The organism is Petrotoga sp. 9PWA.NaAc.5.4, from assembly GCF_002895485.1.
In the GTDB taxonomy this organism is placed as follows: domain Bacteria; phylum Thermotogota; class Thermotogae; order Petrotogales; family Petrotogaceae; genus AZRK01.
Genome location: NZ_AZRK01000013.1, coordinates 1 through 57,671, shown reverse-complemented (window position 1 = coordinate 57,671; position 57,671 = coordinate 1). Strand labels below are relative to the sequence as shown.

Annotated in this window: 59 protein-coding genes and 3 tRNA genes (1 of these 62 running past the window's edge); 20 read left to right on the top strand and 42 right to left on the bottom strand. The window is 31.5% G+C overall.

Annotation, left to right across the window (positions count from 1 at the left end; all coding sequences use genetic code 11):
• The 5 genes from X924_RS05355 to X924_RS05335 all read left to right on the top strand — a co-directional run.
• Nucleotides 1-1,070 carry the 3' portion of an ABC transporter permease gene (locus X924_RS05355; protein ID WP_121957910.1) on the top strand. Its footprint begins 73 nt before the window's first position, so the window shows 1,070 of its 1,143 coding nt (coding positions 74-1,143); the start codon falls outside the window, past its left edge; the stop codon is at nt 1,068-1,070.
• Nucleotides 1,057-2,121, top strand: coding sequence for an ABC transporter permease (locus X924_RS05350; RefSeq protein WP_121957909.1), 1,065 nt, complete (start codon nt 1,057-1,059; stop codon nt 2,119-2,121). Before X924_RS05355 ends, X924_RS05350 begins: the two co-directional genes overlap by 14 nt.
• A 112-nt stretch (nt 2,122-2,233) precedes the next feature.
• Nucleotides 2,234-2,309, top strand: a tRNA-Lys gene (locus tag X924_RS05345).
• 25 nt (nt 2,310-2,334) lie between these two features.
• A tRNA-Leu gene (locus tag X924_RS05340) sits at nt 2,335-2,422 on the top strand.
• A gap of 9 nt (nt 2,423-2,431) precedes the next feature.
• Nucleotides 2,432-2,506 (top strand) — tRNA-Gly (locus X924_RS05335).
• A gap of 26 nt (nt 2,507-2,532) precedes the next feature.
• Here the strand turns inward: X924_RS05335 and pruA are convergent.
• The 17 genes from pruA to X924_RS05250 form a co-directional block, all read right to left on the bottom strand.
• Nucleotides 2,533-4,137, bottom strand: a complete 1,605-nt coding sequence (pruA, locus tag X924_RS05330) for an L-glutamate gamma-semialdehyde dehydrogenase (RefSeq protein ID WP_121957929.1) — start codon at nt 4,135-4,137, stop codon at nt 2,533-2,535.
• Between the two features lie 372 nt (nt 4,138-4,509).
• A complete protein-coding gene (locus X924_RS05325; protein ID WP_121957928.1) occupies nt 4,510-5,655 on the bottom strand; it encodes an FAD-binding oxidoreductase in 1,146 nt (381 codons plus the stop codon).
• The gene (locus tag X924_RS05320; protein ID WP_121957908.1) at nt 5,645-5,932 is read right to left on the bottom strand and encodes a (2Fe-2S)-binding protein; all 288 of its coding nucleotides are present in this window, start codon (nt 5,930-5,932) and stop codon (nt 5,645-5,647) included. Before X924_RS05320 ends, X924_RS05325 begins: the two co-directional genes overlap by 11 nt.
• Complete coding sequence (locus tag X924_RS05315; protein ID WP_121957907.1) at nt 5,925-7,568, bottom strand: FAD-dependent oxidoreductase; 1,644 nt, start codon at nt 7,566-7,568, stop codon at nt 5,925-5,927. The genes X924_RS05320 and X924_RS05315 overlap by 8 nt, the downstream gene beginning before the upstream one ends.
• Nucleotides 7,555-7,869 (bottom strand): (2Fe-2S)-binding protein, encoded by a 315-nt coding sequence (locus tag X924_RS05310; protein ID WP_121957906.1) that lies wholly within the window; start codon nt 7,867-7,869, stop codon nt 7,555-7,557. The genes X924_RS05315 and X924_RS05310 overlap by 14 nt, the downstream gene beginning before the upstream one ends.
• A gap of 247 nt (nt 7,870-8,116) precedes the next feature.
• Nucleotides 8,117-8,779, bottom strand: a complete 663-nt coding sequence (locus tag X924_RS05305; RefSeq protein ID WP_121957905.1) for a hypothetical protein — start codon at nt 8,777-8,779, stop codon at nt 8,117-8,119.
• A 103-nt stretch (nt 8,780-8,882) separates the two neighbouring features.
• Nucleotides 8,883-9,614 carry an ABC transporter ATP-binding protein gene (locus X924_RS05300; RefSeq protein WP_121957904.1) on the bottom strand — a complete coding sequence of 244 codons (732 nt, stop codon included), beginning with the start codon at nt 9,612-9,614 and terminating at the stop codon, nt 8,883-8,885.
• Nucleotide 9,615: 1 nt separating this feature from the next.
• Nucleotides 9,616-10,413 carry an ABC transporter ATP-binding protein gene (locus tag X924_RS05295; protein ID WP_121957903.1) on the bottom strand — a complete coding sequence of 266 codons (798 nt, stop codon included), beginning with the start codon at nt 10,411-10,413 and terminating at the stop codon, nt 9,616-9,618.
• A gap of 49 nt (nt 10,414-10,462) precedes the next feature.
• Nucleotides 10,463-11,530 (bottom strand): branched-chain amino acid ABC transporter permease, encoded by a 1,068-nt coding sequence (locus X924_RS05290; RefSeq protein WP_121957902.1) that lies wholly within the window; start codon nt 11,528-11,530, stop codon nt 10,463-10,465.
• Between the two features lie 2 nt (nt 11,531-11,532).
• Nucleotides 11,533-12,447, bottom strand: a complete 915-nt coding sequence (locus tag X924_RS05285; RefSeq protein ID WP_199172639.1) for a branched-chain amino acid ABC transporter permease — start codon at nt 12,445-12,447, stop codon at nt 11,533-11,535.
• Between the two features lie 74 nt (nt 12,448-12,521).
• On the bottom strand, nt 12,522-13,652 hold the full coding sequence (locus tag X924_RS05280) for an ABC transporter substrate-binding protein (protein WP_121957900.1): 1,131 nt from the start codon (nt 13,650-13,652) through the stop codon (nt 12,522-12,524).
• A gap of 319 nt (nt 13,653-13,971) precedes the next feature.
• A complete protein-coding gene (locus X924_RS05275; protein ID WP_121957899.1) occupies nt 13,972-14,370 on the bottom strand; it encodes a secondary thiamine-phosphate synthase enzyme YjbQ in 399 nt (132 codons plus the stop codon).
• A 17-nt stretch (nt 14,371-14,387) separates the two neighbouring features.
• Nucleotides 14,388-14,654 carry a hypothetical protein gene (locus X924_RS05270; protein WP_121957898.1) on the bottom strand — a complete coding sequence of 89 codons (267 nt, stop codon included), beginning with the start codon at nt 14,652-14,654 and terminating at the stop codon, nt 14,388-14,390.
• A 7-nt stretch (nt 14,655-14,661) separates the two neighbouring features.
• Nucleotides 14,662-15,486 (bottom strand): septum site-determining protein MinD, encoded by an 825-nt coding sequence (gene minD, locus X924_RS05265; protein WP_121957897.1) that lies wholly within the window; start codon nt 15,484-15,486, stop codon nt 14,662-14,664.
• 290 nt (nt 15,487-15,776) lie between these two features.
• Complete coding sequence (locus tag X924_RS05260; protein ID WP_121957896.1) at nt 15,777-15,959, bottom strand: ferredoxin; 183 nt, start codon at nt 15,957-15,959, stop codon at nt 15,777-15,779.
• Nucleotides 15,960-16,154: 195 nt separating this feature from the next.
• Nucleotides 16,155-17,087, bottom strand: coding sequence for a D-2-hydroxyacid dehydrogenase (locus X924_RS05255; RefSeq protein WP_121957895.1), 933 nt, complete (start codon nt 17,085-17,087; stop codon nt 16,155-16,157).
• 4 nt (nt 17,088-17,091) lie between these two features.
• Nucleotides 17,092-18,240 carry an alanine--glyoxylate aminotransferase family protein gene (locus tag X924_RS05250; RefSeq protein ID WP_121957894.1) on the bottom strand — a complete coding sequence of 383 codons (1,149 nt, stop codon included), beginning with the start codon at nt 18,238-18,240 and terminating at the stop codon, nt 17,092-17,094.
• A gap of 206 nt (nt 18,241-18,446) precedes the next feature.
• Between X924_RS05250 and X924_RS05245 the strand changes: the two genes are divergently transcribed.
• The 4 genes from X924_RS05245 (at nt 18,447) to X924_RS05230 (ending at nt 22,056) form a co-directional block, all read left to right on the top strand.
• On the top strand, nt 18,447-18,782 hold the full coding sequence (locus X924_RS05245; RefSeq protein ID WP_121957893.1) for a 50S ribosomal protein L7ae family protein: 336 nt from the start codon (nt 18,447-18,449) through the stop codon (nt 18,780-18,782).
• Nucleotides 18,783-20,852: a translation initiation factor IF-2 gene (gene infB, locus X924_RS05240; protein ID WP_121957892.1), complete on the top strand. Its 2,070-nt coding sequence runs from the start codon at nt 18,783-18,785 to the stop codon at nt 20,850-20,852.
• A gap of 117 nt (nt 20,853-20,969) precedes the next feature.
• Nucleotides 20,970-21,323, top strand: a complete 354-nt coding sequence (locus tag X924_RS05235) for a chorismate mutase (RefSeq protein ID WP_199172638.1) — start codon at nt 20,970-20,972, stop codon at nt 21,321-21,323.
• A gap of 22 nt (nt 21,324-21,345) precedes the next feature.
• On the top strand, nt 21,346-22,056 hold the full coding sequence (locus X924_RS05230) for a YjjG family noncanonical pyrimidine nucleotidase (RefSeq protein WP_121957891.1): 711 nt from the start codon (nt 21,346-21,348) through the stop codon (nt 22,054-22,056).
• On the opposite strand, the gene X924_RS05225 is transcribed toward X924_RS05230, so the two are convergent.
• Entirely contained in the window at nt 22,053-23,372 is a 1,320-nt protein-coding gene (locus tag X924_RS05225; protein ID WP_121957890.1) for an alpha-amylase family glycosyl hydrolase, read from the bottom strand. The two genes, X924_RS05230 and X924_RS05225, sit on opposite strands and share 4 nt — an antisense overlap.
• Before the next feature lie 148 nt (nt 23,373-23,520).
• On the opposite strand from X924_RS05225, the gene X924_RS05220 reads away from it, so the two are divergent.
• The 4 genes from X924_RS05220 (at nt 23,521) to X924_RS05205 (ending at nt 27,160) form a co-directional block, all read left to right on the top strand.
• Nucleotides 23,521-24,720 carry a hypothetical protein gene (locus X924_RS05220; RefSeq protein ID WP_121957889.1) on the top strand — a complete coding sequence of 400 codons (1,200 nt, stop codon included), beginning with the start codon at nt 23,521-23,523 and terminating at the stop codon, nt 24,718-24,720.
• 72 nt (nt 24,721-24,792) lie between these two features.
• Nucleotides 24,793-24,942 carry a hypothetical protein gene (locus X924_RS10145; protein WP_158245324.1) on the top strand — a complete coding sequence of 50 codons (150 nt, stop codon included), beginning with the start codon at nt 24,793-24,795 and terminating at the stop codon, nt 24,940-24,942.
• A gap of 426 nt (nt 24,943-25,368) precedes the next feature.
• Nucleotides 25,369-26,142: an alpha/beta hydrolase gene (locus X924_RS05210; RefSeq protein ID WP_121957887.1), complete on the top strand. Its 774-nt coding sequence runs from the start codon at nt 25,369-25,371 to the stop codon at nt 26,140-26,142.
• A gap of 19 nt (nt 26,143-26,161) precedes the next feature.
• Nucleotides 26,162-27,160 (top strand): dienelactone hydrolase family protein, encoded by a 999-nt coding sequence (locus X924_RS05205; protein ID WP_121957886.1) that lies wholly within the window; start codon nt 26,162-26,164, stop codon nt 27,158-27,160.
• A gap of 103 nt (nt 27,161-27,263) precedes the next feature.
• On the opposite strand, the gene X924_RS05200 is transcribed toward X924_RS05205, so the two are convergent.
• The 15 genes from X924_RS05200 to X924_RS05130 all read right to left on the bottom strand — a co-directional run bounded on the left by X924_RS05200 (nt 27,264) and on the right by X924_RS05130 (nt 40,718).
• Nucleotides 27,264-28,361 carry a BMP family protein gene (locus X924_RS05200; protein ID WP_121957885.1) on the bottom strand — a complete coding sequence of 366 codons (1,098 nt, stop codon included), beginning with the start codon at nt 28,359-28,361 and terminating at the stop codon, nt 27,264-27,266.
• A gap of 262 nt (nt 28,362-28,623) precedes the next feature.
• On the bottom strand, nt 28,624-29,805 hold the full coding sequence (locus X924_RS05195) for a sugar MFS transporter (protein WP_121957884.1): 1,182 nt from the start codon (nt 29,803-29,805) through the stop codon (nt 28,624-28,626).
• A gap of 315 nt (nt 29,806-30,120) precedes the next feature.
• On the bottom strand, nt 30,121-31,959 hold the full coding sequence (locus X924_RS05190; protein ID WP_121957926.1) for an FAD-dependent oxidoreductase: 1,839 nt from the start codon (nt 31,957-31,959) through the stop codon (nt 30,121-30,123).
• A 34-nt stretch (nt 31,960-31,993) separates the two neighbouring features.
• Complete coding sequence (locus X924_RS05185) at nt 31,994-33,103, bottom strand: NADH-quinone oxidoreductase subunit D (RefSeq protein ID WP_121957883.1); 1,110 nt, start codon at nt 33,101-33,103, stop codon at nt 31,994-31,996.
• Nucleotides 33,090-33,632: an NADH-quinone oxidoreductase subunit C gene (locus X924_RS05180; RefSeq protein ID WP_121957882.1), complete on the bottom strand. Its 543-nt coding sequence runs from the start codon at nt 33,630-33,632 to the stop codon at nt 33,090-33,092. The genes X924_RS05185 and X924_RS05180 overlap by 14 nt, the downstream gene beginning before the upstream one ends.
• Nucleotides 33,616-34,203, bottom strand: a complete 588-nt coding sequence (locus X924_RS05175; protein ID WP_199172637.1) for an NADH-quinone oxidoreductase subunit B family protein — start codon at nt 34,201-34,203, stop codon at nt 33,616-33,618. The genes X924_RS05180 and X924_RS05175 overlap by 17 nt, the downstream gene beginning before the upstream one ends.
• A complete protein-coding gene (locus X924_RS05170) occupies nt 34,200-35,102 on the bottom strand; it encodes a respiratory chain complex I subunit 1 family protein (RefSeq protein WP_121957881.1) in 903 nt (300 codons plus the stop codon). Before X924_RS05170 ends, X924_RS05175 begins: the two co-directional genes overlap by 4 nt.
• Nucleotides 35,099-36,940, bottom strand: coding sequence for a proton-conducting transporter membrane subunit (locus X924_RS05165; protein ID WP_121957880.1), 1,842 nt, complete (start codon nt 36,938-36,940; stop codon nt 35,099-35,101). Before X924_RS05165 ends, X924_RS05170 begins: the two co-directional genes overlap by 4 nt.
• Nucleotides 36,941-38,362 carry a complex I subunit 5 family protein gene (locus X924_RS05160; protein WP_121957879.1) on the bottom strand — a complete coding sequence of 474 codons (1,422 nt, stop codon included), beginning with the start codon at nt 38,360-38,362 and terminating at the stop codon, nt 36,941-36,943.
• On the bottom strand, nt 38,355-38,690 hold the full coding sequence (locus X924_RS05155) for a sodium:proton antiporter (protein ID WP_121957878.1): 336 nt from the start codon (nt 38,688-38,690) through the stop codon (nt 38,355-38,357). The genes X924_RS05160 and X924_RS05155 overlap by 8 nt, the downstream gene beginning before the upstream one ends.
• Nucleotides 38,687-39,412 carry a Na(+)/H(+) antiporter subunit B gene (locus X924_RS05150; RefSeq protein ID WP_121957877.1) on the bottom strand — a complete coding sequence of 242 codons (726 nt, stop codon included), beginning with the start codon at nt 39,410-39,412 and terminating at the stop codon, nt 38,687-38,689. Before X924_RS05150 ends, X924_RS05155 begins: the two co-directional genes overlap by 4 nt.
• On the bottom strand, nt 39,412-39,657 hold the full coding sequence (locus X924_RS05145) for a hydrogenase subunit MbhD domain-containing protein (RefSeq protein WP_199172636.1): 246 nt from the start codon (nt 39,655-39,657) through the stop codon (nt 39,412-39,414). Before X924_RS05145 ends, X924_RS05150 begins: the two co-directional genes overlap by 1 nt.
• The gene (mnhG, locus tag X924_RS05140) at nt 39,650-39,988 is read right to left on the bottom strand and encodes a monovalent cation/H(+) antiporter subunit G (RefSeq protein WP_121957876.1); all 339 of its coding nucleotides are present in this window, start codon (nt 39,986-39,988) and stop codon (nt 39,650-39,652) included. Before mnhG ends, X924_RS05145 begins: the two co-directional genes overlap by 8 nt.
• A complete protein-coding gene (locus tag X924_RS05135) occupies nt 39,985-40,236 on the bottom strand; it encodes a monovalent cation/H+ antiporter complex subunit F (protein WP_121957875.1) in 252 nt (83 codons plus the stop codon). Before X924_RS05135 ends, mnhG begins: the two co-directional genes overlap by 4 nt.
• On the bottom strand, nt 40,233-40,718 hold the full coding sequence (locus X924_RS05130) for a Na+/H+ antiporter subunit E (protein ID WP_121957874.1): 486 nt from the start codon (nt 40,716-40,718) through the stop codon (nt 40,233-40,235). The genes X924_RS05135 and X924_RS05130 overlap by 4 nt, the downstream gene beginning before the upstream one ends.
• 775 nt (nt 40,719-41,493) lie before the next feature.
• Here X924_RS05130 and X924_RS05125 point away from each other — a divergent pair.
• Nucleotides 41,494-42,180 (top strand): cytochrome c biogenesis CcdA family protein, encoded by a 687-nt coding sequence (locus X924_RS05125; RefSeq protein ID WP_121957873.1) that lies wholly within the window; start codon nt 41,494-41,496, stop codon nt 42,178-42,180.
• A 1-nt stretch (nt 42,181) separates the two neighbouring features.
• Nucleotides 42,182-42,859, top strand: coding sequence for a thioredoxin fold domain-containing protein (locus tag X924_RS05120; RefSeq protein ID WP_121957872.1), 678 nt, complete (start codon nt 42,182-42,184; stop codon nt 42,857-42,859).
• Nucleotides 42,860-42,875: 16 nt separating this feature from the next.
• Here X924_RS05120 and X924_RS05115 read toward each other — a convergent pair whose 3' ends face one another.
• From X924_RS05115 to yajC, 4 genes are all read right to left on the bottom strand, one after another.
• Nucleotides 42,876-43,985, bottom strand: coding sequence for an alanyl-tRNA editing protein (locus tag X924_RS05115; protein ID WP_233186588.1), 1,110 nt, complete (start codon nt 43,983-43,985; stop codon nt 42,876-42,878).
• Nucleotides 43,986-44,075: 90 nt separating this feature from the next.
• Nucleotides 44,076-45,002 carry a protein translocase subunit SecF gene (secF, locus tag X924_RS05110; protein WP_121957870.1) on the bottom strand — a complete coding sequence of 309 codons (927 nt, stop codon included), beginning with the start codon at nt 45,000-45,002 and terminating at the stop codon, nt 44,076-44,078.
• Nucleotides 45,002-46,420 (bottom strand): protein translocase subunit SecD, encoded by a 1,419-nt coding sequence (gene secD / locus X924_RS05105; RefSeq protein ID WP_121957869.1) that lies wholly within the window; start codon nt 46,418-46,420, stop codon nt 45,002-45,004. Before secD ends, secF begins: the two co-directional genes overlap by 1 nt.
• Before the next feature lie 46 nt (nt 46,421-46,466).
• On the bottom strand, nt 46,467-46,883 hold the full coding sequence (gene yajC / locus X924_RS05100) for a preprotein translocase subunit YajC (RefSeq protein WP_121957868.1): 417 nt from the start codon (nt 46,881-46,883) through the stop codon (nt 46,467-46,469).
• A 287-nt stretch (nt 46,884-47,170) separates the two neighbouring features.
• Between yajC and X924_RS05095 the strand changes: the two genes are divergently transcribed.
• The 5 genes from X924_RS05095 to X924_RS05075 all read left to right on the top strand — a co-directional run bounded on the left by X924_RS05095 (nt 47,171) and on the right by X924_RS05075 (nt 51,478).
• Nucleotides 47,171-47,773 (top strand): septum site-determining protein MinC, encoded by a 603-nt coding sequence (locus X924_RS05095; protein WP_121957867.1) that lies wholly within the window; start codon nt 47,171-47,173, stop codon nt 47,771-47,773.
• A gap of 153 nt (nt 47,774-47,926) precedes the next feature.
• Nucleotides 47,927-48,961, top strand: coding sequence for a M20/M25/M40 family metallo-hydrolase (locus X924_RS05090; RefSeq protein WP_121957866.1), 1,035 nt, complete (start codon nt 47,927-47,929; stop codon nt 48,959-48,961).
• Nucleotides 48,961-49,998 (top strand): M42 family metallopeptidase, encoded by a 1,038-nt coding sequence (locus X924_RS05085; RefSeq protein WP_121957865.1) that lies wholly within the window; start codon nt 48,961-48,963, stop codon nt 49,996-49,998. The genes X924_RS05090 and X924_RS05085 overlap by 1 nt, the downstream gene beginning before the upstream one ends.
• Before the next feature lie 31 nt (nt 49,999-50,029).
• Nucleotides 50,030-51,031, top strand: a complete 1,002-nt coding sequence (locus X924_RS05080; protein ID WP_121957864.1) for a M42 family metallopeptidase — start codon at nt 50,030-50,032, stop codon at nt 51,029-51,031.
• A 63-nt stretch (nt 51,032-51,094) separates the two neighbouring features.
• On the top strand, nt 51,095-51,478 hold the full coding sequence (locus tag X924_RS05075) for a methylglyoxal synthase (RefSeq protein ID WP_121957863.1): 384 nt from the start codon (nt 51,095-51,097) through the stop codon (nt 51,476-51,478).
• A gap of 458 nt (nt 51,479-51,936) precedes the next feature.
• On the opposite strand, the gene X924_RS05070 is transcribed toward X924_RS05075, so the two are convergent.
• The 5 genes from X924_RS05070 to X924_RS05050 form a co-directional block, all read right to left on the bottom strand.
• On the bottom strand, nt 51,937-53,394 hold the full coding sequence (locus X924_RS05070; protein ID WP_158245323.1) for an FGGY family carbohydrate kinase: 1,458 nt from the start codon (nt 53,392-53,394) through the stop codon (nt 51,937-51,939).
• A gap of 81 nt (nt 53,395-53,475) precedes the next feature.
• A complete protein-coding gene (locus tag X924_RS05065; RefSeq protein ID WP_121957861.1) occupies nt 53,476-54,396 on the bottom strand; it encodes a sugar ABC transporter substrate-binding protein in 921 nt (306 codons plus the stop codon).
• A gap of 20 nt (nt 54,397-54,416) precedes the next feature.
• Entirely contained in the window at nt 54,417-55,373 is a 957-nt protein-coding gene (locus X924_RS05060) for an ABC transporter permease (protein WP_121957860.1), read from the bottom strand.
• Nucleotides 55,366-56,853 (bottom strand): sugar ABC transporter ATP-binding protein, encoded by a 1,488-nt coding sequence (locus X924_RS05055; protein WP_121957859.1) that lies wholly within the window; start codon nt 56,851-56,853, stop codon nt 55,366-55,368. Before X924_RS05055 ends, X924_RS05060 begins: the two co-directional genes overlap by 8 nt.
• 4 nt (nt 56,854-56,857) lie before the next feature.
• Nucleotides 56,858-57,671 (bottom strand): BtpA/SgcQ family protein (locus X924_RS05050; RefSeq protein ID WP_121957858.1); only part of this gene is annotated, 814 nt, incomplete at its 5' end.

Below are 57,671 nucleotides of genomic sequence, written 5' to 3'. Positions count from 1 at the left end.
CCATAATATTTCCAACATTGTTTTTCATCTTATTTGTCAGTATATTTGAAAATATTGGAAATCCTAACAATATGGACTTCACAATAGGAGTATACTACGAACAACCTTTAGAAGGTATTGTAAAAACTACTTTTGAAGACATTTTTTCTTTAGAAACATCCAACAATATTCCATTTAAAATCAGAGAATACTCAAATTATAATGAAGGGTTAGAACATCTAAAAAGATCTAATATAAACACATTCGTTGTATTCCCCGAAAATTTCAACCTTCTTAATCTCAAATTTTTTTTAAGTGACTTGACTGTTCCAAACTTACAAGTTTACTACACTAATGATAGTGCTTCTTTGTACGCAAAAGATATTTTTAAAGTATTTATAGACGAAGTGAATATAATAATGCATACAAGAGGAACAGAAGTGAATTTAATTATAAAAGAAGAAATATTGGGTATTGAAGAAAAGCAACCCTTTAGATATAGAGATTTTTTATTTCCTGCAATTATCCTCATGTCTGTTTTAACAGTTGCAGTTTTTAATATCCCTTTCGAATTTTCATACAACGTTGAAAAAGGTATTTTTAAAAGACTGGGAACTTCTCCTATAAAGGGAAATGAATACTTTTTAAGTTTCTTACTTTCTCACATTATTCTTTTACTAATTTCTTTAGTTATACTGTATTTTGAAGGGTATCTATTTGATGTCAGTTCTTATATATATAAGCCTGCTTTTATTTTTTACACTTTTTTCTCTATCTTAGTGATCTTAAGTGTTGGGCTTTTTCTTTCTACTTTGTATAAAGATATGTCTTCAGCAGGAGCTATATCTCAAATTATCTATCAAGCAACTATATTTTTAAGTGGTTTCTATTTTGAGGTAACTAACACACCTTGGATTATAAGATGGTACGTATATTTTAATCCAGTAACTTATCTGGTTGATGGAATGAGAAAGATAATGACTAATACTGCTCTTCTTCCTGCTAATATTCTTGTTCCAGTTGTTTGGATGATAGCTTCAGTTCTTATTTTCTCTTTAAGTTATAAGGGGATGATTTATGGTGAAAAATAAAAGAATGTATTCTTTATTTACTATATTTTATAAAGAAACTTTTAGAAATTGGATGGAGTTGTTTTTTACCCTTCTTTTACCAATTCTTTTATTGTTGTTATTTGGAACGATTTTTGGCACTGAATCTTCTCAAAATTATAAGTATACTGTTGGAATATCTGGAAATATAGATAATAGGCTTATAGAATTAATTCCCTATAATGTGCACATCTTTGAAGAAAAATTACTCGTTTCAAAAGCTTTAGAAGAAGGAAAAATCGATATAGGGCTGTTTTTAGCAGAAAATAATGAAATAACCTTTATCCAAAAAGAATCTGAAATAACTAATCAATCTCTTATATTTTTGAAATTAGAATTGCAAAATATTATAAAGAAATATCTTTCAGGTGTGAATGAAGATTATATAAAAATAGATTTCATAAGAACCTCGACTGGGCAGTACGAAGAAAATCCTTTAGATTATATTTTAACTGGTGTAATAGCCTTATCTCTATTATCCGGTGGCATGTTTTCTATGATAATAGTCTTCGGAAGATACAAAAAACTAGGATTGATAAAAAAATTAAAAACTTCTCCCATGAAACCTTTAGAATTTACTTTGTCAGCATCATCTACAAAATTGATTTTGAATTTTATTTCTTTAATTATTATAATTATCTTAGCTAGGTTTGCGTTTAATTTACGCTTCGATTTTAATTGGGTTTATCTTATATTAGTTTTTGTAAGTTCTTCTATAGGCATGATGGGTTTTGGTGTATTACTCTTACTTTTATTTAAAGAACCATCAGTAACAAGTGAAGTGGCATCATTGCTTTATGTTGCTATGACTTTCTTCGCTGGAGTTTATTTCCCAATAGAATTTTTACCTATTTCAGTCAGGTGGATAAGTAATTTTTTGCCAGTTAAATATGTCGTTGATTCTGTTAGATTTTCTGCAGGAATTGAACAAATAACTTTTAATAATTTTCTAACAATAAATATTATTTTATTTACAAGTGGAATTTTACTTTTGTTTTTTTCTTCTAAATTCTTTTTACAAGGAGAAAGATAATTAATATTAAAAACAATTTTACTTTTTGTTTTTAATTTAAGCTTGACAAAATATTGATTAATGTATATAATAATATCTGTTAGTTTAATATAATATAAATACTAACAATAGTGACCCGCTAGCTCAGTCGGTAGAGCATTTGACTTTTAATCAAAGGGTCCTGGGTTCGAATCCCAGGCGGGTCACCATTTTTTATATGTTATTTATTAAAAAGCGCGAGTGGCGGAACTGGCAGACGCGCAGGACTTAGAATCCTGTGGATTAATAATCCGTGTGGGTTCAAGTCCCACCTCGCGCACCAAAATAATATGCGGATATAGCTCAGCGGTAGAGCACTTGCTTGCCAAGCAAGGGGTCGCGGGTTCGAATCCCGTTATCCGCTCCAATAAAAAAACCCGAAAATCGGGTTTTTTATTTTTCTTCCATAAAAGGATATTTAAAATTTTCCGCAGGAACAAAGTTTTCTTTTATAGTTCTAACAGAAGTCCATCTTAATAAGTTTATGATTGTACCTGCTTTATCGTTTGTTCCTGATGCTCTTGCTCCACCAAAAGGTTGTTGCCCTACAACCGCACCCGTTGGTTTATCGTTAATATAAAAGTTTCCCGCTGCATTCACTAAAATTTTTTCTGCTTGAATGATAGCTTTTCTATCCTGTGCAAATATAGCTCCAGTTAATCCATAAGGAGAAGTTTCATCGCATAATTTAAGAGTTTCCACAAAATTTTGGGGATCATATATATATACTGTTAAGATAGGCCCAAAAATTTCTTCTTTCATAGTTTTAAATTTTGGATTTTTCGTTAAAATCACTGTAGGTTCTATAAAATAACCAACCGAATCATCACAATTTCCTCCATAAATAATCTCTGCTTCTTCACTATTTTTGGCAAATTCAATATAAGCTTTAATTTTATCAAAAGAACTTTTGTCTATAACTGCATTCATAAAATTTGTAAAATCTTCAGGTGAGCCTATCTTTATATCTTTCAAATCTTGCATCATCTTTTCTTTTACGTCTTTCCAGATGTTATTTGGTATATAAGCTCTTGAGACTGCCGAGCATTTTTGCCCTTGATATTCAAAGGCACCTCTTATTAAAGCTGTTACAAGAGCTTCTACATTCGCTGATTCATGAGCTACTATAAAATCTTTTCCGCCAGTTTCCCCGACAATTCGTGGATAAGTTTTATAGTTTCTAATGTTTTGCCCTACCGTTTCCCACATGTTTTGAAAAGTTGAAGTGGACCCTGTGAAATGTATACCCGCAAGATTTGGATCTTTTAAAACCAAATTGCCTATTTCTGAACCTGGTCCTGGAATAAAATTAATTACACCATCAGGTAATCCAGCTTCTTTTAACAATTTCATTATGAAATACGCTGAATAAACAGCAGAAGACGCAGGCTTCCATAAAACTGTATTTCCCATTATTGCAGGGGCTGTAGGTAAGTTTCCTGCAATAGAAGAAAAATTAAAAGGGGTTACAGCAAAAACGAATCCTTCTAACGGCCTGTATTCTGATCTATTCCACGTTCCTTTAGATGATTGAGGTTGATCTAAATAAATTTTCATCGCATAGTAAGCATTAAATCTAAAAAAATCCGATAACTCGCAAGCTGAATCTATTTCAGCTTGATATGCATTTTTGCTCTGCCCTAACATCGTTGCAGCATTTAAAGTACTCCTCCATGTCGTTGATAAGAGATCGCCTGCTTTTTTAAATATTGATATTCTATCGACCCATGAGAATTCATCCCAAATTTTTTTTGCCTCCAGAGCTGCGTCTATAGCCATTTTTACTTCTTTTTCTCCTGCTTTATGGTATTCTGCAAGTACATGTTTATAATCGTGAGGCATTACACATTTTCCAAGATTACCTGTTTTTATTTCTTTTCCAGCTATTATTAGCGGTATTTCGATTTTTTGATTTTTAAATTCGTTAATCTTCCTTTTTAGTTCTTCCTTTTCTTTACTTCCAGGTTCATAGTTTAAAACAGGTTCATTTTCTGGCATTTCAAATATTGGTATTGAGTTATTCAAAGTTAATTCCTCCTTTAAATTTTTTGATTACTCTCTTTAGAGATTATAAAAACCCCATTTTATATATGTTTTAGCATTAAATTTTTTATAAAATACTTTCACAATTCTAATTTTGACCAATTCTCTATTTCTTTAACTTCTTCGATATTTGTAGCCAGAGAAGGAGAGGGCTCCGCCCTGGACCCGCTATAACTTCAAACACTTATTTTCTGAAAATTTTCATTTCTAAAGTACCTATCTAATTCTACAAAATATAAATTTCTTTAACTTCTTCGGTACTTGTAGCCAGAGAGGGAGAGGGCTCCGTCCTGGACCCGCTATAACTTCAAACACTTATTTAATGTGTTAGACTACTGAAGGTTCTGCAATTACTTCCCCTCTTTTAAACCTTTCAATATCCAACACAACATCATAAGTTAATTGACTTTCAGTTATTATATCCGCCATTAATATTCCTATCGCTGGTGCAAGCATAAAACCATGGCCACTAAAACCACATGCAACGTAAAAACCTTCAACTTCATTTAACTTAGAGACTATAGGTTGTTTGTCTGGAGACATATTGTATAAACCTGCCCACTGCCTTATTATTCGTATATCTTTAAGCGAAGGCAATAGAAACGTTGCTTTTTGGGCCATTGTTTCTAAAAATCTCCAAGAACTATTCATGTTATAACTTGGAGGTTCATTTTCTGGACCATAACCCATAATAAAACTTCCTTCTGGAGTCTGTTGGCAATAAATATTGAAAGAAAAAGACATAAGCATTGGATCAAGCATAGGTTTTACAGGTTCGGTAACTAAAATTTCGTGTCTTTCCGAGTAAATAGGTAACTCAACCCCAACCCATTTTGCTATTTGTTGAGACCAACCCCCTGCTGCATCAACTACTTTTGAAGTTTCTATAAATCCCTTGTTAGTTTCAACTCCTATTATTGAATTGTTTTTAACCCTTATACCTTTAACTTCAGTGAATTTATTTATTTCAACTCCTAATCTTTCAGCAGCTTCGGCATAACCTATATTCACTTGAAAGGGATTTGCATGCCCATCGGTAGAGCAAAAAGCCCCTCCTACTAACTTATCTATATTTAATCCAGGAACAATTTCTTTTGCTTCTTGAGGAGTGACTAACCTTGAAGGTATACTAAGACTGTGCTGAATTTCTATATTTTTTTTAAATTGTTTCAGCTCATTTTCTGAATATGCGAGTAATAAGTATCCTTTTTGTTTTAATTCTATGTCTCTATTTATTTCGAGAATATCTTTAAAATTTTCAAAAATTCTGATGCTTTCTCTTGCCAAAAGACAATTTTGTTTTGTGCCCCACTGCTGTCTAACACCCGCTCCACATCTTCCAGTGGCTCCGCTTGAAAGAAAAGATTTTTCAATTAATACCACATCAGTTATTCCCTTTTTAGCAAGATTATAAGCTATTGAACAACCTACTACCCCTCCTCCAATTACAACTACACTGGCCTTATTTTTCAATTTTATCACCTACGTTATTTAAGATTTCTTTAAATAAAATCCCTCCGTATGGTGGCCTAATATTTTGTAACTCTATTTCTTCGATAGGGGTACCTGTAATTTGCGAAATTTCACGTGCAATCAATAAACCACAACTTTTCCCTTGACAAGGACCCATTCCCGTTCTTAATATTCTTTTTATTTCCTCAATGGTAGTAAAGCCGTTCTTTATTGCTTCTCTAACTTCTTCTAAAGTTATATCTTCACATCTGCAAATTATTATTTTTTCTTCACTCATGTTTTAAATACCTCACTTTGAAATTTCGCGCTTCTAAGAAATGTTCTTTTGGAACTTCTACACTAACTGCAGCTGTTTTGTCTTGAAAACTGCTGTCTAATATTTTTATAACCTTTCCCTCACAGATTATTTTCCCATCTCTATCATAAACATTAACTAACTCTCCTTTTTTAGGTCTTGGAAGAAACTCATAGGGCATTGTAATCAATGAAGAGGTTTCTGTATAATTTTTATGCACCACAAACATAGCTAAACCGGGACATTTACTAACGCATATTCTACAACCAGTACATTTTTCAAAGTCAACATAAGGGATATTGTTAATATTCCCATTTTCGGATATTGCATTAAAAGGACAACTTTTAACGCAAGGATCACAAGGAAACTTTTGGAAACATTCAGATATTGCAATTGGTCCTTTATCAAATATTTTTTTATCTTTTGGAAATTTACTTTCTAAGTTTTCCTTTGAAGGGACTCCTGTCTTCATCAAGTAAGAAATGTCAAATTCCTCTTTTAAAATAGATTCATCATAATTTTCTCCGTGATTTAAACCTATTTTCGAAAGGCCTTTCCTTATTTTTTCCCCAACAGGCCCTGATCTTAGCAATACTAATTCTTTTTTTGCTTCTTCAATTTTTCTTTGTATTTCCTCTTTTTGGTTTTTATTTATTCTTTTCGCCACCGTTAATCCAGATATTTGTCCTTCAATCATCGCTGCCGTTGCTTCTTCTATACCAGAAACATCCCCCGCTACAAATAAATTCATAATTGAAGTTTCCATATTTTCGTCCCTTAAGGGAATATATCCACCCAATTCACTAACGTAAACTGTTTTCACTTTCCTTTGTTTTAAAAGATCTATTAAAGGGGTTAAACCTACCGATAAACAAATTGCATCACATTCTATAAACTCTTCGGTATCTTTTATTTCTTGCCAATTATTATCGAGTTCACATATTATTGCACCTTCAACTTTTTTGTTTCCTACTGCTTTTTTTATTGTGTGAGAAGTAAGAATTGGAATACCTAATCTTTTTAATTTCGAAGCATGAACAGAATATCCCCCAATTTTTGGAGCAGCTTCAATAACAGCCGCTACACTTACTCCTGCCTGCAACAATTGATAAGAAACTATAAGACCTATATTGCCTGAACCAACCATTAATATTTTCTTTGCAGGTAATACCCCATATACATTCATAAGCGTTTGTACTGCGCCAGCTCCAAAAACGCCAGGAAGATCATTATTTTCAAAAGCTAAAAACTTTTCAGAAGCACCTGTTGCTAAGATAATGGCTTGCGGAATATACTTTTTCATTTTGTTATTATTTAAAATAGTTACAACATTATCTTCATAAATGCCCAATACTCTGGATGATGCTAATATTTTTATATCTTCTCTATTTTTCACATCTTCTATTAATCTCTTCAAAATATCTATGCCTCTTGTGCCAGCATACTCTTTTTCTGAACCAAAAAATCTGTGTGTTTGTTTAATCAATTGTCCGCCTAAAAATTCTCTTTCTTCAGCTAAAACAACTTTAATCCCATAATCAGAAGCCGCTAAGGCAGCGGAAAGACCGGCTGGACCTCCTCCTACAACTATCAATTCTACATTTTCAATATTGTCCATGTTTAGTCACATCCATATTTTGCGATTTTACCTTCATCCCTTCTTTTACAAGTGTAACACACGTTCTTACATTTGCTACACCATCTACTTCCATTAAGCAAGAAGAACAATGCCCTATCGCACAAAAGATACCTCGTGGTCTGTTTAATTTTTTACTGTAACTAAATGTATAAATCCCTGAAGCGTATAAAGCAGCAGCAATAGTTTCTCCTTCGTAAGCAGTTATTTCTTTCCCATTGTAAAAAAAAGTTACTACCTTTCCTCTTTTAAATTCAAGGATTGGATGTTGCTCTATCCTCATATCTTTCCTCCTTGTCTCACTTTCATTTTTAAAGAGTGTTGTTTAGTTCTTATATTTAAATTGAATCATAAATTTCTTTTTTTTAAAAAGTTAGTTATTGACATTTATGAAAAAAATTTCATGATTATAGCCGATTACATGAAAAAAACTTAATTTTTTTAAATTTTAAAAATTACTATTTATATAAATATCTAAATAGAAAATAAAAAAAGGGGAAACAACCCCTTTTTTTATTCTTTCGATGTGATTAATAGTTATAATACAGAAATTCAGGATATCTTTGTCGATTATATTGTTGGTAATTTCTAAAATTTTGATAATCTCGGTAGTCTTCATAATTTCTGTACCTTTTGTAATTTTGGTAATCTTGATAGTCTTTGAACTTTTGATAGTTTTGATAATCTCTATACTTTTTATAGTTTTCATTTAATTGTGTTCTGAAATTTTTTCTAAATGCTTGCATATTTACAGTTTCATTTTGGTACGTAATTTCATTCGCTAAAAAGTACTTGATGTCATTTACTGAAATTTTATACCCTGTTAATTCAATGTTTTCTTCTGGTTTAATATCCGACAAAAGTGTTTTTAATACTATAACTTTGTAGATTTCAGAGTCAATTTGTACGTTTAATTCTATTACCGCTTCTTTTTCAATAATACTTTTCACAACACCTGTGACTGTTACTGGCTGAATATCTTGATTGAAAATCCTTTGTACCATCATGTCTCGTTCTCTTAATTGTTGCATGTATATATCTTGTGTGTGTAACCGATCACGTGATTGAACCCGCTGTTCTTGAATGCCTAAAGAATTTTGTTGCATCAAAGTGTTCGAATTCGGTCGTGCTTGAGCAAAAATTCCTATTCCTATTAAAATTAGCATAAAAAGCGAACCTAAAACTTTTTTCATACTTAACACCTCCATTAAGTAAGATTATATTTATATTACGGTCATATTTTAAAGTAAATAACTTAAAAATCGCTTAATGGAGAATAAAAGTAACTTTAAAACATCAAGTAGTAACACCTAAATATGTTTTTCTTACATCATCATTTACTAATAATTCATTCGCATATCCTTTCAAAACAATTTTTCCTGTTTCCAAAACATACCCATAATCAGCAATTTTCAATGCTCCAAAAGCGTTTTGTTCAATGAGAAGTATGGTTACCCCTTCTTGACGTATTTTCATTATTGTCTCCAGTACTTCTTTCACAAGAAGTGGAGCAAGTCCTAAAGATGGCTCATCAAGCATCAATAGCTTCGGCCTGCACATGAGACCTCTTGCGACAGCTAACATTTGTTGTTCTCCACCTGAAAGAGTGCCTCCCAATTGTTTTAACCTTTCTCCTAATCTCGGAAATAACTTGAGCACCCAATCCAAATCTTCTTTTATCTTTTCTTTATCTTTTCTCGAATATGAGCCTAACTTTAAATTTTCTAAAACGGTTAAGTTTGGAAATACGTGTCTTCCTTCAGGTACAAGTGCTACACCAAGTTTTACAATTTCATGCGTTTCTATATTTGTAATATCAATATTATTGAAAAAAACTTTGCCACCACTTTTTTTAATAACATTCATAATTCCATTCAAAGAAGTAGTTTTACCTGCACCATTAGCTCCTATTAATGTAACTATTTCCCCACTCTTTATTTCGAAACTAATTCCTTTTAAAGCATGAATAGCTCCATAATGAATGCTCAAATTTTCTACTTTAAGAATAACTGCTTCTTTTTCACTCATATTATATAGCTACCTCCTCGCCGAGGTATGCTTTAATTACCAACGGGTTATTTTGTATTTCTTCAGGTGTTCCTTCCGCAATTTTTTTACCATAATCAATAACATAAATTCTTTCACAAATTCCCATAATTACTTTCATGTCATGTTCGATAATTATTATAGATAGATTAAATTTATCTTTTATATGTTTTATAAATTCCATAAGCTCATTTGTTTCATGGGGATTCATTCCTGCCGCAGGCTCATCCAGCAACAATATTTTAGCATCTGTTGCAAGCGCACGAGCTATTTCTAATTTCCTTTGAAGACCATAAGGTAGCGAACTTGCCTTATCGTTTGCGTATAGTGATAGCCCAGTTTCTTCTAAAAGTTCCCATGCTTTTTCTTGCATATTTCTTTCCATCCTTAAATAACTGCGAGTTTTTAAGATGCTTTTGAAAAGCCACAACCAACTTTTTAATTTTAAATGCTGAGATACAAGTACATTTTCTAAAACGCTCATATCTTGAAACAGTCTTATATTTTGGAAAGTCCTTGCTATTCCAAGTTGTGTTATTTGGTGAGGCTTTTTGGAAGATATATCTTGATTTTCAAATAAAATTTTCCCAATATCAGGTTTATATATCGCTGTTATTAAATTAAAAAGAGTAGTTTTTCCAGCGCCGTTAGGACCAATTAGACCCAAAAGTTCACTTTTTCTAAGAAAACCATTAAAATTATCTATAGCTACCAAACCACCAAACTTTTTAGTAATATCTATAAATTCTAAAATCTTTTCGTTATTATAAGACTCGTTCATAAGGAGCACTCCTTTTAAATTTTTACTTAGTTTTTTTAATCCCAATTATCTAAGTAATCGAATCTTCTTTTTTCCTTATTTTCAAAAAAATTTTATATATATTATCCCAAGTTATTTCGTTTCTTCCCATAATTCCTCTTCTCCAAAACAACATGATTATTATGAGAGCAAGCGAAAGAACAACCATCCTCATTCCAGGAATACCTGGTATATATATTGGACCTATGGAAATCGGTTCTTCTAATATACGCAAAAATTCTAATGCCACTGTGTACAAGGAAGCTCCTATAACAGCACCACTTATACTTCCTAAACCTCCTATGACAACCATAATGAGTATCTCAAAAGTTCTAGAAAACATGAATGATTTAGGATCTATCGTAGTAATTAAATGTGCCCATAGAGCTCCTCCTACACCAGCAAAAAATGAACCTATTACAAAAGTTACTACTTGATGGGAGAATACGTTTATTCCCATGACTTTAGCCGCTATAGGATCCTCTCTTACCGCTTTTAAAGCTCTTCCATAACTACTATTTATTAAACTCGCTATAAAAACGATTGTTATCAATGCAACCCCCCACGTCCACCACAAATTTGTGTATTGAGGAATATCTTTCAAACCAAGGGCTCCATTAGTTATAGACCATGTATTGTTTGCTATTATTCTAACGACTTCGCCAAGTCCTAATGTTGCTATAGCTAAATAATCTCCTATTAACCTAAGAGAAGGAGCAGATACTAAATATCCGAACGCAGCTGCTATAACCCCTGCAATAATGATTGCAGGAAGAAACGGCATTTGAATCGAATTTAAAGGATAAATTAAAGGTTTTATTAAAAAACTCATTTCTTTTTGGGCGGGCGAAAGGGTAAGAAGGGAAGAAACATAAGCACCTATTGCAATAAACCCAACATGTCCAAGCGAGAAAATTCCTGTTATTCCGTTTATAAACGTTAAACTTACAGCGAATATAATATTAATAGCCATAAGATTTAATATTAAAATTACATAATCACTGGCAAAATTATTTGCAATTAAAAGTAAAAAATATATTATAAAAATAAAACTTACAGTTAGAATAAATTTTATTCTAAAACTCAAATTTTTTTTCACAGTTACACCTTCTCTCCAATTTCAACTCCAAGTATGCCATTTGGCTTGACCAAAAGAATAATGATCAATATAATGTATGCAAAAGCATCTCTATATCCAGCCAATCCGGGAAGAAAAGCTACAATCATTATTTCAGACAATCCCAATATAAATCCTCCAAGCATTGCTCCGGGGATACTTCCTATTCCACCAACAACAGCGGCTATGAAAGCTTTTAATCCGGGTATCATTCCTGTGTATGGGTAAATTTGAGGATATTTCATTGCCCACAAAATCCCCCCTACAGCCGCTAAAGCAGAACCCAACATAAAAGTTTGAGAAATTGTTCTATCAGTGTTAATACCCATCAATTTAGCAGCCATAATATCTTTAGATACTGCTCTCATTGCCATACCTGATTTTGTTCTGTAAACTATCCAAACTAATAAAAGAAGTGAGACAATGGAAGCTCCTATTATAATAAAAGTCAATAAAGGTATTCTTATGTTTCTTATAGTTATCACTTGTGCAAATTGTTTAGGATAAACCCCTATTTGAGGATTGAAAGATTTTGCTCGTCCTCCAAAAACAACTATTGCAAAGTTTTGTAGAAAAAAAGAAATACCGATAGCTGTAATTAAACCAGAAATTTTAGGAGCGTTGGCTTTCCTTAAGGGTCTATATGCTACTCTCTCAATAAGGGCTCCTAACATAGCTGTAGCAAACAAAGAAAAAATAAAAGCAGCCCACCATGGAAACAAAAAAAGAGTCACCGCATAGAAAGCAAAATACATACTGTAAGTAAAAATGTCACCGTGCGCAAAATTTATTAAATTAAGAATTCCATAAACCATAGTATACCCAATAGCTATGAGAGAATATATTCCACCTAAGGAGATTGCATTCATTAAATGTTGAAAAAATATTTGGATAGACAAATAAATCACCCTTTCTTAAAAATAAAAAACAAATTTTGCCACCTCTATTAAATAAGAGATGGCAAAAATTAATTTTAGAAAATAGCAGGTTCAACAACGGTTCTGAATACAAATTCCCCATTTTGCACAGTATTAATTACAGCAGGTTTTATAGGATTTCCTGAACCGTCTGGATAGGTTATAGTTCCAGCTACTCCCGGAAAATCTTTAGTTTTTGCTATTTCGTCTCTGATTTTTACAGGATCTGTAGACTGAGCTCTTTCTATGGCATCTACAATTACCATATATGCATCATAAGCTAAAGCCCCAAAAGCATCTGCTCTTCTTCCGTATTCTTTTTGATAAGCTTCGACGAAAGGTTTGGTCGCCGGCGATAATTCAGCATCTTCATGGAAATAAGTTGTGTAAGACAAGCCTTCAACGTATTCTCCCCCTATTTGTATTAATTCTGGGGCATCTGCACCGTCACCAGCAAAAAATGGCCCTGTGAAACCTAATTCCCTTGCTTGTTTACAAATAAGGGCGATTTCTGCGTAATAACCAGGCATAAATATAGCATCCGGATTTTTTGAAAGCGCATCGGTTAATTGTGCTGTAAAATCTTGATCCCCTGTTGTATAGTATTCTTCAAAAAAAGTTCCGCCATACATAGCAAAGCTTCTTTTAAAATAGTTAGAAAGTCCCACCACGTAATCTTGTGCCACATCAACCATTATAGCTACATTTTTGACACCAAGATCTTCCCAGGCAAACGTTGCAAGCAAAGCACCCTGTAAAGTATCTTCAAAACATGTCCTGAACACATAAGTCCTATTTTGAGCCACTAATGGGTTTGTAGCAGTGTTTACAACCATAGGAATTTTTCTTTCTTCGGCAATGGGCGCTGCTGATAATGCAGCTGAACTCGTTGCAGGACCTATAACTGCAACTACTTTTTCACGATCTATCAATCTTCTTATTGCATTAGCAGCTTCAGATTTATCAGACTTATTATCAACCGCAACAACTTCTACTTTGATTTCTTTACCCCCAATATTAACTGTTGGTTTTAACTTATTAGCCAATAATACTCCATCTCTTGACATTTGTCCATAACCAGAAACAGCGCCTGTTAACTCAAAATTCATCCCTATTTTAATAACTTCTTGACCAAATATGCTCACAACTAAGCCCAACAACAAAAGAATTAAATAAAGTCTTTTCATACTTTTCCCTCCTGTTAAATTCTTTGTGAACCAAAATTGACTATAAATTCAAAGTTCTCTTCCTCAAAAATTTCCCATTTCTAACGTCCTAAGATATTTTGTCCTTAAAATCAAAGAAAAAAATTTCTTTTAGAAACATTATGTGAAGAAAATTTCATAAAATTGTTTATATTATAACTTAATAGAAACTTTAAATTAATCATAATTATTATACATCTAAAATAGTTACTTACATATTTCTAAAATATTACTAAAAAATAAAAAACCGGCCAAATATTGACCGGTTAATTAGTTAGTTATTAGTTAGAAGAATATATTTTTATGAGCTTATAATTTTTACAAAAAAAGTTCTATTTCTTGGACCATCGAATTCGTAGAAATAAACAGTTTGCCAAGTTCCTAATATTAACTTGCCATTTTCTAAGATTAAACTTAAAGAAGGCGATATTAAGGATGATTTTATATGTGAATCTGCGTTCCCTTCAAGATGTGAATAATTTCTACTTCTTGGAATTTTTTCCGATAAAAACTGGATTATATCTTCTCTAACAGAAGGGTCAGCATTCTCATTTATTGTAACTGCTGCTGTAGTATGTGGTACAAATAATACAACTATACCATCATCAATATTCGATTTTTGAATGCTTTCTTCAACATAACTCAATATATCTATTAGTTCTTCTCTTTTATGTGTCATTAAAGAATACCTAAAAGTCATTAATAATGGGCTCCTTTTCATTGATATATAATATTAGCTACAATGGTTATAGAATTTCCATCTTTAGAAACATGAACCTTCACATCTTCTTTTTTTACTGAAAGATGTTTAACCGCATAATCTTTTATATAATTTATAACGTAATCTAATTCTTTCTCGTCTACATTTTCAAACTTTAACTGTGTAACTTTACTGTTTTTTCTTTCTGAAGAATTCAAAAAAGAATTCATTCTCTTTACAGCGGTTTCTCGAGTTTTCTTTGATTTTTTAGTAAAGGGCCACATTTTTTCTTCACCCTCTCCTGTGAAAAAGTCTTTTTATAAATTCAACGAAACCTTCAGGCGCATGATCAAGTTCACTTAAATCTTTTTCTAAAGGAATTTCCTTGCCTAAAATCCTATCGCTTATGTTGTTAAAAACATTATTTAATCTGTTCCCTTGAGTGACAGAGAGAGGATTACCTTCATTGGTAGATATTAAAATCTCTTCACTATCAGGAATTATTCCCAATAAATTCAAAGCCAAAGCATCTTTTATGTCCTCTGCCGAAAGCATTTCATTTCTTTTAACAAGTTTTGGCTTTATTCTATTCACAATAAGAGAGATGTTTTTCTCCGTGTATCCTTGATTTTCAAGCAAACCAACCACTCTATCAGCATCGCTTATAGCTGTTAAATCTGGGGTTGTAACAATAATAGCATGTTGAGCAGCTACCACAGCATTTTTAAAACCTCGCTCTATACCCGCAGGAGAGTCTATTATTATATAGTGAAAATGTTTAGAAAGCTGAGAAACAATTTCAACCATATCTTCAGGAGAAATCATGTCTTTATTTGCCACTTGAGATGAAGCTAAAAGAGAGAGATTCTTTAACTGTTTATGCTTAACCAAGGCATCCATAACAGGTTTATTGCCATTTACAACATCTATTATTGTATAAACAACCCTATTTTCTAATCCTAAAACTATATCTAAATTTTTTAATCCTATATCTCCATCTATAAGGCAAATATTATATCCCTTTTTAGCTAAAGTCGCTCCTAAATTTGCAACAATAGTTGTTTTCCCAACTCCGCCCTTTCCCGAAGTTACAACAAATACTTTAGTATTTTCCATTTCAACCCCTCCACTTTGAAAACTTTGCCCACCATCTAACATTTAAACAAATATAATTTTGAAAAACAAACTAAAAATAATAATTTCACTAAATTGATTATACTACAAAATAACTTAAAACAAAAAAACATTTATAAAGGAAATAACTCCGTCTAGAAATCATATAAATTAAAATACTATTTATTAAAAAATTTCCATTTATAAAGTATCTAAATTAAATATAATGTAAATAATAAATCGGGGATAATTCCCCGATTTATTATAAACCAAAATATATTATACTTGTTTAATTATTCTTCAATGCTTATAGCTTGAGTTGGACATGCGTCAATAGAATCTTGTACGCAAGGAGCGTCGCTTTGTTCGTCTATAACTTCTGCTTTACCATCGTCGCTCATTTGGAAAACATCTGGACATAAACTTTCACAAATCCCATCCCCTATACAAGCTTCCTTATCTATAATTATTTTCACCTACCACACCTCCTACGTTGTTGTGTAATAACTATCTTTAGAAATGCCAAAACCCAAAAATCGTTTTTCACAGCCTTTATTTCTAAGGCCATTACAATTAATAAATAATCTAAAATTCAAAACAAAAATATTATACCATAAAAAAATAATTTTAATTTTAAAAATAATTTTAAGAAATGATGAAAAACATTTTCTTTACTTTAGATTTCTTACTTCTTCAACAATTCTATCTATTATATTAATCCCAACTCTTGCTTGTGCTTCTTTTGTAGAAGCACCTATATGAGGAGTAGTAATTACATTTGGTAATGACAGCAATTCTTTATAAAAATCACTGGCTGGAGGTTCTTCTTCAAAGACATCTAATCCTACTCCTAATATTTTACCGTTTTTTAAATACTTTAGAAGAGCTTTTTCATCAACAATACCGCCTCTTGCTGCGTTTATAATGACAACATTATCTTTCATTATATCTATTTGTGGATCACTTATTAAATGAAAAGTTTTTTCATTTTTCGGCACGTGTAAAGAAATAATATCTGAATTTTTTAATACTTCTTCAAATGGAAGTTGTACAGCATTGTATTTTTTTAATTCTTCATCAGATACTTTTATTACATCATAGATTAAATTTTTTGTTCCAAAACCCCTTAAAAGATTTGCTAAATGTTTACCTACATATCCAAACCCTATTATACCAACTGTTTTGCCAGATAGCTCAAATCCTTCGAGCTCCTTCTTCTCCCATTTACCTTCCCTAAGTCCGACTGTACCTCTTGTTATAAACCTATAAATATCTAAAATCATTCCCACAACTAATTCTGCTACTGATAAAGCGTTTTGACCAGGTGTGTTTACCACTTTTATCCCTTTTGTTTTGGCAGCTTCCACATCGATGTTATCTAAACCCATGCCAGCTCTTCCAATAATTTTGAGTTTATCTGCATGCTCTAAAATTTCTTTTGTAACTTTTGTAGCACTTCTAACTATTAAAACATCATAATCTTTTATTTTTTGTTTTAGAATATCTTTTTCAAAGTGTTCTGATGTAACTTCCGCTTGTGGAAGTTCTCTTTTTAACTTTTCTAACGCCTCTTTATCTAAAGGATCATTTATGTGTATTTTCAATTTCCTACACCCCCTCTTTTACGAAAACTTCTTCTGCTGCTTTTACTCCTTTACCAAGCTCAACTTTGAAACCAAACTTCTCTAACGACATTTCCAATGCACTTATTGCTGTGATTATATCAAATTTTGACATATATCCTAAATGTGCAATTCGGATTATTTTACCTTTGAGTTGAGATTGTCCGCCTGTGAAAACAACTCCCCAATCATCTCTCAAAAACTTTATTAATTTACCACCATCTACTCCTTGTGGTATTTTTATTGCGGTTAAAACATTACCAGGATTTTCAGCGAAGAGTTCTAATCCAAGCGCTTGTACTCCTGCTCTAGTAGCTTCTGCCATTATTCTATGTCTATCCCAGACATTTTCTATTCCTTCTTCTTTTAACATGTCTGTAGATTTTAGCAATTGATACATTAGGTTAACAGCTGGAGTATAAGGTGAATCTGGATAATTCTTTTTATATGCTCTTAAATCGAAGTAATAACGTGGATTATTACTTTTCTCTACAAGTTTCATAGCTTTTTCGCTTAAAGATATCATAGCTAAACCCGGAGGCATCATAAAGCCTTTTTGAACACCACATACTACAACATCGACATTCCATTCATCCATTTTTAAAGGTTCTGCTAACAAACCAGAAATAGCATCAACTACTAATACAGCTTGTGTATTTTTAACAATTTGTGCTATTTCCTTTATCGGGTTGACAACACCAGTAGAAGTTTCACTTAAAGTAGTGAAAACAACTTTTGTGTCAGGATTTTTTTCCAAAGCGTCTTTTATCTGCTCTGCTCTTACATATTTTCCCCATTCTATATCAATTTCTACCAAATTTGCATCATAGGCTTCGCAAAGTTCACACCATCTTTCACCAAATTTTCCCCCATTAACCGCTATAACTTTATCACCTTTAGAAACTAAATTTGCAACAGCCGCTTCCATTGCTCCCGTACCCGAAGATACCAACGTATAGACAAGATTTTTAGTTTGAAAAAGGTACTTAAGGTTCTCTAAAGCTTTATTTTGTATATCTAAATACTGTGGCGTTCTGTGATGGATTGTATCTTTTGCTCCTTCTAATAAGATATCAACAGGTACCGGCGTTGGTCCAGGTGTCATCAAATAATTCTTTTTAAGCATCTTTGCCATTAAATATCCCTCCTCTTTATGAACTTAATGTGAAAAAATTCTTATTTTATTAAAAATTTTACCACATATTTCTTAAAATTATACAGATAATTTTTATCTGATTAATCGGTACTTTAAAAACTTAAAAAAGTTATACTTTGAAAGAAATTAATTTAATGTTATAATTAAAGGTGTAAGAAAATTCTAACAAGGAGCATTCTTAAGAAATGACTGTACCAAAAGAAGAAAAAATTATAGGGTTTCTTAAGATAGCTGCTAAATCTAACGGTATTGTATATGGCAAAATTGGAATAAGAAATTATTTAAAATCAAATAAAAAGAAAAAATTAATTTTATTACCTATAGATGTTGGTGAAAGAGTTAAAAAAGATGTTTTAAAAAGATGCGAAATTTTTAAAGTTTCATATATAGAAATTAAGAAAACAAAATATGAAATTTCTAAAATTATTGGTAAAGAAAACATAAGTGTAATTGGAATTACCAACGAGAGTCTCGCCGAGGCTATATTGGGTGAAATAAGTGATGATGGAGGTGGTTCATAGGTGTCGAAGACTCGAGTATACGAATTAGCAAAAGATTTAGGAATGAACTCAAAGGAACTCATGGAGTTTTTAGAAGAGCAATTGGATATAAAAGTTCGAAGTCATATGAGTACTTTGGAAGAAGAAACAGTGGAAACTATTAGAGAACTAATTGAGGAAGAAAGACAATTAAAAAAAGGTGAAAATAAAGAAAAATCAACTGTTGAAATCGAATCTAAATCAGAGGAATCAATTAAGGAACAAGAAATAAAGGAAGCATCAATTTCAGAAGCAGATTTAACTCTTGATAGGTTGGCAGAGGTTTTAAACTTAGAACAAAATCAAATAATCGCAGATATGTTTATGAAAGGAATAGCCTTAAGGCCCGGTCAAAAGTTAGAAAAGCCAATGGCTGAAAAGATAGCTTCTAATTATAATGTTATTTTAAATTTTGAAAAGGCTCAAAAATTATCTGAAAAAGAAGGAGAAGAAGATATCGAAGAAATTTTAGCAAAAAGGTGGAATGAGATTTACGAAAAAGAAAAAGATAGATTAGTTAATAGGCCTCCTGTTGTTACAATAATGGGACACGTTGATCATGGTAAAACAACTCTTTTAGATAAAATACGACATACACATGTAGCGGAAAAAGAAGAAGGGGGAATAACTCAATCTATAGGAGCTTATCAAATAGAATACAAAAATCAAAAAATAACTTTTATAGATACTCCGGGTCACGAAGCTTTTACTGAAATGAGAGCAAGAGGGGCACAAGTAACTGATATTGTGATTTTAGTGATTGCTGCAGACGATGGAGTAATGCCTCAAACAATCGAAGCATATAATCATGCAAAAAGCGCGAATGTCCCTGTAATAGTAGCAATAAATAAAATTGATAAACCAAATGCAAATGTAGACCTAACTAAACAACAAATGATCTCTAAATTGAATCTCGTTCCCGAAGATTGGGGAGGAGATACTATAACTGTTCCTATTTCTGCAAAGACATCTCAAGGAATAGATGATCTTTTGGAAATGATACTCTTAGTTGCTGAAATGCAAGATATAAAATGCATACCTGATGGAACCGCAAGGGCTGTAATAATTGAAAGTCGCATAGACAAAGCTATGGGGCCCTTAGGAACAGTTATAGTAAAAGATGGAATATTGAAAATCGGAGATGATTTTGTTGCTGGTGCAACATATGGAAGAGTAAGAAGAATGATAAACGATAAAGGACAGTCAATAAAAGAAGCTTCTCCTTCAACTCCTGTTCAAGTAGTAGGTTTTAACGGTGTTCCAAGTATGCACTCGATTTTATACGTTTTAGATTCAAAAGAGGAAGTTAGAGAAATTGCTGAGAAGGTTGCTGAAAGAGAAACGCAAAAAACTCAAAATGTATCTAAAAGGCATGTTAGACTCGAAGATATTATGCAAATGATGGAAAAAGAAGAGAAAAAAACATTAAATATTTTATTGAAAGCAAGTACTTACGGTGAAATAGAAGCTTTGAGAAACGCAATTCAAAAATTTGAAAATCCTGATATAGAGGTTAATATAATTCACGCAGGAATCGGAACAATTAGTACAAGTGATATTATGCTTGCATCTGCTTCAGATGCTATTATATTAGGATTTAGAGTTAAAATAGACTCTAAAGCTCTTAAAATGGCTGAAGCTGAAGGAATTCAAATTAGACGATACAGTATAATATTTGATTTAATTGACGATCTGAAGAAAGCTTTAGAAGGTATGCTTGAACCGGAAGAAAAAGAAGAAATAACAGGTTCTGGAGTTATAAAAGAAGAATTCAAAATAAAAGGTGTAGGAAAAATAGCTGGAGTTCAGTTAAACGAAGGTCAAGTTATGAAAAATGGTGGGGTAAGAATATATAGAAATGGAAGTTTGATTGCCGATGTAAAAATAACAAGCTTGAAACATTACAAAGATGAAGTCAATTCGGTAGACGCCCCTAAAGAATGTGGAATACAGTTTGAAAATTTTGAAGACTTTTCAAAGGGAGACGAATTAGAGTTCTATAAGATAGTAAAAGTAAAACGTCAATTAAATTTAGAAAATAGTACCAAGTGAATGGGTTAATAGCATACATTAAAGTTATATCTTCTAAAATTTTGAAATGTTTATATTTAATTTATTTATAAAATATAATCAAATCTGTTATTAAATTATTTCAGAGAAGTGAGGAAGATGGAAGAAGACTATAAAATAGTGGGCATAAGAGGAGCAACTTCTTTAAAAGAAGATCATCCATTAGAATTAACAGAAAAAGTTATTGAACTGTGGAATGAAATAATATCGAAAAATAAAATAAACAGGATTATATCGGTGATTTTCTCATTAACACCAGATATTAGGAGTTTAAATCCTGCTACTATTTTAAGAGAAAAGTTAGATCTCAACAATGTTCCATTCATGTGTTTGGAAGAAGCTTCTTTTAAAGATTCCCCAAAAAAAATTATACGGGTGCTGGTTATTTGTGAAAGCAGCACCCAATATTTTGTTTATTTACATGACGCAAAAAATTTAAGAACAAAAAAATAACAAAAGGAAAGAGGTGAAATGGTTGAAAGAAAATATAACTATGATTTACTTTGATTTAGATCACACATTATGGGACTTTGAAAGTAATTCAGAGGAAGCTTTAAAACTAGTTTATAAACACTATAATGATATATTAAAAAATATACCTTTAGAAGATTTTATCTATTCATATCATAAGATTAACAAACAGTTATGGGATATTTATAGAAAAAAAATGATAACTCAAGAAGAATTAAAGGTTTTGAGATTTGAAATAACTCTGAATTCTTTGAATGTAAAACATAGAGAAAATTTGGTGGAAGAAATGAATGATTTTTATTTAAACAGTTTATCAAATCAAAGTAAATTAATAGATGGAGCAAAGGAAATTTTAGATTATTTAAAAAGTGACTACGAACTCGGAATAATAACAAACGGATTTAAAGATACTCAAATCGCTAAGATGAGAAACTCTGGAATAGATTTTTATTTTAACATTTTAGTTACATCTGATGAAACAGGTTTCCCAAAGCCTGATGAAAAAATATTTAATTATGCCGTTTACAAAGCGGCAAGACCCAAAGAAGAAATAGTATACGTGGGTGATGATTTAGAGAACGATATTCTTCCAGCTCTAAAATTTGGTATTAACGCCATATGGTTTAAAAATCATGATGTAATTAATTCAAATTTAATTGACGAAAAAGATATTGTGAAAATAAATCATCTCTTTGAACTTAAAGAAATTTTTTAGATTTCTCTCAAATAATAAATTCCCTTTTTTATTGCCATTAATTCTTGACCACTTATTATATCTTTGAATTTTTTTTCTAATTTATACGATTCTTTTCCTAAATAAATTGCTATAGTTAATTCATTTGTATTATCTTGATTTTTATTGAACATGAGCAAATCTTCTTCACATCTTATAAGTTTGTATGTCCCTTCTGAAAGACAACTATAGTTTTTTCGTAAATTTATTAATTTTTTTGTGTAAATAAAGATCTCTTTTTCTAAATCGGTCCAACTATCTTTAAACTTCATAGCAACTCTTCCACTTTCGAAAAAATGTTCTATACTCGGATCTCCACTTAAAGCTATTTCCGTTCCATATTCTAAAATAACATTCCCTGTTAAAGCCATTAATAATCCCAAAGCGATCTTAAAAGTTTCTGTATCTTTACATATATCTATAAATCTTGGTAAATCATGATTTTCAATAAAGTATGTTAATTGAAAATCATTTTCATTCAATTTATTTGACATTATAATTTGATTATATAAATCACCTAAATTCCCTTTTTTATTACCTAAAATTTCTTTAATACTATCATAAGTAGCAAAATCAAATAAACTGGTAAAACGTTGGGCATCTCTACCTTTAAATGTTTTCAATAAATTAAAATTTTCCTGCTTATTTCCTTCATCCTCCCATACTTCTCCAATTATTATTACATCATCTCTTATCTGCCTCATTCTATTATTGAATTTCTCTAAAAAATTTAGTGGTAACCCTAAAGCATGGTCTAATCTAAATCCACCTAAATCAAAATTTGTAAGCCAGTATTCGCCTACTCTAATCAAAAACTCCTGCGTATCTTCATCACTTAAATTCCAGAATAAAAAAGATTTTTGCCATCTTTCTTCTTGAACAGATTGAGGCGGCTCTGTTTTTACCTTTAATTCCTTTGGAATAGAATTAAAATCATAGTTTTTAGAAGCATGGTTTAAAACTAAATCTATAATAACTTTTATTTTCCTCTTATGTGATTCAGAGATTAGTTTTTGTAGAACAGCTTTACTTTCTTGAGGAGCTAAACATGCAATATTTTCAGAGATTGAAAAATAATTTGTTACATCGTAACCATGTGTTGTTTCTGATTTAAAAATTGGTCCCAGATACAGTAAATCTATTCCTAAATCTTTTAAATAATCTAATTCTTCAATTATTCCTTGTAAATCACCATTTATTGCATTTTTTTCATAATACTTGTAAGTTTCCTTAGGAAGGTCGTTACTTATATCTCCATTTTTAAAGAATTTTATTAATATATGATATCCAATAAACATAAGTTATACCACCTCGTGTAATTTTGAAATATTCTATCATTTAAATTTTAAAGTTATGAAAACGTTTCCTTAAATTAATGCTTTTCTGAATAAACCGAAACTATGATATAATTTTAAAAAATTAAATAACTTAAGGTGAAAAATTCTTATGAGAAAAAAAACATTTTGCATGTTACTATTTTTTATAATAAGTTTCATGGGACTATCTGCTAATCTATCTAAAGATAGGATGGTTATAAATTTAAATGATAATACATGGATTAGCAAACAAATAGCAGAAAAAATCAAGAATGTTGGAAGTTACATGTACAATACAGAAATTAAAGATATTAATTCGCATTCTAATTTATCTGAAGGTTATGATGTTGTCTTAAATATTTATACAAATTCCAAAGAAAATGTAACTACAGCCTTTGGATATTTCCATGGAGGAACTTTTTCTTATTCTGACAAAAATTTAGAAACAGCTGATTGGGTAGAAAAATTTTCTGTAAAGGCTTTGGAAATAGTTTCTATGCAAAGATTCTTGTATAGTGATAACTGGGATTTTTTACAGCTAACCTTTTGGAAAGGAGTAGATGAATACCCAGTATTTCAAAACAATAAACTATATTTCATAAGTGATAGATATATAGGTAATAGAGAAGTTTATATATTTAACTTTGAAACAGGAACAGAAGAAAAAATTTCTTTAGAATATTCAGCTGAATACTTTCCTGACATCTCACCTAATGAGAATTTTTTAGTTTTTCAAACAAGTATGTTTGGAAAATGGGATATTGTTTTGTACAATCTTAAAACCAAAGAAATTTCAAGAGTGAACCCTCCAGGCAAAAATGCTTACTCGCCTTATTTTTATGACAATACCTTGATTTTATTTACAATGGAAGAAGATACTAATCAACACACGGAGATCTGGATTTATGATCTATTTTATAATAAACTCGAAAAATTGAGTGATTCTAAAGATATTTTAAAATTTAGACCTGTAAAGTGGGATAGTAACAAAATCAGTTTTTATGGGGTCGATTTAAATAATGCTGATATGAATTTGTATTATTTAGATGATAATAATGAAATATTTCCTTTAATAAAAACTTCTAAAAATCAAACAGATAATTGGTCTAATGGTTCCAATTTATTGGTTTTTTCTGAATTTGATGGGAGATACTTCAATATTTACGAATATAATAATGAAGAAAAAAGAAATTTGACTAAATCAATGACCAATGATTGTTTTTATCCATCTTACTCCCCTGATAAAAAATATATTTTTTTCACAAATTATTATTTAGAATCAGATATTTTTGTTGCTAATAGGCGAGTTGTTTTTGGAGAAAATGAATAATTGTATGTTTTAGACTTTAAAATTTTTTTGAAAATCAATTGCTTTGAATCCCATTGTATGATATAATAATTAATGAAAAGATTAAAAAATATGGTGTTACCATTTTTTCCATTATTAGGGCTAAATGCCAAGGGAGGCGGGACTGTGGACAAAAAACCTGAAAAAGATAAGAAAGATAAAAAAGGTAAGCCACAGGACAATCAAAAGAAAGATAAAAAGTAGTAAAACTAAGGATTAAAAAGTAATAAAAAAGGCGGCGGAATGCCGTCTTTCATTTTTTTGCTTTTATTTAATAAAATATGCTATAATTTCATTAATAAAAATTCATTTTTATTAAATTTTAAAGTTTTTCCTTAAGAAATATAAATATGGAGTGGTTAAAATCTCGAAAAATTTGGAAGGACAAGTTGAAGACAAAGATTTAAAAACAAAATCTAACGTCAAATTTTTAAAAAAATTTTTTAAGTTGATAGGAACTATTTTTGTATTTCTTTTGTTTTTTTGGAATTTTCTTTTAGCTTTTTTTATTGTTTTGTTGTTAAATTTGAAAACAATAAGAAAATCAATACTTGGACGTCTTCCATTAGAAGTGAAAAAAATTCTTATAATGGTCCTCATACATTTGTATATAAGGAAGAAACAGTTCCGTTGAAATTTGACATATATTTTCCTTCAAAAAAGAAAAATGCCTTTCCCGTTGTTTTCTTTGCACATGGGGGAGGCTGGATAACTGGAAGTAGAAAGTTGGCAAGTGCTACTGCCTGGGCAAAATTTTTAGCCAGTAGGGGATTTGCGGTAGTTTCCATTGATTATAGGTATGCTTATTTTCACAAATATGAAGCATTAATAGAAGATTATTCTAACGCTTTGCAATATATAAAAACTCATGCTAAGGATTTAAATATTGATAAAAACAAAATTATCTTAATGGGAACATCTGCAGGCGGTACATTATCTCTTTATTATGCTGCTTATCATACCTTTAATCATAATTGGGAGGAAATGCAAGGTATAACAGGAGTAGTTTCATGGTATGCGCCAGCAGATCTATTAGACTTATGGAATCAACAAGTTGAATCACTCTTTGCAAAGTTTGCAATTACTACTACTATGAAAGGATCTCCGAAAAGAAAAATAGAAGATTATAAATTGTATTCTCCCATAAATTATGTCTCTAAATATATGATCCCAACACTTTTGGTTCATGGTAAAAAAGACACTACTGTTCCTGTAGATTCTTCTATAAAACTTTATAAAAAATTAAAAGAATTTGGAGTCGATGTTTCTTTACTTATTCATCCTAAAGGAGATCATTCTTTTGAATTAGAGTTAAAAGATTTTTTGACGATAAAATTTGTTGAAAAAACAGTGAATTTTATGAAGGAAGTTTGTGAGAAAGAAAAATCTGTTGTTTTAAACTAATTTTTAGGGAGTGTATAAAATGTCTGTAAATTTTAATTATGTTAAGAAAGAGATAGATTTTTCAAAAGCATATTTAAATAAAGGAAAAATGTTTAAAGAATCTCTAATAAAATTTGATTCTTTATATAGTTTTCCTAAAAAAGGTACTAAAACGATAGAACTTTATCTTTTTGAACCTAAACAAAAAGCTGTTGGGTCTGTTTTAATTCTTCATGGATTGGGAACTAAAAATATAACCTATATTCTAAGAATAGGTCGTTATTTTTCTCATTTAGGCGTTAGAGCAATTGTTCCTATTCTTCCTGATAATTATACAAGAACATCAGATGGTTCTACAAGTGGGAAAAATTACTTTTCTGATAGCATGGAAAAGATTTCAAACACCTGGGAACATGCTGTGGTAGATATATTAACTATATTGGATTTTCTTAAAGCACATGAATTATGGCATGAAAAAAATTGTTTAATCGGATATTGTTTAGGAGGTATGATTTCAGTTATAGTCAATGCTTTAAGCTCAAGTATTAATCATAATTTTATAATTGCCAGTGGTGGAAACATGGCTGAACTTATTTGGCATTCTCCCACTCTCGAATATGCAAGAAGGGAGCTATTAAATAATAAAGACGAATCAACTTTTTTGGATAATAAAGACCTTTTGATAAAAACTTTTAATGATGCTTTTAAAGAATTAGAAAGGTTTAGATCTGTTGATGAAATTTTAAATAGTAATATTCATCCTTTATTAAAGGTTGATCCGGCAATATACGCTAAATTTGTTCCACGAGAAAAAGTTACTTTTTTGGAAGCTGCCTTTGATATGACTTTACCAAAAAGCACAAGAAAAATACTTTGGCTCAATTTAGGAAAACCAAACAAAATAGTGTTGCCTATAGACCATATAAGTTGGTTACCTTTTCAAAGATTGATTTCTAATATCATTGTGAATCAAATGAAATTTGAAGGAATAGCTTACCAGTTTATTAATCTTAAATATATCGCTAAGTTTGAAAAATAAAAAGGGCGATTGCCCTTTTCCTGAAGCTAACACCTGAAGTAACCTAAAAAATACTATAGACAATGTAGACGTCTATAGTATTTTAATTTTTTAATGTAGGAATTTAAAATGGAAAAGTTATATGAGATAAGTTAAATATATTTAGCGAAGATTCATTATTAGGGATAGAAATTTCTTTATCTTTAACAAGTTTTTCTAAATAAGCTAATTCAGCTATCGCCTCATTAGGTACCATCCCTTTTGTATATTTCATTTGCGAAAGACCTACTGCATCATCAGCTATTCCTAACACGTGATGTCCTGATTGAAAAACTCTGTCAAAGATTGCGGATGAAATTCCTTCAAAAGTTGCAACATCTACCTTTTTTCTCGAACTCGTTAAAACATAGCCAGGAGCCATAAAATCTTGATCCATATCATACCCTATTACAAAATATCCCATTCCTTTTTCATAGTATTTATCTATTATTTGATGTAATGGAGCATTCATTGGTAGTTCATAAAAAGAAGAACCTTTTTCTTTTGCAGCATCTATAACTGCTCCCGTTGTTACTCCTGTAAATACTATGTCAGCTCCCAGATTATATTGAGAAAGGGCTATTTGCTTTGTTTTTCCAGCATCTGTAAAACTGCCTACATAACCCGTTATAACTTCAACTTTTTTACCTTTAATGTCATTGTAGGCTTTTACTCCTGATTTATAACCTATTTCATATCTTTTTACTGGAGGAATTTCCAATCCTCCAATAAAGCCTACTTTGTTAGTTTTTGACATAGAAGCCGCAATATATCCTAATAAAAAGCCGGCTTCTTCTTCTTTAAAAGTATAAAGAGCAAGATTTCCGGGAATAATTTGACCTGGGGAAGGTTCGATATCAATTCCGATGAAATATGTATCTGGATATTGAGCTGCAACACTAAAAAGTACGTCAGACATTAAAAAACCTACTCCCACAACTAAATCAGCATTTTGAGCCGCTCTACTCAAATTCGATAAATAATCAGTCTGTTCTTTAGAAATAATAACGTCACCTTCAACACCTTTAAACTCTCTTACTGCCATTTGAATGCCTTCCCAAGTTCCGTCATTAAATGATTTGTCTCCTAATCCACCTGCATCAGTAACCATAACGACCTTAAACGAAAAACTGCTTGTTAGAATAAGAACCATAAATAAAAGTATCGATGTAAACTTTTTCATGCTTTATCTCCTCCCTAAATATAAAATTACTGCCTTTAAAAATTATGAAATTCATATTTTATAAGTATCTTAGTGTTTAACTTTTTAGAAAATACCTCCCCGCTTCTAATCCTTACTAATTCCCAATTTCTTTAATCTTTTCAGTACTTGTAGCCAGGAAAGAGCGAAAGGACTACGCCCTAAACTCTTTATAAATTCAAAAGCTTATTATTAAAAAATTTTCATTTCTAAAGTCTTTAAAATATAAAACTCAAAAATAATTTTATTCATCAAAAATAATTTTACCATTTACAATTTCAGTTGTAAATAATAAAATAAAAGCCAATATCAAAAGAAAAGCAGGAAATAATGAAATATTAATATACTCGGCAATTAAACCAAATAAGAGGGGTGTAAAAGTAGAACCACTATAAGCAAACGCCATCTGAACACCCATCATTGACTGAGAAAGTTCTTTACCAAATATCCTGGGAGTCTGATGAAGCATGCTAGGATAAATAGGTGCACAGCCTAACCCTATAAAGGATAATCCAATAGGAATTTTCCAAACGGGCAAAGGCAGTATAATCAGTGTAATTCCAACAAAAATAATACTTAAACCAATTTTGATTAATTGTTTGTTTGAAAATCTAATGGACATAAAACCAGAAAAAAAACGACCTATAGTGATTCCTAAATAATAAACAGATGTCCAAAAAGCGGCAATCTCTGATAACACTCCATAATTATTTACCGCATAACTGCTTGCCCAAAGTCCGGTTGTTAATTCTAAAGAACAGTAAGAAAAAAAAGCAAGTAATGCCATCTTAGATTTTGGAATTTTTAAAATTTGAGATAAAGAAAGTGCTTTAATATCTTCTCCTTTATTACCATGGTTTTGTGTTCTCTTTTTTTCTATTGGTGAGTTATTCCAAAGTGGGAGAGATATTATTAAAACAACAACTAAAACACTTTGAATGATGCCTATTGTTATATAACCCATATTCCAGTTATTATTCTTTGCAAGCCAAAAAGACATAATTACAGGTCCTGTTGTTACTCCGACTCCCCAAAAGCTATGCAACCAATTCATGTGTTTTGCTTCATAATGCAAGGCAACAAAGTTATTCAAAGCAGCATCAACTGAGCCTGCACCTAATCCAAGAGGAATTGCAAGAAACAACAAAAGAAAAAAAGAATGAGATAAGCCAAAACCAATTAACGCGATAGCTGTCATTGATACACTCACTAAGGTAACTCTTCCCGTTCCGAATCTTTTTATAAATCTCGCGCTCAAAAAACTTGAAACTACAGTTCCTAATGAGACTATCATTGAAAGGATTCCTGCATATGAAACAGAAACAGATAAATCTTTATACATGACTGGCCAAGCAGATCCCAAAAGGGAGTCAGGTAAGCCGAGACTGATGAAAGATATGTAAATGATTACGAGTAAAGCTAACATGCAAACCTCCAGAATATTAGTAGGTTTAATTTTTTTATTATATTTTAATAATTGGCTAATTACATTGTAGCTTTTATTATTATATCATCTTGAATCAAGTTATAAAAAAATTTATCTCTTTATTTAAAATTAACAAACTAACTACATAAAGTATTAAAACCTATGATAAGTGAAAGTCTAATTTGTTCTACTTTCTCTTTTATTAACTGTCTTCTATATTTTCCATTGAAATAAATTACAATAAATTATGTAGAAAATAAATAAAAGAGAGAATAAAATCAATTTAAAAATAAAAGAGGCATCGCTGCCCCCTTTTTATTTAACTATCTTTTCTTCCATTATATACTTATCTATTCCTTGTGCTGCTCGATGCCCGTCAGCAATTCCATGTATGATGTCTGGCCCATTTACTATATCTCCACCTGCAAACAGCCAAGGTACTCCTTTAACTTGACCGTATTCGTTTGTTTTGATTTTTCCTCTTTCTATCGTTATTTTATTTTGTATATCTTCTGGTAAATAAGAATAATCTGGAGCTTGTCCTACGGTCATAACAACCATGTCTGCTTCAACCATCATTGTTTTTGATTCATCATATTTTGGATTAAATCTTCCATTTTCATCAAATACTTCTACACATTTTTTAAATAGTACCCCTTTCAATTTGCCGTCTTCAACTACTACTTTTACTGGTCCCCAGCCAAGATGAAAGTTTACTCCCTCTTCTTTACCCTCTACAATTTCATCTTCGTCTGCGGGCATTTCATCGAAAGTTCTTTCTAAACTTAATACATGAACTTCCGATTCACCATTTTCTAAGTTTTGAAGTCTAAGCATAGATCTTGCAACATCCATTGCTACATTTCCTCCACCAATAACCACTAATGATTTAGGAATGTATGGCTTTGATCCTTCTCCTCTTACGTAGTTTTTCATTTCTTCTAAAATAGTCAAGGAATCATAGACTTTTTCGTGGTCTGCTCCCTCAATTGGCAGTTTCCTCCCTTTGTTAAATCCTGTAGATGCGAATATTACATCGCATTTTTCCCTTAATTCTTCTAAGGTGATATCTTTCCCAACTTTTGTGTTTGTTATTATTTTTACTCCCAAAGATTTTATATAATTGACATCTTGCTCAAAGGCATAATCCGGTAATCTATAAGAAGGGCCACCGTAGTTAAGTACTCCTCCAGGCCTGTTTTTTTCTTCGTATATGGTTATTTCATATCCCATCAGAGATAGAAAGTATGCAGCAGAAAGCCCGGCAGGTCCTGCTCCTATTATAGCAACTTTGGCGTTTGCCCTTTTTATAACTTCTTGATTCAAAATTTCTCTATATTTTTCTTGGGGAACATTGTCTACTATATATCTTTTCAACCATCTAATAGCAACGGGTTCTCCTCTATGACCTATGGAACATACAGTTTCACATTTGTGTGTGCACATTCTTCCACAAACTGCTGGCAATGGATTGGTCTTGTAAAGATCTTTTAACCCTGTTTCAAGGTCGTCTATATAGATATCTCTTATATAATCTGCTATATTCATATGTGCAGGACAAGTTTTTTCACATATACTACAATCTACACAACGAGAAGCCTCTTTTATCGCCTGCTCTTTTGAAAATCCCTTAACCATTTCAATAAAGGATGTTTTTCTGACTTCTGGTGGATCGATTTCCATTTCTTCTCTTTCTAAACCAAGTAGATCTGAATTTTCATCTCTAACGTAACCAAGTGATTTTTTCATTCTATGAATCCCATCTTCTGTAGGTATAAAAAAGAAGGTGCTTGGATCTTTTGATATATGTAAATATTCTTTTGTCATTTGCAATGAACCCGTCGTACATATATCCACACACAATCCACAAAAACTACATCTTCCATAATCTATTGAAGGTCTTTCTGCTTTGGACCCTTCGACGTCTGGAAGTTCTTTAAATTCTATCATTGTTATGGCATCAGTAGGACATATTTTTGAGCAAGTTCCACAACCTATGCATTTTTCCCAATCATTTACATGAAATCCTCTATACCTATCAGATGCTTCTCGAGGAGTAGTTAATATGTCATCCATGGGAATAGTTACAGGCTTTCTTGTTAGATACTTCCACGCTTTTGCAGGAGCAAAAAAACTTTTTTCAGGTGTTTTCATTTTCATTGTTCACCTCTTTTATTAATTTTATCTATTATCGATCAATTTCAGGAGGACATACTCCCATTGTTTCCATCCAAAGAGCTGCATCTTCAATTCTAATTCCAGGCATATATTTTTCCACTCCCAATAATCCTTGGGGATACGAAGCCCCTTTAACAGCTACCCTATAAGGTTTATCTTCTCCTTCAGAAACCAAGTAATACCCGTATTCTCCTCTGGTACATTCAATATGTGTATAAACTTGTCCTTTTGGCACTCTCCATCGTAAAGCATTTCCAACAGAAATTTTGTTCCATACTTTTCCTTCTTTTGGCATCTTTTCTATTGTTTGCCTTATTATTTTTATACTCTGATATATTTCTATATATTTAAAATAGAGTCTTGTGTACCCATCAGAGTAATTTGCAGTTGGAACGTAGAAATCAACTTGATCATACCTTGCGTAAGGATCAACTTTTCTTATATCATAGGCTTCTCCTACAGCTGATCTCATTCCAATACCAGTAACGCCTAATTCCCAAACAACCTCTGCAGGTAATAATATTTTATCTTTTGTTCTTCTAATGACTAATGGATTTTTAAGTATTAAATCTTCATACTCTGGAAGTCTGCTCTCCAAGTAATCAAGAAAACTTTTGATCTTCTCTAACGTTTCTTTGTTTATATCTTTTCTAACACCACCTGGTACTATGTACATATGGTATATTCTTGCGCCTGTTATTTCTTCAAATATATCTAAAATTAAATCCCTATCAGCAAGACCCCAATTTGGTCCCGTATATAAACCTACTGGTCCACCTATACCTCCCAAAGACATCAAATGATTCGCTATTCTTGCCAATTCTAAGATAATCATTCGAATCCAATGAGCTCTTTCAGGTACTTCCACTCCGGTTAATTCTTCTATCGCCATAGCATACACCATTTCATTTATATCTGGTTCTGGAACACATATCCTCGGAATTAATGCAAGATTATTCATCCAATATCTTCTTTCCATAAGTTTTTCAAACCCTCTATGTAACATACCTGGCATAGGCCTTGCTCTAACTATGGTATCTCCATCTACATACATGTGAACACTGTAATTACCATGCATACCAGGATGATTAGGCCCTAAGTATAATTTAAGTTCTTTCACTTTTTTCACCTTCTATTGCCACTTTCTTCGCAACTTCAACATCGTACTGTCTATCAGGAAATTTTCTTTTTGAATATTCCAAAGGATCAAAGTCTTTTCTTAAAGGCGGTTTATCATCCCACAACTCTAAAAACAGCGGCTTTTCAGAATCCTCATTACCTTCGAATTTTACACCAAAGAATTCATGTACATCTCTTTCGTAGTACTTGGCACCTGGGAAAATATTAACTATACTAATATATTGAGGATTTTCTCTTTCTATTTTGGTTCTTACTATGAATGTTTTAGCGTTTGTCCAATTGAATAATATATAAACTAATTCAAACTTGTTTTCCTTTATCCAATCTACACAAGTCAATAAGCTTAACTGTTTCCAACCTAAACTCTTTAAGTAAGTCAATACAGCGGGTAGATCGTTTTGATCAACGGTAATACTTATTTCATTATTTTTCGGCGTAGAATACTCTTTTATATCGTAGCTTTTTTCTAAGATACTTATAATACTTTTAGAATCATTCGTGAAATTCATCTTTTACGTACACCTCCCCTAAGGAACGGATCTGGTTTTTTCTGTACCATTCGTAGTTTTCTACATATTTTTTCCATCCATTAGCTTCACCCTTTGTTATCATGTTTTCTAAGGTCTTAAAAGTATTCATTATTGCTTCAGGTCGTGGCATACACCCTGCAACGTATAAATCTACAGGAAGATAGTAATCGAGTCTATTTATCACAGCATAAGAATCATAATATATTCCTCCATTTATAGTACAAGAACCGAATCCAACAAGATATTTTGGAAACATCATTTGTTCGTAAGTGTATATTACTCTTCTTAATGTTTTAACGCTTAGATAACCAGTTATCAATAAAACGTCTGCTTGACGAGGAGTTGCCATAGGTCCCATTCCTAATCTTTCCATGTCAAATCTTGCTGTCATAGTAGGAGGTAACTCAACTGCTCCGCAACCTGTACAATAGTGAAGCATCCAAAGGGATTTTCCTCTAAATATATTCCTTATCTTTTCCCAAAACGTCGTAGTATCGTTTAAATCTTCTTCGAAAATATTTACTTCTGTTATTTGGTCTTTGTTACTCATACGTTCACCCCCAGTCCTGTAAAAATCACTATAGCTGTTTGAATAAGAGAAAGAATGATTGGCACTCTGTAGAAATATGTAACCACGTTTTCTATTCTAAAACGAGCCGATACACTGTATATTAAAGTTACTAATGTATAGACCAAAAAGTATTTTATTAGATATTCCAATAAGTTCCCTCCACCTAAAAATAGGTTCACAAATAATCCTACTTCTACTAAAGTAGCAAATTCATGTTGTAACATCAACATACCGAAATGTTTACCTCCGTATTCAACCATAGGTCCCGAAGCTATTTCTGTTGGGGCTATGGGGGTATCAAAAGGCACTTTAGTTAACATACCCAAAAGAGAGATAAAAGCTACTATTGCACCAAGAGGCATGGTAAAGATATGCCATCCTAAAATCCCATTTATTTGTTGTATATGGGCTAATTCACTTAAAGAAGAAGTGCCGTATGCATGTATCATTGCAAATACTACAATCATAAAAGGAACTTCATAGGCAAGCATTTGAGTTAATGCCCTCATTATACCTATACCCGCCCAAGCATTTCCTGATCCAGAAGCACTCATTGCCATACCTAATGATCCTACTGCTAAAAGATAAACAACCACAAAGAAATTATCTAAACCTTCAAAAGCCACTATATTTCCAAAAGGCAAAAACATAAAAGTAGCTATTGTTCCACCTAAAGCCATCATAACTCCAAAATCATATATAAAACCATGGGATATGGATGATTTTGATAACGCTTTAAATATATCCATAAATGTTTGGTACCATGGAGGTCCCACTCTTCTATGAACCTTAGCTGTAACTTTTCTTTGAATCCCATCTAAGCTTAATTGCCATAAAAAACCAACGATAATTACCAATAATGCTATCAAGTAACTCATAATTTATCACCCCAGAAAAAGGCTATTGTTATTATTACTGAGATCCAAAATACTCCTGTAGAAACATTTGAAGAGAAAAACCAACTTTTCACAAGTTGCCCAAACTCACTTACCCTAAGAGCTATGGCTTCATAAAATTTTTCTATAGACGGATGATTTTTGTATAGCCTTTCAAAAGGCGCGTAATAGCTTTTAGCGTAATGGTAAGATTCGGGATCGTATATAAATTCACCTGCTGTGTAGGTATTCATCTGATCTACAGGTTCTGCTTTTTTATGTGTGTAAAAAATCACGGCTGCTATAATGAAACCTATTACAAAAACTAATGTTATAACGATAGAATCCCACATACCGCTGAAAGAATAAATTTTTGAACCTTCTATAGTTATTGGTGTTATATTTAAAGAACCTTGAATTTTTGATATAAATGCCAGCATATGAGAAGGCATTACACCAAAATAAATTGTAAGCAATGACATTACAAACATTGGAATTTGCATTAAAAATGGAACTTCTTTCACATCATTATACTTTGGAGACAATTGGCCCAAAAATACGGTAGCCAATGGCCTGAAAACATACATGAAAGAACCTATGCTTCCAAAAAAGGCAGCAAATGCCATAAACATAAGACCCTTATTTGCTAATCCTTGGAATATTAACCATTTTGAAGCAAATCCACTCATAGGCGGAATCCCTGCCATTGAAATTATGGCTATTAAATAAGCAGCAAAGGTTACCGGCATCTTTTTTATCAAACCACCTAATTCATTCATATTGGTCGTTCCCGTTCTATAAGCCACTGCTCCAATCGTTAAAAACATGGCAGCTGACGCCATTGCATGATTGAAAATATGCATCATTCCACCAGCAAATCCCACCTGATCTAAAAGAGATATACCAATCAATATGTATCCCCCATTTGCTACTGTTGAATAAGCAATAAGCCTTTTAGCATCTTCTTGCTTTATTGCCATAAGGGTTCCAACTATTATACTTATTGCTCCTAACACCATCACTATGTAATTTTCATAAGGAACTCCAATTATTTTAATATGTTTTGAAAATATCTGCGAAGTGGGAATAACCGCACTAATCAGTAAAGCAATAAACCCTCCCATTTTAACCAATCCACCTGATAGAACAGGGGAGAAGGTGTTAGGTGCATTCCCGTGAGCTATTGGGAGCCAAGTGTGAAATGGGAAAATACCAAGTTTTGTTAGACCGGCTATTATGATTAAAAAATAAGCTATAATTGCTGTGTTAGGACTATCGATTAAATTCTGCGAAATGGTATTAATATCAAAAGTCTGATAAAGTGAGTATAAATACATTATCGCAAAAAACATCGAAAAGGAACCGATTGTACTGATAGTGTAGTAAACTACCGATGCCTTTCTTGATTTACCAAGAGGGATTATAAACAAAGATGACCAAACTACCATTTCCCAAAATATAAAGAGAGTCAAAAAATCTTTGGCATAAAAAACACCTAAAGTAGACACTACAGAAAACACATAGAGCATATTGTACGAAGCGGGATTGATTAACTTTTCTACCCAATAAGGATTGAAAAAAGAAACAAGAAAATAAGTTAAAACCATTATTATGGAAAAATACCATCCATAGTTTGAAGTAACTAATTGCAAAGAAAAATCACCAAAATTAATTAAATTGAAAATGCTTCCGGCATCGTTCATATACCCAAATAAGAATATCAAAATAAACAACGTTGAAAAGATTGTACAGTAACTACCCAATTTTTTATTAACTTTGGTTAAAACAAAAGTTAAAAGCGAAGCAAGTAGACCAATTAATAAAAGAGAGTTCAAAGCCATCTATATCACTCCCTGTGGAATATAGGATATTAAACTACTTAAAGTCTCAGAAGCATTATTTACAAAGCTACTAAAAAGTTCTGGATAAATTCCTCCCACTATCAATAAAAAACCAATAACTACAGCTAAAACATTTATAACAAATATTTTGCTCATTGAAAATTTTGTAGTTAGTTTTTCAGTTGCTTCTTCATGTTCTTCTCCAGGCACCCACAGTTTAACTAACATCCTAATGTAATAAACACCTTCAATCAAACTACCAAAAAGTATTAAGACAGGAAAATACCAATTGGAAGAAAAAGCGATATTTACTATATTAAATTTTGCGTAAAATCCAAAAAATAGAGGTAATCCGATCAAAGATAAAGCTGAGACAGTAAAACCAAATCCTACCAGTGGGTATTTCCTAAAAATACCCGCAGAGGCATCTATTGCATCGCTTGAATTATTATCATATATATTAGCAGCGGTAGAGAACATTATTGTTTTAGCAAAAGCTTTATTAATCAGTTGAAGAATTGCAGCATATCCTCCCCCCATTAGAAACAAGCCCGTTATTAAACCCGCTTGTCCAATACTGGAAAAGGTAAGAATCTCTCTCATATTTCTTGAAGATGATGCCGATACCTCTGCAAAGATAAAAGTTATGAACGAGATCGTAATAATTATGTTGAATAAAGTTCCTGAAATTTGAAGTATATTAGAAAAAAATCTTCCAAAAATTAACAAAGTAGTTGATGCATAAACGGCAGAAAAAAGAGGCGCCGTTAAAGAATTTGTATTTGAATAAATTCCTCTTACCCATCCATTAAAAGGTAATAACTTTGCCTCAACTGCAAGACCCGCGAAGATAAGAATAGTAACTAAGAGTTGGATATTTAAGGACAGATTTATAAAATTATTGGCTAAATCTACCATATTTAAACTACCTATAACGTTATATACCACTATTATTCCCAATAGATATAAACTTGAACCTATAGAACTTAGTATTAAATAATTAAAAGTATGAAGAAATTTTTTATGCAACGTCGAGAGTATGTAAGCAGAGATGGTTGTTATTTCTAAAAAAACATAAAAATTAAATAAGTCGTTAGTAAGAATCATACCGTTCAACCCTGCTAAAGCTATTAATAAAACTATAGAATAACTCTTTATATTTTTAAAACCAACTAAGATAGAAACCAAAAATAATACATTTACCAAGATTATCCCAAAAAATGAATAATTATCTACAAGTAAATTGATACCAAAAGGTGGTTGCCACCCTCCAATTTCATAACTTCCATTTTGAACGAAAAGAAGAAATATAATATTTAAAAAAGAAGCCATTAACAACAAAAATTTAGAAGACTTCTTGAAAATCGTTGCTAAAAATGCAAAAAGCAAAGGTATAACTATTAAAAGAATTGGATTAATCATCTTTACCACCTCTAATTTCATCTATCTCTAAAGAACCTTTTTCTTCGTATATTTTTCTTATAAAAGTAAGACCTAAAGCAGTGATACCAAACCCTATAACTATGGCTGTTAAGACCAAAGCTTGAGGCAAAGGATCAACGTAATTAGTTGTAGATTCAAATGTAATTATAGGTGCCGTACCATCTTTTATATATCCAATAGAGATGATGAAAAGGTTTAAACCTAATTCAAGAATATTCAAAGAAATAAGCATTTTTATAAGATTTTTTGATGATAGTAACCCATATATTCCTATAAAAAATAATCCCAAAAATAAGTACTGAATCATGCTTTTTCCCCCTCTGAAAGAAAGTCACCTATAATATTCGATAACTCCGACCCAACTTTTAAACCTATAAGTACATATAAAATAGGGGTTAAACCTGCACTGAAAAGTTCTCCTATTTTCCCTGAAGGTAAAAAGTTGTATAAAAATGAATTAAACACAAACAACCCAATTAATCCTAAAACAATTATTAAAATTCCGGAAGTTCCTTCAAGAATATTAAAAGTATTCATTTTTTCTTTAAAATTATCATCACTTAGATACATCAATAAAATCGAAGAAGCTATCATAGCTCCTCCTGGGAAGCCTCCACCTGGTGTTAAATGGCCGTGTATGAATATATATATACCAACAATTAATATTATTCCCGTTATGATTCTTACGCCTGCTCTCAAAATAAAATTAGGTTTTATTCTGAACTTTAACCTTTCACCACCTATATTTAAAAGTAAAGAAACCCCTAAGGCAGAAACAAATAAAACAGTTATCTCTCCCAAAGTATCAAATGATCTATAATTAACCACTATAGAAGTAACTATGTTCGCTGAGCCTGTTTCAGGATAGGGTCTATTCTCATCTACGCTTTTGTCTACATATCTTCGAGATACTGTACTATTTAAATCTTTCTCCCCATATTTTGGAAACAAATTCTGTGATTCAAAAAGTAAAGAAAATACAAAGAAAGCTATTGCAAATGTCAACAATGCAGAAATAAACTTCTTCATTAATTCTCACCACTCTTTTTCATAAACATTAGAGTAAAAACGAATAAAGATGTCATCAAACCCGAACCTATAACAGCCTGAGTTATTGCAACATCAGGGGCTTTCATTATTACAAATTCAACTACTGAAAGAAGAGAGGTTATAGAAAGAAAAATAATAGAGTTTAGCATTTTTTTTGATTCAATGGCCATTAAAGCAAACAAGATCATCAGAAAACCTATTATTACACTGATGATTTCAATCATCTTTTCTCATCTCCTGCTCTTGATATAATAACTTTAAATCATCTCTTTGTAATTTCGTTGTTTTTGCCTTGTGTAAGTAAGAAGCTCTCGCTAATGTTGAACTACCAACAGGATTTGTTATGGTCATAAAAACAACTAATATAATTATTTTCATAAACCATGTTGGATTTAAAAACCCGATTCCTAAAATTAAAGAAAAAGCACCTAAAGTCGTTGCTTTAGAACCAGCCTGTATTCTATTGAAAACATCAGGCATCCTAAATATCCCAAGTCCTCCTAAAAAATAAAATACCCCTCCAATAATTAACAAAATATACCCAATTATATTCATTTTTTCGCCTCCAAATATCTTGCGATTACTACAGTTTCTAAAAAAGAAAGAACTCCATAAACAATGGCTATATCAAGGTATAAATCGCTCTTAAAAATATGTGATAAAAGCACCAATATCCCTGTAATCATAACATTCATGGTATCTAACGATACTACCCTATCTGTGGCTGCAGGGCCTATAATCATTCGCAAAATAGAGAACAAAATCCCTACACCTATTAAAATAAATACAATGATTTCAATCATTTAAATATCCTCCCCAAAATTTTTTCAAAAGATTTTGTGACATTTTTTTTATACTCTTCCTCATTTTTACCTTTTACATCAATCCAATGTATATATAGATTATTTTCATCTACATCGATAGATAAAGTTCCGGGAGTTAAAGTAACAGAATTTGCAAGGGTAAACTTGCCTACTTCACTCTCTAAATCAATAGGAATTTTCACAAAGCCTGGATTTAAAGGAATCTCTGGGGATAACACTCTCCTTGCTACATCGATGTTTGATAAAAACATCCTATAAATAAAAACAGGAATATAAACAAATATGAAAATTACTGCTTTATATAACACAGAAATTCCAAATTCATAATTCACAAACTTAGAAATTACTGAAGCTAATACGAGAGAAACTAACAAGCCAACGATTAGATCAGATACGTTAAAAGATGTTAAAAATAGCCAAATTAACCAAAGAACAATACTCGTAGAAATAAATTTTTTCACTATTACCCCTCCTTTAAATGATTTTTTACTCACTTTAGAAATTCTAAACTTCACATTTTATAAATATTTCAGCGTTTAACTTTTTACAAAATACCTCCCCGCTTCTAATCCTTACTAATTCCTAATTTCTTTAACTTTTTCGGTACTTGTATCGAAGGTGGGGGAGAGGCTCCGCCCTGGACCCGCTATAAATTCAAAAACTCCGTTTTTATAAAATTCTCGTTTTTAAAGTCTCTAATGATTTTTATTATCCACTTTAGAAATTTCAAAACCTAAGTTTTGCCAATCTTTTAACTTTAAAGTTATTCAAAAATGCCTCCATAACTCTAATACTTACTAACTATGAATTTTTTTAACTCCTTCGGTACTTGTATCGAAGGTGGGGGAGAGGACTCCGCCCTGGACCCATTTTAAATTCAAAAACTCCGTTTTTATAAAATTCTCGTTTTTAAAATATTTATTAAATTTATTTGTGAAAAAAATCTCTTATATTTTAAAATAAAACATTATATTAAATACATTATACCCGTATATAGTATAAATTCAAAATTGATAAAAACTTATCTATTTACTGTTAATCACTTCTAATTTTTTATAATCATCCATAATCAAAGATAAAGAAGAAAAACAAAATTTTTGCAAAAAGAAAAACTCATTTAATAAAAAGATAATTTTTGTCATATTTATTTTGTTGATTATAAGGCAAAAATTATGATATAATTCTTATACCCAGTGAGGGTAGCTTTTTATTATACAACTTTGGGGGAGTATTTTTATGGAATCTTTATCATTTTCTACATCTGTGAGTTTTATAACAGCGCTCTTTGGAGGTATAATTTCCTTTTTTAGCCCTTGTGTGTTACCTTTAATACCGGTATTTTTTGGAATCGTTATACCTGATATATCAAATACTCGACTTGTTATAAAAAGAGGAGTAGGATTTTTTATAGGACTTTCTTTGTTTTTTTCATTTTTAGGAAGTCTTTCAGGAGCTTTAGGAATGATATTGGCAAGGTATCAAATACTAATAAACATCATTGCAGGTATCCTCATCATATTTTTTGGGTTACTCTATATTTTTAACATACGCTTATTTACTACTCAAAAAATTGATTTAAAAAGATATAATAAAAGTTCTTCCTTTTTTTCAACCTTTTTACTTGGAATTTTAATAGCATTGATTTGGATACCATGCGCAAGTCCGGTCTTAGCTTCTATTCTTACGTTAGCAACTACAACAGGTAATGCCGTAAGAGGAGCTCTTTTGCTTTTTGTATACTCGCTTGGTATTTCAATTCCTTTCTTATTTTTAAGCGGAATAGTGAGCAAGATAGTCTCAAAAGTAACGATCGGTGAGCCAAAATGGGAAAAATCTTTGAGGATAGTAGGAGGAATGTTATTGATAGTGGTAGGAGTAGTAATATCTTTTGGTTTTTTCAATAATTTGCAAGGAGGTTTTTAATATGAAGAAGTTTTTGCTTCCTTTGTTTTTAATTTTTAGTGTTGTATCTATATTTTCTGTTCCTTTAGAGGAATTTGTACTCAATAATTTCAACAATGCCTTTACAGCGGCAAAACTTACTGATAAAAACGTTGTTGTAATGTTTTCTACTCCTACATGCCCTGCTTGTAAACAATTCAAACAAACTACTCTTTTAAACGAAGAAGTTCAAAATTGGCTAAGAACAGAATATGTCTTTGTTGAAATATATCCAACAAACGAAAAGGCTATTTTTCAAGGCAATGAATATACACACGGACAGTTGTTTTACGCTTTGGGTGCAAGATATACTCCCACTTTTATATTTTTTGATTCAGAACAAAATCCTTTTGGAGCAATAACAGGAAGTTATCCCCCTGAAATTTTTATTGATGTTTTAAAATACGTTATATATGAAGGAAACGAAAAAATTTCTTTAGACCAATTTATCCAAGACAATTTAGGAGAAAAAGTAGAAATTTCTCCAAAAACGATTTATTTGAAAGAAGAGGAAATTAACAAGCTACTTGAAATAGATCCAAATACAAAACTATATTCGAGTGGAAAAACTTTTGACCCATATACAAATGTAATATTTTCAGAAGAAACTGATTTGAAAAATTTTGAAGATTATTTTGTAAAAATTATTAAATTAAAATAAAGAGAAATATTTGGAATTAAAAGTCGTTTAAAACCTTTATAATATCTTCGACTTTTAATTCCCCTTTTATATTCCCTCTTACTTCACTACCTCCACCTTTTATCTCATTCCCATATTTATTTTTAATTTTTTCAATTAGCTCTTTACAACTAAACGACCTTGAAAAAAATGAAAAGGTGTGATTTTCTTCATCTTCTACTATCAGCATGAATTGATCCAGATCTATAAAATTATTTAAAAAATCTGCTGCTTCGTTTTCTTTTTTAAAATATACTATTTTCTTGTTTCGAATAATAATGGGATTATTCATAAGTTCTTTTGCAACATATTCTCCCGCATATTCAGCTAACTTTTTCAGGTGATTTTTATTTTCTTTATTTTCCTGAATCATAGTTTCAATTTTTCTTTCTAAATCGTTAAGTCCAGAAGTTAATTTTAAAGAAATTCTTTGTAGCATGAGATGTTTTTGATAATAATCTTTTAAAGCTCTTTTACCTGCTAAAAAATATACTCTTGTTAAATCTCCTTTTACCTTCTCAGTATTGATTATTTTTACTAAGTTTATATTGCCCGTATTTTTTACATGGAATCCTCCACAGGCTGATATATCAAAGTCACTTATTTTTATAAGTCTTACTTTACCAATAACTTTTTCACTAAGGGACTTCCTTAATTTAAAATCTTCTAAATCTTCTTTTTCAACCATTATTTCTTCAACATTTAGGCATTGAGATATTATCTCATTTGAAAGATTTTCTGCCTTTTCTAAAATTTCTTCTGATATATTTGTACTATTCAAGTCTATAGTAGAATATTCTTCATCCATTCTAAAACTTTCTGTTTTTAATGAAGCTATATCTTCGAAAGCAGCAGATAATATGTGCTGCGCTGTATGCTGCTGGGAAATATCAAACCTTCTATCTTCATCTATTTCATATTCATATTCACCTATTTTCATTTCTTTATCTAAAACAACATATCCCTCTTTTACTTCCAATATATTAGCTTCGGCTATTTTCCCTCTATCTCCGAGTTGACCTCCTTTTCCATCAGGATAAAAAGGAGAATTTTCTATATCGACATAATATTTATCTTTTTCTTTTTTTATGCCTATTATTTTAACCATACCTTTCAAGTTATACGCCTCCTCATAATCGGTCTAAACTAAAATAGTCCTCTAAAAAATAAGAGGACTATTTTATATTTCTATTTAGTATCATTTATTATATGCTTTTTTCGCCTTTTTATTTTTATTAGATCTGTTCACCATACCTATAACGATAGGGCTTGCGATATATAAAGATGAATATGTTCCTACTATAACTCCTACCGTCATTCCAAAAGCAAAGGGAGCTATTGATCTTCCCCCAATCAGTAACATCAAGAATACAACTATGAAAGTTGTTATAGAAGTATTTAAACTCCTTATTATTACTTCGTTAATACTTTTATTAATCGTATCTTCTATAGGGTTGTTCCTGTTTTTGGCTCTGTTCTCTCTAATTCTATCGTATACAACTATGGTATCGTTTAACGAATAACCTACCAAGGTTAGTAACGCCGCTATAGCTGTTAAATTGATTTCTATGCCAAAAAGAGAATACAAACCTAAAGTTATTATGATATCGTGTGCTAAAGCTATTATTGAACCAAGTGCAAAAGAAAATTGAAATCTAATGGTTATGTAAACTAACAATACAGCCAAGGTTATAATTATTGCATACCACGCATAAGACCTAATCTCAGTGGCGGCATACCCAGAAACATCGTTAAATTGCTCAACTTGTAAACCAGAGTTCGGAAAGATACTCTCTAACCCGTTTATAAATGATTGTTTTTCATTAGATGTTGGAAAAGTATCGCTAACAGTAATGACATAATAGCTTCTGTTATTGGACTCAGTTCCTAAGTCTGTTTTTATAATCCTTGCAGTTGCATACGCTGGGTTTAAACTTTGTAAAGCACTTCTTATTTCATCTATAGTATACTCATTATCAAAAGAAACTATTATTTCACTTCCACCAGATAAATCAACACCTACATTAAACCCTTTGACAAAAAACAAAATTACTGAAAAAATTATTAAAATAAGTGATAAATAAATAAAAAACTTTCTTTTTCCAACAAAATCTAAGTTAGGCATTATTGATCCCCCCGTTGTTCAATAACAATTCCTTTTACATATTTTTCAGGTTTTATAAAATGCGACGTACTCTCCAACATAACTCTTGTAACAACAAGATTTGTAAACATCGCACCTAACACTCCTATAACTAAAGTTATTGCAAAACCTCTAATACTTCCAGATGTAAAGAAATAAAGTACAATTCCAGCTAAAATAGTTGTTAAATTAGCGTCAAATATAGTAGAAAAAACCTTATTAAACCCAAACTTTACAGCAGTTAAAGGGGGTCTCCCTACTCTTAACTCTTCTTTTATTCTTTCATAAATAATTATGTTTCCATCTACTGTTGTTCCAAAAGTTAGTATTATACCAGCTATACCAGGTAAAGTTAAAATAGCTCCCGTCCAACTTAAAACACCCATAAGTAAAAGTGTATTATATATAAGAGCTATATCTGCTATTACTCCCATCCAGCGATAAACTACAATCATATAAATCATGACAATTATCAATCCTATAATACCTGCATTTACTATTGTAGTAACTATATCTCTTCCCAGGGTAGGACCGATAGTTCTTTCTTGAAATTTTATTAAATCAACTGGTAAGTTACCAGATTTTATTAATACAGCTATATTTTGAGCTTCTTGCATACTTTCTATGCCGCTAATTTCTGCTCTTCCTTCTGATATTCTTTCTCTCACAACAGGCGCTATAATGACTTCATTATCCAAAATTATTGCTACTTGTTTATTTATCAAATTGGCTGTAGCAAGTTCAAATTTATTTCTACCTTCGGCATTAAAGGTAAGATTAACTACAAAACCTGCTCCTTGAGGGTTCAACGATGCTCTCGCATCTGTCACGTCCAATCCGGTAATTTGAAAAGGGGTGTTTCCAAATTCAAAAACATTTTTTACTCTATACCAAATGTTCGGATTTCTACTATCTCTTACATAGCTATATAATTCAACTTCCTCTCCGTTCAAGGCAACGATTCTGTTTCTTGGGATTTGTGGAGGAGTCGTTGATTCTATAACTTCAATAACTTCGGCAAAATATAACTTACCTTTACTTCCAATAAGTTCTTCGGCTCTTTGAGTATCAGAGATACCAGGTATTTCAACACGAACTCTCCTTTCTGAACCAGAAACGACTTCTGTTACAATCGCTTCTGTATATCCAGCATTGTCAAGCCTTCTTCTTAAAACTGTTATGACATTATCAATAACTTCTTGACTTTCAACATTCTCAGGAAGATCTAAACTGTATTCTAAAGAGCTCCCGCCTTGAATATCTAAACCAAGATTTATATTTGAAAAATATTTAAATATACTTACATCGTTTTTTGTTTCAGAGAGTGGTAAAAGAATACCTAACACAGCAAAAACAAGAACAACTATACTTAATATTAGTCTTACTTTGCGATTTCTCACCTCTTCCACCCCTTCTATAAATTAAGGTAAAATATTAATAAAAGGCTCACTTTTCTTCCTCGGTGGTTTTACTTTCTTTAGCTTCTGTCTCAGATTCCTCAGCAGATGTTTTAGAAAGTATTCCCGCAATAGCATTTTTTGTAATATCTATTTCTGTTTTTTCCCCCGTTAAAATTCTAATTCTATCGTTTGTAATAGAAATTATTTTTCCTATTATTCCGGAAGAAGTAACAATTTTATCACCCTTCTTTAGACTTGCGACCATTTCCTTATGCTTTTTTTCTTGTCTTCTTTGTGGAAGAAATAGCATAACCCACATTAGAATTATGATAACCAAAAAGAAAAGTATTCCTCCAAAACCTCCGCCACCAGTAGGAACTGCTTGTGCTTGTTCAACAACATTACCGGCATCAGCTGCGCCAGCAGGTCCAAAGTTTATAAAATCAGGTATCCTTTCTAACATAAATGCACCTCCAAAATATTTTCATAAAATTTTAAAAACACAAAAGGGCTTCGCTTTTTAAGCCCTTTCTCAAAATTTTTTATTTTAAAAAATAAAAAATTTTTGAATTGTTAAATCACATGGTTCTTTCTTATTTCCGTTTAATTGTATCATATTTTTATAGTGTCGTCAATTATCATTTTTTTAATAACTATTTATATTATTTTAATTATAAATTGTGTTATTATATATATAGTCTTAACTGATACTTTTTATTGGAGAAAAATTTGTTATTGGGGGGGATTTCAATGGAAGAACCCGTGTATGCTAAGATTATTGATGGTGACATTATTTTTTATTTTTCAAAAGGATACACTCAAAAAGAACTTTTTAATTATTTTAAGAAAGAACTAGTAAAAATGAAAAGTTTTTTTAATATCGGTGATAGCTTTTATGTATATTTTGAAGATGGCTCTCAACATAATCTTTTGAACAATATTATAAAATATGCAAAAAACTTTGAATTAAATGTTGCAGGAGCTTATTTCGGAAAAATTCCCGAAGGAAAAGTTGGAAATAAAGAGCTAAACCTTTCTAGTACTCAAATTTACAGGAAACATTTGAGGTCTGGACAAATCATTCAAAATCCGGGGGACATTATTGTTTTTGGAAATGTAAATCAAGGTGCTGAGGTAAACGCTGGTGGAAGTATAATAATATTCGGAAAAGTATACGGAACTATAAGAGCGGGTTTAACACAGAGAAAAAATGTATTTATCATTGCTTATGAAATGAACTCTCCTTTGGTAGAAATTGCAGGCATTCCTTTTTTTAATTATGAATGGCCAAGAACTCCTATTTCTATAAGAATAGAAGAAGAAAAGGCTTTAGTAGAACCAGTTGAATTGTAGAGTAATTACGAACTTTAGAAATAAGAATTTTTTAAAAATAAACTTTTGAATTTAAAATGGGTTCAGGGCGGAGCACTCTCCCTCTCCCTTGGCTACAAGTAACGAAATTGGAATTTTTGAAGTGAGTATTAGAGTAATAAAAAGGAGGAAAATATGGAAACTAAGACTATTATTAAAAACCTTTCAGATTCTTTTGGAGTTTCTTCTTTTGAGAATAATGTCTTTCCTTTAATTAAAAGATACATAAATAATATAAGTCCCGACTTAAAAATAGAAAAAATAGGCATAGGTAATTTGATTGTCAGATATGGTGAGGGAACTCCTAAAGTTGCCTTTTTTTCTCATGTAGATGAAATAGGGATTATCGTATCAAACATTATAGATGAACACTTTGTTAGAATACATTCAGTTGGAGGCATAGATCCAAGAACCCTTGTAGGAAAAAGAGTTGTTTTCAAAACGGAGAAAAAAGAAAAAATTGGTATAATAGGTTTTTTAGCTCCACATTTACAAAAAAAAGAAGATCAAGAAAAGTCTCCATCTTTAGATGAACTTTTTGTTGATTTTTCTATTTCTGGAGGAACCAAAGACATTACGGTAGGAGATATGGGAGTTATACAAATAAATGCAATAGATTTGGAAGACAATAAAATCGTTGGAAAGTCTATGGATAATAGAGTAGGTGTTTGTGTCCTTATAAAAACTTTAGAATATCTACATAATTTAAAATTTAAGGGCGAAGTTATTTTATCTTTCAATAAAGGAGAAGAAGTTGGCTTAGTTGGCGCTAAAGGTAGTGCTGAATACTTAAAACCAGATTATGCTATTATTGTTGATGTAACTTTTGGTGAAACCATTGCTGAAAATGTTAGTTCTTTTAAATTAGGTGAAGGACCAGTTATTAGTTTAGGAATTCCGGTGACAAAAAGTGTATATGAAGATCTTATTAAAGTTGCAGAAAATAACAATATAAAATATCAAATAGATCCTATCTCAAGAAGAAGTGGGACAGAAGCAGATATCGTACAAATAGTAAGTACAGGAATAAAAACTGGCGTTGTTTCAGTTCCTATATTGAATATGCATTCTCCTAATGAAGTAGTAGACATAAAAGATGTAGAAGAAAGTGCAAGATTATTGTCATTATATGCTCTTAACGTCGGTCTCAAAAGAGGAGATGATGAATAATGAGAACGTATTTAAAAGATTTAACAGAATTACCGGGTATTTCTTCAAGAGAAGAAAAAGTAAGACAATATATCAAATCAAAAGTTGAGAATAAAGTTGATGAAACATATGAAGATAATTTGGGAAATTTAATATGTTTTTTAAAAGGTAAAGACTCTTCAAAAAAGATTATGATAGATGCTCACATGGACGAAGTGGGCTTTATGATAACAAAAATAAACGATGATGGTACTTTTGGAATATCTCCAGTAGGAGGAGTGGATCCAAGAGTCATAAAAAGTCAACGTTTTAAAATAGAAGGGGAAATCCCAGCTATAGTAAATTCGACACCTATTCATTTGGATAAAGATACTTCCAAAGTTATTAAATATGAAAATATCAAAGTTTATGCTGGTTTTTCGAGTAAAGAAGAAGCATCAAAAAAAGTTCGATTGGGTGATATGGTAATTTTTGATACAAATTATTATGAAGAGGAAAATTTTGCTGTTTCAAAAGCATTTGATGACAGAGTAGGATGTTCAATAATGCTTGATATCATAGATTTTTTTTATAATAGTAATGAAAGACCAGTTTATGATATTTATTTTAACTTTGCTACGCAAGAAGAAGTTGGATTAAGAGGAACAGGAGTTGCAGCATCGAGAGTAAAACCAGATGTTGCTATAGTATTAGAAGGTACAACCGCTGGAGATAACCCAGAAAACACACCAGATAAATGGGCCACACATTTGGGAAATGGACCGGTTATAACTTTTATGCATAGTGGTTTAGTTATTAAAAAAGAAATTTTTGATGCAATAGTAGAAACAGCAAAAAAAATAAATATACCCTTTCAATATAAAATGAGAACTGCGGGCGGAACAGACGCTGCTCAATTAGCTAAAACGTTGTATGGAATACCTGCAGGAGTGATTTCTGTTCCTTGTAGATATATACATTCTCCACAATCAATAATGAACTTAAAAGACTATGAAAATACTTTTGAATTAGTAAGAAATTTAATTATCGACACTTATTTTCTAAGTAAAGTTCTTTAAATAGTTAAAATTAAAGTGAGGTGGCAATTTAATGAAAGAATTAATAAAAAATATAACAGAAATATCTGCTCCAAGTGGTAGAGAAACTGCTGTCAGAGAATTCATAAAAAAAGAGATAGAAAATTATGTGGATGAAATAAAAATCGATAAATTAGGAAATTTAATCGCTATAAAAAAAGGAACTTCCAACAAAACTGTATTGTTTGATGCCCATATGGATGAAATAGGTGTAGTAGTTACTCACATACTCGATGGTGGATTTTTAAAAATAGAACAAGTAGGTGGACAAAATCCTCTTAACCTTGTAGGTACAAGGCTTAATTTTAATGGAAGAATAGGGGTAGTTGGTATAGAAGGTGAAACTGAAAAAGAATTGAAAGAAAATTATAAAAATTTATCTTTAGATAATATGTATGTAGATATAGGCGTTGACTCAAAAGAGGATGCAGAAAAAATTGTCCCAATTGGCACCTTCGGAACCTTCTGGGATGGATTTGTTGATTATGGTAGATACTGCGTCTCAAAAGCAATGGATGATAGAATAGGGTGCGCCATTTTAATTGAATCAATTAAAAATATCCATAATATTCATAATGTTATATTTGCTTTTACCGTTCAAGAAGAAGTGGGGTTAGTTGGTTCATTTGTCTCATCTTACGATTACGATGTAGATAGAGCTATTGCAATTGATGTTACGGATTCTCTTGATACTCCTAAGGCATTGAAAAGAATGAGTATGTCCTTAGGTAAAGGACCATGTATAAAAATAAAGGACAATTATTCTGTAAGCGATAGAGAAGTTGTGGAATGGATAAAGAATACCGCTGTTAAAAATGGCATAAAATATCAACTTGAGGTCTTAACTTTTGGTGGCACGAATGCTGCAGGTTACCAAAGGACAAAATCTGGAATTCCAAGCTGTACTATTTCTATACCCACAAGATATATACATTCTCCACATGAGATGGTTTCTTATAATGATGTAGAAAATGTTGTTAAATTGGTTACTAAATTGAGTCAATCAGAATTTTAAAAAACAATTAAAGGGGGAAAATAATCCCCCCATTTTAAGTAAGGAAATAGTAGGGGGAAAAACATGGTTAATGTAGCTTTGATTGCTCATGATAAGAAAAAATTAGATCTTGTAATGTTTGTAAAGGAATGGAAAGACGTTTTCAAACAATGCAAAATATATGCTACTAAAACAACTGGCACAATATTAAAGGAAAAAATCGGTTTAGATATTCAAACTTTTGAATCTGGACCTTTAGGGGGAGACTTACAAATAGGTGCATTAGCTGTTTCCGGAAAAGTAGACTTTGTTATTTTTCTAAGAGACCCTTTAACTGCACAACCCCATGAACCAGATGTTTCTGCAGTTCTTAGAATCTGTGATGTCCACAACATTCCACTTGCCACAAACTTAGCTACGGCAGAAGCAGTTGTGTTAGAAATAGAAAAAAAATTAATAAATAAATAGATTTCAAAAATATATAAATAAACAAAAAAGCCAGAGTAGTCCTGGCTTTTTATTTTCGAAGAGAGTTAGATATTTTGCTGAGGTTGACAGTTACAAAGGTGTAATAATTATAAAATGGTCATAAACAAATGAAAGAAGGGATTTTCAAAAGTGTCGCTACATATCCCTCTTTTTTTATTAATAGCCGTTTTGGTTTTTTTGCATCAAATCTTCAATGTTTCTTTGAATTCTTCATAGGGCGTTATCACTTTCGGAATAGGTATATTCAATATCTTCAATATCCTTTGCCCTAAATTATTTGTATGGGCCTTTACGACAAAACTATGTTGACTTTATTAAATTTCATGTATTCCATCTCTTTCCTTTACGCTTGGTAATTAATATATATTATAATTATATTTTTTTGGAAATTGGGGAAGAATCAATTTATTTGTAGAAAGTTATTATTAATGTTTAAATTATTTATTAAAAGTTTCTATACAAAGATACAATCTTTCGAATTTTTCTAATAAATTAATGTATTCATCGTGTATGGATTCTGAAGGACTAAATATTTTATTTTCGCAAATCTCTCTAGAAATGCAATCCATTTTAAGTATTTTTAGTAAGGATACATCCACTGTCATTGCCATCAGAGCATCTCCAAAGGAGGTATCGATATTCTGATGAATTTTATTAGGAATTCCTGTAATATCTGCTACAATTTGCATCAAAAGATCATTATGGGATAATCCACCAATGCTATGCATTTCATTTGAAACAGAATATTTACTTTTAATTTTCTTAATCATTGATGCTAATTCATACCCAAGGGATTCAAATGAAGCTAAGAAAAGTTCTTCTGCAGTTGTTTTGCTCGTCATTCCATAGAAGGTGACACGAGCTTGTGGATTATCATATGGCGTCCTTGCTCCATCTAAATAAGGATGTATTAATAAACCTGTAGGCCTTTTAAAACCCTTTTGTGTGTCAAAAGGGACTGAGATAGATAATAGATTCCCCATCCATTTTAAAAATCGAGCACCAGAAGAAGTAGCCCCTCCCAAAACTCGCAAATCTTTAAAAGAAGAAAGACTATTTCTAAAACCTTCTATTTTTAAAATGTGATCAGTTAATAATATAAAACTGGTAGTCGAGCCATATGTTGTTACTATTTTTCCAGGAGTGATAACACCACAGGCTATGAGCTCAGCATTAATATCACAAGCGCCGACAAGAACGAAGGTTCCTTTTTTCAATCCCGTTTTTTTTGAAGCTTCATATGAAACTTCTCCCAATACTTCTAAAGGCCATTTTAACGGAGGAAGTTTATTTTCATCAAATCCACAAGATTTAAAAATTTCTGAGGCATAACGAATTTCTTGTAAGTTTATTAGGCCAGCTCCCGAAGCTGTTGGAAAATCCCATGCAGTTTTTCCAGTTAACCAAGAAGAAATAAAATTTGAGCTTTCAAGAAGTAAAGAAGTTTTTTCCCATATTTCTGGTTTATTTTCTTTTAGCCATAGGAATTTGGGAAGAACAGAATGTGTAGTAAAAATTCCTCCCAATAAATCTACAAGATATTTTTTTTCATACATTTTATTCAATCTATCAATTTGTTTTATTGCTCTACTATCAATTCCATATAATATCGCATTATATAAAGGATCTAATTTTTTATTTACAGGCACAAAAGATGCACAGACTGAGCTAATACATATTGATCTGATATTTTGCAAAGGGACTTCCTTATTAATATATTCACATATTTTTATAAATCCTTCCTTCCAACTTTTGTTGGCATCAACTTCAAAAAAACCGGGTTTAGGATTTAAGAGCTCACAAGGGACAGCTTTTTTAACAATTATTCTTCCTTCTTCATTTAAAACGGTTGCTTTCATTGTTGAAGTTCCTACATCCACACCTAGATAAAACATAAGTTTATCACCATCTTTATTGATAAATTTAAAACTAATGATCGGCGGAATGTTTAATATTCCGCCGATCATTTCTCATTATTATGGAAGACTATAATAATCTACTAAAGGTGCATCAAGATAAATAATTTTTCTTGGAGCAGCTTGTTCTATTGACATACCTTTCACAACAATGTCTTCTACTAGTGAAATTGCTTTAGAAGCCATTTCTTCAAAAGGTTGAGCTACAGTAGCCGTCATAGTTTTTTCTTTTATTCTCCGAAAGGTTTCTTGATTTCCATCGGCACTAACAACAATAACATCATTTAAACCATATTCTTGTAAAACGTCACTTGCAGCGTATGCAAGTTGATCGAAAGCACACCATACACCATCTAATTGCTTCCCGTATTTCAAAGCATATGTTTCCATTGCTGATCTTGTATTTTCTACAAAATTTGCGCCTACTGCTAATGTATATTCTGCAAGTACATTTATTTGAGGGTATTCACTAAGTACAACATCTAGCACTTTTCCTCTTTTTCTCGTACCATGGTGGGGCTCAAACTTTATGACAATTATATTTCCTTGGCCTCCTAAAGAATCAACCAAATATGTTGACATCTTAGCACCTATTACAAAATTATCGGCTGTAATATCTGCAACTACTCCATCTACGTAGCCTGAGTCTATAGTTATTATCGGAATACCTGCTTTTATAGCTTTATCAAGTGAGGGTTTGACCTCAAGAGGGTGAGCCATTGCCATAACAATAGCATCAACTTTCATTTGGACAAGGTTTTCTAATTGATTTGCTTGAGTTTCGTAATAACCTTGAGAATTCAAAATTACTGTTTTCCACCCTTTGTCCTTTGCCAATTTATCAAAGGATTCTGCCACTCTTGCTTGCGCTTCTGCAGCAAGATTTGTTGCGATGAATCCGACAGTAATGTCTGATGAAAAACTAAAAATGACAATAAACATAAAAATACTTACAAGAAGCATACCTTTTTTCCAAACCATAACGTCACCTCCTAAATTAATTACTTTCCTAATTTTCTACTTTGAGAAGAAGTTATTGCTACTGCGAGTATTATAATAGAACCTTTGGTTATATCTTGAATATAATATGGTGCTCCTAGCAAAGTCATACCATTATTAAGAAGGCCAATAAGTAAAGCTCCTATGAATGTTCCAAAAGGACTAGCTCTTCCTAGACCTAAAACAGTCATTCCAAGTAAGGAAGTTGCAAAGCCGTCCATTAAAAAACCAGCCCCTCCAGTAGGGGTAGCAGAACCCAATCTTGAAGTTAACAAAATTCCCACAAAAGCTGCTCCAAGAGAGGAAAAAATCATGCCTAAAATTTTATATAGATTTACCGAAATGCCGGCAAGATATGCTGCTGTAGGGTTTTGTCCAGTTGCTTCCATGTATTTTCCGACCTTTGTTCTATTTGTTAATATATGGAAAAAAACAACAACTAAAGCCATTATAATAACTAATGAAGGAATAGGTCCTACACTTCCTCTTCCCAGAGTTAAAAATCCTTTAGGCATAGATCCATACACTGAAACTCCTTTTGTATACATAAAAGCCAAACCTTGAGCAATTATTCCAGTAGCTAGAGTAACTATCATGGCTGAAATGCCAACTTTTGTTATCAAAAGACCATTTGCTAATCCAAAAACAAATCCTATTAATAAGGTTAAGAGAACTGCAGACAAAGGATTAGCTTTATTAACCAACATAGTAGCTACAACAACACTACTTAAACTTGCAACATTTGCAAATGATAAATCTAGTTCGCCAACGATTAAGCACATAGTAAATCCTTCAGAAATGATTGTTAGTAAAGCCATTTGTCGCAAAATATTAATTAAATTTTGAGGATTTGAAAAATTTGGAACAAACAAAGAAAATATAATCAATAAAATTAAAACAGACAAGAGGGTTCCGTACTTTATAAAGAAAGTTCGAAATTTAAGAGCACCTTTATCCATCTATATTCCCTCCTAACATTGCAGATAATAAAGCCTTACTATCAAATGGTTTAGAGAATTCAGAAACAATCTTGAAATCTTTCATTATATATACTCTATTACAAATAGCCGTTAACTCTCTAAGATCTGAACTTATAAACCAAATTCCACAACCATCTTTTGCCAACTTCTGCATGATTAAATATATTTCTCTTTTGCTTTCAACATCGATACCTTGAGTTGGCTCATCAAATATCCATACTTTTGCGTCCTTGCCAAACCATTTACCTAAAGAAACTTTTTGTTGATTTCCACCACTTAGAGTCCATACTTTTTGTTTAAGAGAGAAAATTTTAATAGACAGAGCCTTTACAATATTACTGACATGTTCTTTTATGGTATCGAAATTTAGAAAACCAAAACTACTCATATTATTAAGATGAGGCAAAGATAAGTTTTCACTTACAGATAATTGAACAAGAGTGCCTTCGTTTCTTCTATCTTCAGGTACCATAACTAAGCCCTGATTAATATTGTGTGAAGGTTTTTTTGATTTCAAATTCTGATTACCGAGATAGACAATGCCCTGATCTTTTTTTGTACCTGTAAAAATAGCTTTTGCTAATTCAGTTCTTCCTGAACCTACAAGACCTCCGAAACCAACAATTTCACCAGCTCTTATATGAAAAGAAATGTCTTCTATTCCTTTTTTGATGCAACAATAGTTTTTTACGTTAAGTAAATCTGATCCGATTGTTCTATCTATAATAGGGTATTGATCAGTAAATTCCTTGTCGATCATTAATTCGATTATTTCTTTTTGGGATAATTCCCCTTTTTTAACAGTACATACCATTTTTCCATTTCTCAAAATGCTTATTCTATCGCATAGATTTTCGATTTCTTCCAATCTGTGAGAAATGTAAAGAATAGTTATTCCTTCTTTTTTCAACTGCCTTATGAGATTAAACAAAGTTTCACTTTCTTTCAAACTAAGAGGAGCAGTAGGTTCATCAAAAATCATGATTTTTGGTTTCCTAAAGAGAATCTTAAGAATAGTTATCATCTCTTGTTTTCCACTATTAAGTTGAGATACTGGGGTATTTAAGTCTGCTTCAACGTCATATTTTTTTGCAAAATTCAAAGCTTCTTCCATCATTTCTTTAATTGATAAGAAACCCATTCTACTTTTTTCTTGACCTAAAAAAAGGTTTTGAATACCATTAAAATAAGGAATTAATTCTCTTTCTTGATAAACAACACCTATCAAATTTAAAGAGTCTTTTGGAGAATTAAAGCTTATTTTTTCACCTTTTATATATATTTCACCATGGGTGGGTGGGTATACACCAGATAGAACTTTAACAAGTGTCGATTTACCTGCACCATTTTCTCCAACAAGGCCGTGAATTTCTCCCTCTTCTAAATTAAAATTTACTTTGTCAAGTGCCAATACTCCTGGAAACTCTTTCGTTAAATTTCTTGTAGATAAGATTTCCATAAGTTCAACCCCTTATTCTTTTAACTTCCTTTACAAATGAGCATGCTTTCTCAAAGTCGATTGGCTTAAAAGTATCTCCATCAATTTTTAAACTTGTGCCTACAATTACTCCGTCCCCAATACTGAGCATTTTTTCGACATTTTTTATGTTTACACCTGTACCAATAAATACCGGAATTTCTCCCACTTTCTTTTTTGACTTAATAATATCTTCTTCATTCACAGGAGCTCCAGCAGTTGTACCTGCAAGACAAACTGCATCGGCTAGTCCAAAAAAAATTGCAGCTTTTGCTATATCTCCAATATCTCTTTCTCCCAAAGGTACTGAATGTCCAGATATATTAGCTATTATCTTACTTTTGCCCTTAATTTGTGCCTTGAATCTCTGAAGTTTTCCTGCTTGTGGTTCTACAATTCCCCAGTCTGTTACAAATACCCAAGAAAGGAATGTTCTTACGAAATTAGCATTTACAGCTTCAGCAACAGAAAAAGCTGCTTCAGAATCAGCAAGTACAGATACGCCGAAAGGCAGTCCAACTTTGTTAGAAGTTTCATAAATCAAACGTGAAATTAAGGCTACGTCAAATTTTGATACATTGCTTAAATATGGTCTGTCTCCTTCATTACTGAAGACTAAACCATCGAATCCCGCCTTAGCTAGATTTTGTGCATCTTGTAGAGCATATTTTCTAATTTTTTCTATTCCTCCATCAGAGTCGTAAAGTGGAGTACCTGGAAGCGGTAGAAAATGGACCATTCCTAATACAGGTTTTTCAACATCAAAAACATCTTTTGTCCACATAGATATTTCCTCCTTT

Coding starts and splice junctions, on each gene's coding strand:
- X924_RS05350 (WP_121957909.1), top strand. CDS start 1,057: ATGGTGAAAAATAAAAGAATGTATTCTTTATTTACTATATTTTATAAA.
- pruA (WP_121957929.1), bottom strand. CDS start 4,137: ATGCCAGAAAATGAACCTGTTTTAAACTATGAACCTGGAAGTAAAGAA.
- X924_RS05320 (WP_121957908.1), bottom strand. CDS start 5,932: ATGAGTGAAGAAAAAATAATAATTTGCAGATGTGAAGATATAACTTTA.
- X924_RS05315 (WP_121957907.1), bottom strand. CDS start 7,568: ATGGACAATATTGAAAATGTAGAATTGATAGTTGTAGGAGGAGGTCCA.
- X924_RS05310 (WP_121957906.1), bottom strand. CDS start 7,869: ATGAGGATAGAGCAACATCCAATCCTTGAATTTAAAAGAGGAAAGGTA.
- X924_RS05305 (WP_121957905.1), bottom strand. CDS start 8,779: ATGAAAAAAGTTTTAGGTTCGCTTTTTATGCTAATTTTAATAGGAATA.
- X924_RS05300 (WP_121957904.1), bottom strand. CDS start 9,614: ATGAGTGAAAAAGAAGCAGTTATTCTTAAAGTAGAAAATTTGAGCATT.
- X924_RS05295 (WP_121957903.1), bottom strand. CDS start 10,413: ATGAACGAGTCTTATAATAACGAAAAGATTTTAGAATTTATAGATATT.
- X924_RS05280 (WP_121957900.1), bottom strand. CDS start 13,652: ATGAAAAGACTTTATTTAATTCTTTTGTTGTTGGGCTTAGTTGTGAGC.
- X924_RS05275 (WP_121957899.1), bottom strand. CDS start 14,370: ATGACTTTTAGGTATTCTTTAATGACACATAAAAGAGAAGAACTAATA.
- X924_RS05270 (WP_121957898.1), bottom strand. CDS start 14,654: ATGTGGCCCTTTACTAAAAAATCAAAGAAAACTCGAGAAACCGCTGTA.
- minD (WP_121957897.1), bottom strand. CDS start 15,486: ATGGAAAATACTAAAGTATTTGTTGTAACTTCGGGAAAGGGCGGAGTT.
- X924_RS05250 (WP_121957894.1), bottom strand. CDS start 18,240: ATGGCAAAGATGCTTAAAAAGAATTATTTGATGACACCTGGACCAACG.
- X924_RS05245 (WP_121957893.1), top strand. CDS start 18,447: ATGACTGTACCAAAAGAAGAAAAAATTATAGGGTTTCTTAAGATAGCT.
- X924_RS05235 (WP_199172638.1), top strand. CDS start 20,970: ATGGAAGAAGACTATAAAATAGTGGGCATAAGAGGAGCAACTTCTTTA.
- X924_RS05225 (WP_121957890.1), bottom strand. CDS start 23,372: ATGTTTATTGGATATCATATATTAATAAAATTCTTTAAAAATGGAGAT.
- X924_RS05220 (WP_121957889.1), top strand. CDS start 23,521: ATGAGAAAAAAAACATTTTGCATGTTACTATTTTTTATAATAAGTTTC.
- X924_RS10145 (WP_158245324.1), top strand. CDS start 24,793: ATGAAAAGATTAAAAAATATGGTGTTACCATTTTTTCCATTATTAGGG.
- X924_RS05205 (WP_121957886.1), top strand. CDS start 26,162: ATGTCTGTAAATTTTAATTATGTTAAGAAAGAGATAGATTTTTCAAAA.
- X924_RS05200 (WP_121957885.1), bottom strand. CDS start 28,361: ATGAAAAAGTTTACATCGATACTTTTATTTATGGTTCTTATTCTAACA.
- X924_RS05195 (WP_121957884.1), bottom strand. CDS start 29,805: ATGTTAGCTTTACTCGTAATCATTTACATATCTTTCATCAGTCTCGGC.
- X924_RS05190 (WP_121957926.1), bottom strand. CDS start 31,959: ATGAAAACACCTGAAAAAAGTTTTTTTGCTCCTGCAAAAGCGTGGAAG.
- X924_RS05180 (WP_121957882.1), bottom strand. CDS start 33,632: ATGAATTTCACGAATGATTCTAAAAGTATTATAAGTATCTTAGAAAAA.
- X924_RS05175 (WP_199172637.1), bottom strand. CDS start 34,203: ATGAGTAACAAAGACCAAATAACAGAAGTAAATATTTTCGAAGAAGAT.
- X924_RS05170 (WP_121957881.1), bottom strand. CDS start 35,102: ATGAGTTACTTGATAGCATTATTGGTAATTATCGTTGGTTTTTTATGG.
- X924_RS05165 (WP_121957880.1), bottom strand. CDS start 36,940: ATGGCTTTGAACTCTCTTTTATTAATTGGTCTACTTGCTTCGCTTTTA.
- X924_RS05160 (WP_121957879.1), bottom strand. CDS start 38,362: ATGATTAATCCAATTCTTTTAATAGTTATACCTTTGCTTTTTGCATTT.
- X924_RS05155 (WP_121957878.1), bottom strand. CDS start 38,690: ATGATTCAGTACTTATTTTTGGGATTATTTTTTATAGGAATATATGGG.
- X924_RS05150 (WP_121957877.1), bottom strand. CDS start 39,412: ATGAAGAAGTTTATTTCTGCATTGTTGACATTTGCAATAGCTTTCTTT.
- X924_RS05145 (WP_199172636.1), bottom strand. CDS start 39,657: ATGATTGAAATCATCAGTGTAATAATAGGTTTTCTGATGATCTTGTTT.
- mnhG (WP_121957876.1), bottom strand. CDS start 39,988: ATGAATATAATTGGGTATATTTTGTTAATTATTGGAGGGGTATTTTAT.
- X924_RS05135 (WP_121957875.1), bottom strand. CDS start 40,236: ATGATTGAAATCATTGTATTTATTTTAATAGGTGTAGGGATTTTGTTC.
- X924_RS05125 (WP_121957873.1), top strand. CDS start 41,494: ATGGAATCTTTATCATTTTCTACATCTGTGAGTTTTATAACAGCGCTC.
- X924_RS05120 (WP_121957872.1), top strand. CDS start 42,182: ATGAAGAAGTTTTTGCTTCCTTTGTTTTTAATTTTTAGTGTTGTATCT.
- X924_RS05115 (WP_233186588.1), bottom strand. CDS start 43,985: ATGGTTAAAATAATAGGCATAAAAAAAGAAAAAGATAAATATTATGTC.
- secF (WP_121957870.1), bottom strand. CDS start 45,002: ATGCCTAACTTAGATTTTGTTGGAAAAAGAAAGTTTTTTATTTATTTA.
- yajC (WP_121957868.1), bottom strand. CDS start 46,883: ATGTTAGAAAGGATACCTGATTTTATAAACTTTGGACCTGCTGGCGCA.
- X924_RS05095 (WP_121957867.1), top strand. CDS start 47,171: ATGGAAGAACCCGTGTATGCTAAGATTATTGATGGTGACATTATTTTT.
- X924_RS05090 (WP_121957866.1), top strand. CDS start 47,927: ATGGAAACTAAGACTATTATTAAAAACCTTTCAGATTCTTTTGGAGTT.
- X924_RS05085 (WP_121957865.1), top strand. CDS start 48,961: ATGAGAACGTATTTAAAAGATTTAACAGAATTACCGGGTATTTCTTCA.
- X924_RS05080 (WP_121957864.1), top strand. CDS start 50,030: ATGAAAGAATTAATAAAAAATATAACAGAAATATCTGCTCCAAGTGGT.
- X924_RS05075 (WP_121957863.1), top strand. CDS start 51,095: ATGGTTAATGTAGCTTTGATTGCTCATGATAAGAAAAAATTAGATCTT.
- X924_RS05070 (WP_158245323.1), bottom strand. CDS start 53,394: ATGTTTTATCTAGGTGTGGATGTAGGAACTTCAACAATGAAAGCAACC.
- X924_RS05065 (WP_121957861.1), bottom strand. CDS start 54,396: ATGGTTTGGAAAAAAGGTATGCTTCTTGTAAGTATTTTTATGTTTATT.
- X924_RS05060 (WP_121957860.1), bottom strand. CDS start 55,373: ATGGATAAAGGTGCTCTTAAATTTCGAACTTTCTTTATAAAGTACGGA.
- X924_RS05055 (WP_121957859.1), bottom strand. CDS start 56,853: ATGGAAATCTTATCTACAAGAAATTTAACGAAAGAGTTTCCAGGAGTA.